63 protein-coding genes and 3 riboswitches (2 of these 66 running past the window's edge) are annotated in these 56606 nt (G+C 39.5%); of the genes, 17 read left to right on the top strand and 46 right to left on the bottom strand.

Annotation, left to right across the window (positions count from 1 at the left end; genetic code table 11):
* Nucleotides 1–734: the 5' portion of a LysR family transcriptional regulator gene (locus Q1B03_RS08975; RefSeq protein WP_299740526.1), read on the bottom strand. It extends 145 nt beyond the left edge of the window; only the first 734 of its 879 coding nucleotides appear in the window; it begins with the start codon at nt 732–734; the stop codon falls past the left edge of the window.
* Nucleotides 735–843: 109 nt separating this feature from the next.
* Here Q1B03_RS08975 and Q1B03_RS08970 point away from each other — a divergent pair, with 109 nt between their 5' ends.
* Nucleotides 844–1569, top strand: coding sequence for a sulfite exporter TauE/SafE family protein (locus Q1B03_RS08970; RefSeq protein WP_299740525.1), 726 nt, complete (start codon nt 844–846; stop codon nt 1567–1569).
* Here Q1B03_RS08970 and Q1B03_RS08965 read toward each other — a convergent pair.
* The 3 genes from Q1B03_RS08965 to Q1B03_RS08955 form a co-directional block, all read right to left on the bottom strand.
* Entirely contained in the window at nt 1558–3051 is a 1494-nt protein-coding gene (locus Q1B03_RS08965) for an MDR family MFS transporter (RefSeq protein ID WP_299740524.1), read from the bottom strand. The genes Q1B03_RS08970 and Q1B03_RS08965 overlap by 12 nt on opposite strands.
* Nucleotides 3052–3673: 622 nt before the next feature.
* Nucleotides 3674–4114, bottom strand: a complete 441-nt coding sequence (gene cbpB / locus Q1B03_RS08960) for a cyclic-di-AMP-binding protein CbpB (RefSeq protein ID WP_299740523.1) — start codon at nt 4112–4114, stop codon at nt 3674–3676.
* 157 nt (nt 4115–4271) lie between these two features.
* The gene (locus tag Q1B03_RS08955) at nt 4272–4517 is read right to left on the bottom strand and encodes a YkuJ family protein (protein ID WP_044337569.1); all 246 of its coding nucleotides are present in this window, start codon (nt 4515–4517) and stop codon (nt 4272–4274) included.
* Nucleotides 4518–4671: 154 nt separating this feature from the next.
* Between Q1B03_RS08955 and Q1B03_RS08950 the strand changes: the two genes are divergently transcribed.
* Together Q1B03_RS08950 and Q1B03_RS08945 are read left to right on the top strand one after the other, a co-directional pair.
* Complete coding sequence (locus Q1B03_RS08950; protein ID WP_299740520.1) at nt 4672–5628, top strand: MBL fold metallo-hydrolase; 957 nt, start codon at nt 4672–4674, stop codon at nt 5626–5628.
* Nucleotides 5625–5858 (top strand): glutaredoxin domain-containing protein, encoded by a 234-nt coding sequence (locus Q1B03_RS08945; RefSeq protein ID WP_299740518.1) that lies wholly within the window; start codon nt 5625–5627, stop codon nt 5856–5858. The genes Q1B03_RS08950 and Q1B03_RS08945 overlap by 4 nt, the downstream gene beginning before the upstream one ends.
* A gap of 60 nt (nt 5859–5918) precedes the next feature.
* Here the strand turns inward: Q1B03_RS08945 and Q1B03_RS08940 are convergent, their stop codons facing one another.
* From Q1B03_RS08940 to Q1B03_RS08915, 6 genes are all read right to left on the bottom strand, one after another.
* Nucleotides 5919–6419, bottom strand: coding sequence for a DUF3993 domain-containing protein (locus Q1B03_RS08940; RefSeq protein ID WP_299740516.1), 501 nt, complete (start codon nt 6417–6419; stop codon nt 5919–5921).
* Nucleotides 6420–6630: 211 nt separating this feature from the next.
* Entirely contained in the window at nt 6631–6873 is a 243-nt protein-coding gene (locus tag Q1B03_RS08935; protein ID WP_299740514.1) for a hypothetical protein, read from the bottom strand.
* Nucleotides 6874–7087: 214 nt separating this feature from the next.
* Nucleotides 7088–8311 carry an EAL domain-containing protein gene (locus Q1B03_RS08930; RefSeq protein WP_299740512.1) on the bottom strand — a complete coding sequence of 408 codons (1224 nt, stop codon included), beginning with the start codon at nt 8309–8311 and terminating at the stop codon, nt 7088–7090.
* A gap of 146 nt (nt 8312–8457) precedes the next feature.
* Nucleotides 8458–9225, bottom strand: a complete 768-nt coding sequence (gene fadH, locus Q1B03_RS08925; RefSeq protein WP_299740510.1) for a 2,4-dienoyl-CoA reductase — start codon at nt 9223–9225, stop codon at nt 8458–8460.
* Nucleotides 9226–9361: 136 nt separating this feature from the next.
* Nucleotides 9362–9580 (bottom strand): hypothetical protein, encoded by a 219-nt coding sequence (locus tag Q1B03_RS08920; protein ID WP_299740509.1) that lies wholly within the window; start codon nt 9578–9580, stop codon nt 9362–9364.
* 209 nt (nt 9581–9789) lie between these two features.
* Nucleotides 9790–11883: an EAL domain-containing protein gene (locus Q1B03_RS08915; protein ID WP_299740507.1), complete on the bottom strand. Its 2094-nt coding sequence runs from the start codon at nt 11881–11883 to the stop codon at nt 9790–9792.
* A 238-nt stretch (nt 11884–12121) separates the two neighbouring features.
* On the opposite strand from Q1B03_RS08915, the gene Q1B03_RS08910 reads away from it, so the two are divergent.
* Complete coding sequence (locus tag Q1B03_RS08910) at nt 12122–12409, top strand: hypothetical protein (protein ID WP_299740505.1); 288 nt, start codon at nt 12122–12124, stop codon at nt 12407–12409.
* A gap of 250 nt (nt 12410–12659) precedes the next feature.
* A complete protein-coding gene (locus Q1B03_RS08905; protein ID WP_299740504.1) occupies nt 12660–13127 on the top strand; it encodes a YkyB family protein in 468 nt (155 codons plus the stop codon).
* 99 nt (nt 13128–13226) lie between these two features.
* Here Q1B03_RS08905 and Q1B03_RS08900 read toward each other — a convergent pair whose 3' ends face one another.
* Nucleotides 13227–14156 (bottom strand): chemotaxis protein, encoded by a 930-nt coding sequence (locus Q1B03_RS08900; RefSeq protein ID WP_299740503.1) that lies wholly within the window; start codon nt 14154–14156, stop codon nt 13227–13229.
* A gap of 173 nt (nt 14157–14329) precedes the next feature.
* On the opposite strand from Q1B03_RS08900, the gene Q1B03_RS08895 reads away from it, so the two are divergent.
* Nucleotides 14330–14530 (top strand): hypothetical protein, encoded by a 201-nt coding sequence (locus Q1B03_RS08895; RefSeq protein ID WP_299740501.1) that lies wholly within the window; start codon nt 14330–14332, stop codon nt 14528–14530.
* A gap of 44 nt (nt 14531–14574) precedes the next feature.
* On the opposite strand, the gene queE is transcribed toward Q1B03_RS08895, so the two are convergent.
* The 4 genes from queE to corA all read right to left on the bottom strand — a co-directional run bounded on the left by queE (nt 14575) and on the right by corA (nt 17742).
* On the bottom strand, nt 14575–15300 hold the full coding sequence (queE, locus tag Q1B03_RS08890; RefSeq protein WP_299741281.1) for a 7-carboxy-7-deazaguanine synthase QueE: 726 nt from the start codon (nt 15298–15300) through the stop codon (nt 14575–14577).
* On the bottom strand, nt 15294–15728 hold the full coding sequence (locus Q1B03_RS08885) for a 6-carboxytetrahydropterin synthase (protein WP_299740499.1): 435 nt from the start codon (nt 15726–15728) through the stop codon (nt 15294–15296). Before Q1B03_RS08885 ends, queE begins: the two co-directional genes overlap by 7 nt.
* A gap of 2 nt (nt 15729–15730) precedes the next feature.
* Nucleotides 15731–16390 carry a 7-cyano-7-deazaguanine synthase QueC gene (queC, locus tag Q1B03_RS08880; protein WP_299740497.1) on the bottom strand — a complete coding sequence of 220 codons (660 nt, stop codon included), beginning with the start codon at nt 16388–16390 and terminating at the stop codon, nt 15731–15733.
* A gap of 124 nt (nt 16391–16514) precedes the next feature.
* A riboswitch (PreQ1 riboswitch) is annotated at nt 16515–16559 on the bottom strand.
* 187 nt (nt 16560–16746) lie between these two features.
* Nucleotides 16747–17742: a magnesium/cobalt transporter CorA gene (corA, locus tag Q1B03_RS08875; protein WP_299740495.1), complete on the bottom strand. Its 996-nt coding sequence runs from the start codon at nt 17740–17742 to the stop codon at nt 16747–16749.
* Between the two features lie 137 nt (nt 17743–17879).
* Here corA and Q1B03_RS08870 point away from each other — a divergent pair, with 137 nt between their 5' ends.
* On the top strand, nt 17880–19031 hold the full coding sequence (locus tag Q1B03_RS08870) for an aminotransferase A (protein ID WP_299740493.1): 1152 nt from the start codon (nt 17880–17882) through the stop codon (nt 19029–19031).
* Between the two features lie 45 nt (nt 19032–19076).
* Here Q1B03_RS08870 and Q1B03_RS08865 read toward each other — a convergent pair whose 3' ends face one another.
* Nucleotides 19077–19253 carry a hypothetical protein gene (locus Q1B03_RS08865; protein ID WP_299740491.1) on the bottom strand — a complete coding sequence of 59 codons (177 nt, stop codon included), beginning with the start codon at nt 19251–19253 and terminating at the stop codon, nt 19077–19079.
* 354 nt (nt 19254–19607) lie between these two features.
* Here Q1B03_RS08865 and Q1B03_RS08860 point away from each other — a divergent pair, with 354 nt between their 5' ends.
* A complete protein-coding gene (locus tag Q1B03_RS08860) occupies nt 19608–20282 on the top strand; it encodes a GNAT family N-acetyltransferase (protein WP_299740489.1) in 675 nt (224 codons plus the stop codon).
* Nucleotides 20283–20447: 165 nt separating this feature from the next.
* On the opposite strand, the gene ptsP is transcribed toward Q1B03_RS08860, so the two are convergent.
* The 12 genes from ptsP to Q1B03_RS08800 form a co-directional block, all read right to left on the bottom strand.
* Entirely contained in the window at nt 20448–22169 is a 1722-nt protein-coding gene (ptsP, locus tag Q1B03_RS08855; protein WP_299740487.1) for a phosphoenolpyruvate--protein phosphotransferase, read from the bottom strand.
* On the bottom strand, nt 22169–22435 hold the full coding sequence (locus tag Q1B03_RS08850) for a phosphocarrier protein HPr (protein WP_299740485.1): 267 nt from the start codon (nt 22433–22435) through the stop codon (nt 22169–22171). Before Q1B03_RS08850 ends, ptsP begins: the two co-directional genes overlap by 1 nt.
* Nucleotides 22436–22749: 314 nt before the next feature.
* Nucleotides 22750–23013 (bottom strand): hypothetical protein, encoded by a 264-nt coding sequence (locus Q1B03_RS08845; protein WP_299740483.1) that lies wholly within the window; start codon nt 23011–23013, stop codon nt 22750–22752.
* Nucleotides 23014–23094: 81 nt separating this feature from the next.
* Nucleotides 23095–23877, bottom strand: coding sequence for an ABC transporter permease (fetB, locus tag Q1B03_RS08840; RefSeq protein WP_299740481.1), 783 nt, complete (start codon nt 23875–23877; stop codon nt 23095–23097).
* Between the two features lie 18 nt (nt 23878–23895).
* Nucleotides 23896–24510 carry an ABC transporter ATP-binding protein gene (locus Q1B03_RS08835; protein WP_299740479.1) on the bottom strand — a complete coding sequence of 205 codons (615 nt, stop codon included), beginning with the start codon at nt 24508–24510 and terminating at the stop codon, nt 23896–23898.
* A 94-nt stretch (nt 24511–24604) separates the two neighbouring features.
* Nucleotides 24605–25867, bottom strand: coding sequence for a hypothetical protein (locus Q1B03_RS08830; protein ID WP_299740477.1), 1263 nt, complete (start codon nt 25865–25867; stop codon nt 24605–24607).
* The gene (locus tag Q1B03_RS08825; RefSeq protein WP_299740475.1) at nt 25837–27027 is read right to left on the bottom strand and encodes a DUF58 domain-containing protein; all 1191 of its coding nucleotides are present in this window, start codon (nt 27025–27027) and stop codon (nt 25837–25839) included. The genes Q1B03_RS08830 and Q1B03_RS08825 overlap by 31 nt, the downstream gene beginning before the upstream one ends.
* Nucleotides 27024–27965 carry a MoxR family ATPase gene (locus tag Q1B03_RS08820; protein ID WP_299740473.1) on the bottom strand — a complete coding sequence of 314 codons (942 nt, stop codon included), beginning with the start codon at nt 27963–27965 and terminating at the stop codon, nt 27024–27026. Before Q1B03_RS08820 ends, Q1B03_RS08825 begins: the two co-directional genes overlap by 4 nt.
* A 411-nt stretch (nt 27966–28376) precedes the next feature.
* A complete protein-coding gene (locus tag Q1B03_RS08815) occupies nt 28377–29123 on the bottom strand; it encodes an SDR family NAD(P)-dependent oxidoreductase (RefSeq protein WP_299740471.1) in 747 nt (248 codons plus the stop codon).
* 153 nt (nt 29124–29276) lie between these two features.
* A complete protein-coding gene (locus Q1B03_RS08810) occupies nt 29277–29456 on the bottom strand; it encodes an aspartyl-phosphate phosphatase Spo0E family protein (protein WP_299740469.1) in 180 nt (59 codons plus the stop codon).
* A 107-nt stretch (nt 29457–29563) separates the two neighbouring features.
* The gene (locus tag Q1B03_RS08805; RefSeq protein ID WP_299740467.1) at nt 29564–30154 is read right to left on the bottom strand and encodes a cell wall hydrolase; all 591 of its coding nucleotides are present in this window, start codon (nt 30152–30154) and stop codon (nt 29564–29566) included.
* 176 nt (nt 30155–30330) lie between these two features.
* On the bottom strand, nt 30331–30525 hold the full coding sequence (locus Q1B03_RS08800) for a hypothetical protein (RefSeq protein WP_299740465.1): 195 nt from the start codon (nt 30523–30525) through the stop codon (nt 30331–30333).
* A 164-nt stretch (nt 30526–30689) separates the two neighbouring features.
* On the opposite strand from Q1B03_RS08800, the gene Q1B03_RS08795 reads away from it, so the two are divergent.
* On the top strand, nt 30690–30869 hold the full coding sequence (locus Q1B03_RS08795) for a DUF2187 family protein (RefSeq protein WP_044337597.1): 180 nt from the start codon (nt 30690–30692) through the stop codon (nt 30867–30869).
* A 132-nt stretch (nt 30870–31001) separates the two neighbouring features.
* Entirely contained in the window at nt 31002–32387 is a 1386-nt protein-coding gene (locus tag Q1B03_RS08790; protein ID WP_299740460.1) for a DUF2254 domain-containing protein, read from the top strand.
* A gap of 44 nt (nt 32388–32431) precedes the next feature.
* Here the strand turns inward: Q1B03_RS08790 and Q1B03_RS08785 are convergent, their stop codons facing one another.
* The 10 genes from Q1B03_RS08785 to Q1B03_RS08740 form a co-directional block, all read right to left on the bottom strand.
* Nucleotides 32432–32551, bottom strand: coding sequence for a DUF6254 family protein (locus Q1B03_RS08785; RefSeq protein WP_220154054.1), 120 nt, complete (start codon nt 32549–32551; stop codon nt 32432–32434).
* Nucleotides 32552–32623: 72 nt separating this feature from the next.
* Complete coding sequence (locus tag Q1B03_RS08780; RefSeq protein WP_299740455.1) at nt 32624–33655, bottom strand: GerAB/ArcD/ProY family transporter; 1032 nt, start codon at nt 33653–33655, stop codon at nt 32624–32626.
* Between the two features lie 143 nt (nt 33656–33798).
* Entirely contained in the window at nt 33799–35493 is a 1695-nt protein-coding gene (locus Q1B03_RS08775) for a M3 family oligoendopeptidase (RefSeq protein WP_299740453.1), read from the bottom strand.
* A gap of 180 nt (nt 35494–35673) precedes the next feature.
* On the bottom strand, nt 35674–36132 hold the full coding sequence (locus Q1B03_RS08770; RefSeq protein ID WP_299741280.1) for a MarR family winged helix-turn-helix transcriptional regulator: 459 nt from the start codon (nt 36130–36132) through the stop codon (nt 35674–35676).
* A gap of 231 nt (nt 36133–36363) precedes the next feature.
* Nucleotides 36364–36609 carry an aspartyl-phosphate phosphatase Spo0E family protein gene (locus Q1B03_RS08765; RefSeq protein ID WP_299740451.1) on the bottom strand — a complete coding sequence of 82 codons (246 nt, stop codon included), beginning with the start codon at nt 36607–36609 and terminating at the stop codon, nt 36364–36366.
* 212 nt (nt 36610–36821) lie between these two features.
* Nucleotides 36822–37334: an acireductone dioxygenase gene (locus Q1B03_RS08760; RefSeq protein WP_299740449.1), complete on the bottom strand. Its 513-nt coding sequence runs from the start codon at nt 37332–37334 to the stop codon at nt 36822–36824.
* Nucleotides 37331–37978 carry a methylthioribulose 1-phosphate dehydratase gene (locus Q1B03_RS08755; RefSeq protein WP_299740447.1) on the bottom strand — a complete coding sequence of 216 codons (648 nt, stop codon included), beginning with the start codon at nt 37976–37978 and terminating at the stop codon, nt 37331–37333. The genes Q1B03_RS08760 and Q1B03_RS08755 overlap by 4 nt, the downstream gene beginning before the upstream one ends.
* On the bottom strand, nt 37975–38637 hold the full coding sequence (locus Q1B03_RS08750; protein WP_299740445.1) for a 2-hydroxy-3-keto-5-methylthiopentenyl-1-phosphate phosphatase: 663 nt from the start codon (nt 38635–38637) through the stop codon (nt 37975–37977). The genes Q1B03_RS08755 and Q1B03_RS08750 overlap by 4 nt, the downstream gene beginning before the upstream one ends.
* Nucleotides 38637–39851, bottom strand: coding sequence for a 2,3-diketo-5-methylthiopentyl-1-phosphate enolase (locus Q1B03_RS08745; protein ID WP_299740443.1), 1215 nt, complete (start codon nt 39849–39851; stop codon nt 38637–38639). The genes Q1B03_RS08750 and Q1B03_RS08745 overlap by 1 nt, the downstream gene beginning before the upstream one ends.
* A gap of 113 nt (nt 39852–39964) precedes the next feature.
* Nucleotides 39965–40067, bottom strand: a riboswitch (SAM riboswitch).
* A gap of 50 nt (nt 40068–40117) precedes the next feature.
* The gene (locus Q1B03_RS08740; RefSeq protein ID WP_299740441.1) at nt 40118–41302 is read right to left on the bottom strand and encodes a pyridoxal phosphate-dependent aminotransferase; all 1185 of its coding nucleotides are present in this window, start codon (nt 41300–41302) and stop codon (nt 40118–40120) included.
* Nucleotides 41303–41423: 121 nt separating this feature from the next.
* Between Q1B03_RS08740 and Q1B03_RS08735 the strand changes: the two genes are divergently transcribed.
* The 3 genes from Q1B03_RS08735 (at nt 41424) to mtnA (ending at nt 44829) form a co-directional block, all read left to right on the top strand.
* A complete protein-coding gene (locus Q1B03_RS08735) occupies nt 41424–42206 on the top strand; it encodes a carbon-nitrogen family hydrolase (protein ID WP_299740439.1) in 783 nt (260 codons plus the stop codon).
* 103 nt (nt 42207–42309) lie between these two features.
* Nucleotides 42310–42466, top strand: a riboswitch (SAM riboswitch).
* A 116-nt stretch (nt 42467–42582) separates the two neighbouring features.
* Nucleotides 42583–43764, top strand: a complete 1182-nt coding sequence (gene mtnK / locus Q1B03_RS08730) for an S-methyl-5-thioribose kinase (protein ID WP_299740437.1) — start codon at nt 42583–42585, stop codon at nt 43762–43764.
* 18 nt (nt 43765–43782) lie between these two features.
* Nucleotides 43783–44829, top strand: coding sequence for an S-methyl-5-thioribose-1-phosphate isomerase (gene mtnA, locus Q1B03_RS08725; RefSeq protein ID WP_299740435.1), 1047 nt, complete (start codon nt 43783–43785; stop codon nt 44827–44829).
* A 50-nt stretch (nt 44830–44879) separates the two neighbouring features.
* Here mtnA and Q1B03_RS08720 read toward each other — a convergent pair whose 3' ends face one another.
* The 3 genes from Q1B03_RS08720 to Q1B03_RS08710 form a co-directional block, all read right to left on the bottom strand.
* Nucleotides 44880–45476 carry a metalloregulator ArsR/SmtB family transcription factor gene (locus tag Q1B03_RS08720; protein ID WP_299740433.1) on the bottom strand — a complete coding sequence of 199 codons (597 nt, stop codon included), beginning with the start codon at nt 45474–45476 and terminating at the stop codon, nt 44880–44882.
* A 642-nt stretch (nt 45477–46118) separates the two neighbouring features.
* Nucleotides 46119–46580: a methylated-DNA--[protein]-cysteine S-methyltransferase gene (locus Q1B03_RS08715; protein ID WP_299740431.1), complete on the bottom strand. Its 462-nt coding sequence runs from the start codon at nt 46578–46580 to the stop codon at nt 46119–46121.
* Between the two features lie 14 nt (nt 46581–46594).
* On the bottom strand, nt 46595–48748 hold the full coding sequence (locus Q1B03_RS08710) for a PAS domain-containing sensor histidine kinase (RefSeq protein ID WP_299740429.1): 2154 nt from the start codon (nt 48746–48748) through the stop codon (nt 46595–46597).
* 171 nt (nt 48749–48919) lie between these two features.
* Between Q1B03_RS08710 and Q1B03_RS08705 the strand changes: the two genes are divergently transcribed.
* Entirely contained in the window at nt 48920–49945 is a 1026-nt protein-coding gene (locus Q1B03_RS08705; protein WP_299740427.1) for an acyltransferase family protein, read from the top strand.
* Nucleotides 49946–50282: 337 nt separating this feature from the next.
* Nucleotides 50283–52013: a B12-binding domain-containing radical SAM protein gene (locus Q1B03_RS08700; protein WP_299740425.1), complete on the top strand. Its 1731-nt coding sequence runs from the start codon at nt 50283–50285 to the stop codon at nt 52011–52013.
* A gap of 26 nt (nt 52014–52039) precedes the next feature.
* On the opposite strand, the gene Q1B03_RS08695 is transcribed toward Q1B03_RS08700, so the two are convergent.
* Entirely contained in the window at nt 52040–52165 is a 126-nt protein-coding gene (locus Q1B03_RS08695; RefSeq protein WP_258549568.1) for a hypothetical protein, read from the bottom strand.
* Nucleotides 52165–52323 carry a hypothetical protein gene (locus Q1B03_RS08690; RefSeq protein WP_299740421.1) on the bottom strand — a complete coding sequence of 53 codons (159 nt, stop codon included), beginning with the start codon at nt 52321–52323 and terminating at the stop codon, nt 52165–52167. Before Q1B03_RS08690 ends, Q1B03_RS08695 begins: the two co-directional genes overlap by 1 nt.
* Before the next feature lie 155 nt (nt 52324–52478).
* Between Q1B03_RS08690 and Q1B03_RS08685 the strand changes: the two genes are divergently transcribed.
* The gene (locus Q1B03_RS08685; RefSeq protein WP_299740419.1) at nt 52479–53003 is read left to right on the top strand and encodes a hypothetical protein; all 525 of its coding nucleotides are present in this window, start codon (nt 52479–52481) and stop codon (nt 53001–53003) included.
* Nucleotides 53004–53035: 32 nt separating this feature from the next.
* On the opposite strand, the gene Q1B03_RS08680 is transcribed toward Q1B03_RS08685, so the two are convergent.
* Nucleotides 53036–54388: a TrkH family potassium uptake protein gene (locus Q1B03_RS08680; protein WP_299740417.1), complete on the bottom strand. Its 1353-nt coding sequence runs from the start codon at nt 54386–54388 to the stop codon at nt 53036–53038.
* Nucleotides 54389–54652: 264 nt separating this feature from the next.
* Between Q1B03_RS08680 and Q1B03_RS08675 the strand changes: the two genes are divergently transcribed.
* Nucleotides 54653–54853, top strand: a complete 201-nt coding sequence (locus Q1B03_RS08675) for an alpha/beta-type small acid-soluble spore protein (RefSeq protein WP_044337619.1) — start codon at nt 54653–54655, stop codon at nt 54851–54853.
* A gap of 80 nt (nt 54854–54933) precedes the next feature.
* Here the strand turns inward: Q1B03_RS08675 and Q1B03_RS08670 are convergent, their stop codons facing one another.
* Entirely contained in the window at nt 54934–56013 is a 1080-nt protein-coding gene (locus Q1B03_RS08670; protein WP_299740414.1) for an anti-sigma factor domain-containing protein, read from the bottom strand.
* Nucleotides 56010–56606, bottom strand: partial view of an RNA polymerase sigma factor SigI gene (gene sigI / locus Q1B03_RS08665; RefSeq protein ID WP_299740413.1) — the 3' portion only. 159 nt of this gene lie beyond the right edge of the window; only the last 597 of its 756 coding nucleotides appear in the window; its start codon lies beyond the right edge, outside the window; its stop codon occupies nt 56010–56012. Before sigI ends, Q1B03_RS08670 begins: the two co-directional genes overlap by 4 nt.

Here is a 56606-nt window from a genome sequence, read left to right as displayed (position 1 = left end):
TCTTCTTCCATGCCGTCTAAAGTGATGGCTGGCAATATTGCGTAGCCGATTCCATTTAAAGTCATCTGCTTACATGTTTCAATTTGATCTACAACAATCGTTCTTTTCGGAGTTGTCTGGAATTGACGATGCCACCAATCCTGAATTTCCTGATAGTAGTTTGAATCACTCTTAAATTGGATAAACGGTCGATCGGTTTTCATGACCTCTTCAATCGATTGGATTTCTCTATCCACCAAGTACAATGTATCTTGAAAGAGATGGTGTTTTGGACCCTTCCAATCAGGAGTTCCCCTGATAATTCCGATATGCACTTCATTTTCATATATCGCTTTAAGAATTTCAGAGCTCCACCCTGTCATTAAAGAAATCTTGGCATGAGGATAGGTTTCAACAAATCGTTTGAGTACTTTAGGCAGCCAATTCTGACCCACGATGGATGCACAAGCAATCTTTAAGGTTCCATGCACCTCAAACTCCAAAGCTTGAATTCTTTCCTTCACACTCTCTTCCTTCTGCAACATCTCTTCAGCCAATTTCACCACAAGCTCACCGGCAGGGGTCAATGCCAGACCTTTTTGAGAACGAAGGAATAATTTTGTTCCCCATTCCTTTTCAATTGTCTGGAGTCTTTGAGATAATGCCGGCTGTGATACAAATAACCGCTCTGCTGCTTTACGCATGTTCATTTCCTGAGCCAGTACGTTTAGTAATTGATATTCAGAAAACGCCATATTTTCACCTTCATAAGTTTTTCTTATATTATATCTTAATTTATATAAAATTTCATTATTATCCGGAATGGAATACACTGATAGTAGACTCGAAATGAGGTGTTGGATAATGGAAGTGATTCTCTTTTTCACTGGATTGGTTGTAGCACTTATTGGCACTTTGGCAGGGAGCGGCGGATTGATTGGTATGCCGGTGATGCTTTTAATTGGTTTACCTATTCATACAGCCATTGCTACGGCTAAATTTTCAAATATTATGAGTTCTTTTTCAAGCTTTGTTTATTTAATCAGGGACCGGAAAGTTTCATGGAAAGAATGTTTACCCATTCTTCCCATTGCACTGGTCGGGGGGGTGACAGGGGCATTTTTATCGGATAGCATATCTCCCTCTTTGCTCGAATGGATGGCCTTTTTCTTTCTGCTGTTTGCTCTTTTACTAAGTATAATAAAAGGATTCCAGCCAAAGGAAAATAAACAGAAGCACTATCGGACTTATGGATTTTTGTACTTGATCAGTACGTATGACGGTTTATTTGGACCGGGGCAGGCTACCATGCTTATGTACACTCATTTGTTGCACGGTCTTTCGTATCTTAAATCAGTGGCTCTTACCCGTTTTCAAACCTTTGTAAGCTGTTCAGGTGCATTTACAGTCTATTTTCATAATGGCCACGTCGATTGGGGAGTTGCCATCCCCTTTGCTCTAGGCGGCCTTGTAGGTGCTCAGATGGCTGTAAGACTAGCATCTAAGCTTTCTACGAAACATATACAAATCCTACTAAACATCCTCACTTTTATTCTTATATTACAACTCGGAAAAAACCTATTTCTTTAGGGAACGGTCCCTTGGGAGGAATAGGATACCGACAAAGCTAAACAGGGCGAAAAGGAGAACAACAAGGTATACGGATTTCAAGGAACCTGTAAGCGCACCTTGAAACAAGTCAAGTACATCAGAAGATAATTTCTCTCTTTCCACTTTGTTTAAGAGCATATTCACATCATTTATGGAAAAATCTTTATCGCTTTCTTCCAAGTATGTCTGTAGGCGGCTGTTCAGGATTCCACCCAATAATGCAGCCCCTATCGTCGTACCTAAATTCCTCATAAACATATTGGTGGCAGTTGCAATCCCTCGAACCTGCCATTCGACAGTAGACTGAATGGAAACGATAAAGGATGTTGAAGTGAGTCCCATCCCTACACCTACAAAGAATGATCCACACGCAGCCCATAAAGGACCGTAGGTTGGGTCCATCATGACAAAGATGCTTCCACCCAGTATGAGTGATAATCCACCAATCAAGGAGGTTCTAAAATAACCGATCTTTAATAATAAACGTCCCGCGATTGTTGCTGAAATCGGCCATCCAATCGACATCGCCGTTAATGTAAACCCTGCAACCGTTGCGCTTCGCTCCATGACGCCTTGTACGAAGGCAGGGAGGAAGCTTGAAATACCGATTAACATGACGCCTGTTGTTAATGAAACGATATTGGCGACCAAAATGGAACGGACCTTCCATAAATCAAAAGGCATCATCGGCTGTGCCGTTCGTCGCTCTTGATAAATAAACGCTACAAAACCCAAAATAAAAAGAATGATCAGGAACATCGCCTGCCAAGAGTTCCAAGGCAGGTGAACTCCTCCCTCCACCAGTAAAAACATTAATAATGAGAGGGAAACAACCAGTAGAAAAGCTCCCCCATAGTCGATAACCGGTTTTTTCTTTTCAACATTCTCATGTAAGTAAAGCCATAGACCAACAATGGATAACAAGCCTAGCGGGATATTGACCCAAAAGACGTATCTCCAACTTGCATATTCAACCAATAATCCTCCGACAAGTGGTCCGCTAATGGCAGATATCCCCCACACACTTGATAAATACCCTTGTATTTTCGCACGTTCTTCCTTGGAATATATATCGCCAACAATGGTAGTGGCCATAGGAAGTACCGCTCCAGCTCCAAAGCCCTGTATAAATCGGAATAGGATCAATTGTTCCATCGTTTGAGAAAACCCGCATAAGATGGAGCCGATAAGAAAAATAACGATCCCAATCGTGATGATCGGCTTCCTTCCAAATAAATCAGATAGCTTTCCGTAAATCAGGACCGTAATGGCATTCATTAAAAGATAAGCAGAGAACACCCAACTATAAAGAGAAAAACCACCGAGATCCCCTACGATGGCAGGCATGGCAGTAGAGACGATTGTTGCTTCAATGGCCCCCATGAACATAGCCAGCATCACTGCAACCAATACAAGCGGTTTTTTTGTCCTTTTGACTGAATTCATTTCTAAACTGCTCATCTTGTTCTCCTTTAAATCGTGTTCAATATAAAATAACGCTCTTTTCGGAAAGATTGTTGTTTTTAACATGAGTTCTGCAAGGCTCTGTCAATTAGTGTGCGCTGGATGGTGAGGGGAACTGCTCCGCTTGCAGCTAGCGTTCGGCCGAGCCTCCTCAGCTTAGCCGAACGGGGTCTCGGCACGCCCGTACTACCGCAGGAGTCTGCGCAGTTCCCCTCACCATCTTTTATAGGTTTTTTGTGACAGAGCTTCAACTTGTGCTTTTAAAAAAAATACTTGAAAAATACTTCCTTAAGACAATCAATCTCTCCTTACCTTCAATGAGATTGTTTTCTAGAAAGCTTGTTTTAATTGTTTTCGATTAAGAATTCATGCTCAGAAAGTTGGTTGCAGCGGAAGGATGATCGACTCCTGCGGGAATAGCTGGACAGGTGAGACCCCGGAGGCGCAGCCGAGGAGGCTCACCGCCAGCCCCGCGGAAAGCGAGCATCCTGGAGCGGAAATCAACTAGTACTTTCTTATCTATAATAGCCACAAACTTTACGAAAAGAGCGTAAAATAAAGAGGATGACAAATATGCCATCCTATATGATCTTAACATTATGTAACTATCATGAAGGGTTTAATCCCTTTTAAACAGTTGTCGTTGAAGCTGCTTTAACACAACTCTCCTTGTCATGATCCCTTCAAAGTATCCGTCATCAGAAACCACGCATAGGAATGGATGGTCCACTAAAAGCTCAAGTGCTTTCTTAAAATCCGATTGTAAGGATACAATGGGAAATTCAGTTGTCATGACTTCCTCTACCTTCTTTGCTTCAAGTTGTTCAAACTCAAAACGCTCGAGACCAAGAATGGAATCGGTAATTAAACTTGAACTAATCAAGCCCTGAAAGCGAAATGTCGGATCAAGCACAGGGATGGCTGAGTAACCACTCTTAGTGAGTAATAGTAACGCATGCTCCAGGGAATTCCCCACTTGAACATGAGCCACCTTCTCAGAAGGAATAATGAAATCTTTAATATTCGTTTCTAATAACTCCTTGCTACTCAATGAAATCATGTATAACCCCTCATTTTAAAAAATAAGAATTTGCGTGCCCATCTATAAATAAAAGAAGAGGACACTAACCATCTTAACATATCGAAACAAAAAAGTATGTTTTGACGATTGAATTAAAGACTAAAAAAGATAACCAAATGGTTACCTCTTTAGTGCATTAATCTTGTTGAGCTTCTTGTAGAAGTTCAAAAATTTCAATCGCTGTAATGTCTATGTTATCGAAAGGAAAACTGCTTCCTTTTTCATTCATGACTTCAATTTCGAATGTATCTTGCTTCGGTAAATACTTTACCTCACAAATTTTCTTTCCATTGTATTCGAAAAATCGTTGTTGAGTTTCCCCTTGTTCACCTTGTTCTTGTAATGATTTTAATCTTTGTATAATTCCAAGAAGCTGAGACATAATTGGTCTCTCCTTTCCTGTTCTAATTCTTGGTCATAGCTTTTGCATTGTACCAGATTCTATCCTGTTAAATCTAATGTTTTGTCCTTTTTCTACATAAATTCCTTTATAATGAAAGGGTAGAAATATATTCTCCCCGGAAAGGATTGATTGGATGAGTATTTATCGTATAGATTCTCGAATATCCTTAGTTGATCTAATGGATCTGTCATTACAGGAACGTACAGGAAGTTATATAATAAACGAAGAGTCCCTTACCATTATCGAAACGTCTGCCAGTCCTTCTATACCTCACCTAAAAAAAGGTCTCTCTAAGTTAAACATTAATCTTGAAGATATTCAATACATAATTTTAACTCATATCCATCTTGATCATGCGGGAGGTGCAGGTCTTTTTCTGAAAGAATGCCCTAACGCAAAGGTCATCGTTCACCCGAAAGCGAGGCGGCACCTAGTTGACCCGACACGCTTGATCCGAGGAGCAAGAGCAGTATATGGAGAAAAATTCGATGAGCTTTTTCACCCGATTGTGCCAATTCCTGAAGAACGAATAATTGTGATGGGACATGAAGAAAAGCTGGAACTGAGCGAAAGCTGTACATTAACGTTTTTGGACACTCCTGGTCATGCAAATCACCATTTTAGCATCTTTGATTCTGTTTCAAATGGGATGTTCACCGGGGACACATGCGGCATCCAGTATACTGTTGGGTCAAAGCACTTTTACTTCCCTTCCACTTCCCCCAACCAATTTAGTCCTGAACGAATGAAGGATTCCATTCGTTTGTACAAGGAATTACAGCTGGATCGTTTGTATTTTGGCCATTATGGTGTCACTGAAGAAGTATCATTTGCATTAGGGGAAGTAGAAAAATGGCTTGACCTTTTCATGGAAAAAAGTAAGGAACAGTTCTCTTCCGTTGAAACAGTTGAAGAGAACGTAAAAACGATAACTTCTGTACTTTTTGAACTAACGAAGAGTAAAATGATCCAAAGAGGCGTTGATCAGGCCAATCCGATTTTCAAATTATTAAAGCTTGATATGAATGTATCTGCAATGGGAATCGTAGATTATTTCATAAGGCAAAGCAAAGGAGAAGAAACATCATGAAAATTGTCACTTTATACTCTCAACCAGAATGCCCCCCTTGTGAAGTAGTCAAAATGTTTCTGAAAGAACACAATGTTGACTACAAAGAAATCGATATCAAACAAAATGAACAAGCAAGAAATTATCTTGTGAAAGAGCTGAAATCTTATTCCACCCCAACCATCACAGTGGACTCTGAGGTAATAACAGGATTTAATCTTGAAGCCCTGACTGCAGCTTTAAACAAATAGGCATTTAGATTATTCATCAACAAAAAAAGTTGGCCATTCTCTTATGGCCAACTTTTTTATTTATTCGGTTTGAAGCTTTTCCGGTAATACGTATGTAATGGATGAAACCTTCCATGAACCTTCTTCTTCATTAACCACGACAGCCTCTACACCGGAATCCGTTGATACAGGCCCTTCTTCCTCACCTGTTCGTTCTTCCCAGACATACCATTTTCCATCTATGTATTCTACCTTAGTAGAATCATCATACTTAAAAAAAGGAATATAGTGTGGTGCAAAGTCAGATCCAAATGTGATATAACCACCCTCTACTTCATACACATTCTCACGGATGAAGTTTTCTGTAAGATCCTTTGTAAAGTACTGTGACAACTTTTCATTAATCTGTTTCTTAGATTGTGGTTTTTCACTCAATGATACTTGGGTATGAAAGGCATTTTCTACAAGAGATAATGCGTTTTCTTCAGAAAATTCTGAGGCTTGGGTTTGACTGACTTGTCCACATGCCGCTATAACGAGCCCTAAAATAAGAAATAATAGCCATAATTTTTTCTTTTCCATATGCTTTCCCTCCTTAATATGCTTGTTAAAAATATTGTAGCAATGGAAAATTGTCGATAGGTTATCAATTGTTCGTTAAATCCTAACAAGGATTGACATATATTTTGGTTTGGTTGTAAATTTCCCCCTATATGTGACAATCAAACACAAAAATCAATGGTACATTTAACCAAAAAAGGATGCCGCATGATAACATGCGGCACCCTCTTACTTAAGATAAATAGCGAACGGACCAATATATAATAAACAGTGTAATTAAAATGGTTGCAATCAATATAGACACGAAAATAGGATTCCGAATATAAGGGTGCTCCTTGACAACATCCGGTATATCTGTGTCATATTCACCCTTCAGCCGCTTCTCCTGTCCAGCAAGTTTAAAGGTATACACTAACGAATAACCGGCTATCCCTATAACAATCAGGGAAAGCACAATCATATATATACTCATCATAGCCCCTCCTTACAATATGTCCTTAAGAATAATTTGTCCTATAAAGAGTAGGCTATACAAGAAAAGCGGAAGGGCTTTGTTCAGAGGCGACAAGCATAAGATGAGCCTACCGGAAAGGCGCTCTTTGCCTTTTTGGTAGGCTCATCTTATGACCTCGAGCCTCTAAGCCCTGTAGCTGGACATCAAGAAAAGGGCAGACTGAACAAACAGGTAATTAAAAGAGTAAACCATCCTCCTCAAATAAGAATTCATAAGAAAGATCCATAAATAAATACAAGCCATTGCCAAATGGAAAGGAATACGTACGAATGGATTCTCCTGAATCGATATCGCTGTATATATCAGATAATAAACCTTTCTTATTGATCCTCATACGAATGATATTTTCCAGAAAGTACGGGCGCCAGCTCCAGTTCTTCCCTTTGTACCTTGGTTCAATCTTCCATTTATGTTCATCTTTAACAACGTTACTAGTCACTTGGAAGCCATTTTCATCACAAATGTATAGCCTGAAGCATTTATCGGTAAAATTCTTTCCTAACTCAAAGAGTACGTCATCGAATTCTGTGCATTGTTTTTTTATCATAATCAGATTTTGACTGATTTCTTTGTGCAGGACATCTGCGAATTCAAATCCTGCTTCAAGATGCTTCTTCTCATATCGAATATAGTCCTGGCATTTTTCCTTCAGCTTTTCTTTTAGAAGATCGGGTTTCAAAAATGAGGCTGACGGGCGCTGCAGGTAAAATCCTTGATAATAACGGCCGCCATTCAACCAGGCAAACTGCAGTTGAAAGTTGATTTCGATATTCTCGAATAAGAGGGAGGCTCCGATTTTTCTGGCCAGCATTGACAAACTGTACAATATATCTTTGTAGACTTTATTACCAGCATCATTTCGAAGTTGGAATAAATCCACCTTTAATATATCCGGTGAGAATTGCGATAGTCGATCCAACTGACCACTATTACCTCCAACATTATCGATCGCAATTTTAATTCCGTATGTTTTGTAATACAGCAGCAGATGAACAAGCTGATCGAAGTCTCCGACGAACGTTTTTTCAGAAAGCTCAATCACTGTCCTGTTTAAATCCAAACCCTTTTTTTCGTACTCTTGAAGGAGCTCCAGAAAAGATTCCCCGTGATCAAGCATCAATAGTCTTGCATCCCGGTTTAAAAAGATGTATCCCTCCTGTTTCTCATGTACAAACTTACTTAAAGCCAGTCTGGTTACACGTTCATCCACTTCCATTTTATATTCATCCGGTATCTCTTCATCTCCAAAGAACGGTCCGAGACTCTCAATGACCCCTTCATCGACTTCCATTCTACCTAATACTTCGTATCCGATAATTTTATGTTCATCCGCACTGAAAATTGGTTGAAAGTACGGAATCACTTTTTCTATATTGGTTAATACTTCTAATGCGTCCATGCGCACTCCCCCACCATAACTCAAGTTTTTTTGCATAATTATAACACAACTATACAGTGGAATTGAAAAGACATAAACAAAAAAGCTTTCCCTGCCATGTCGTGTTGACATATGGGGAAAGCTTTAATCCTTTGTTCCTGCTTATATTAGAATGGAAATTGATTAAGCCATTGGCCTCCATCCATTGTAATGCATTCTCCGTTTATATACGCCGCTTGATCTGACGCAATAAAATAAGCAAGGCCGGCAATTTCTTCCGGTGTTCCTAATCGTTTTAATGGGACGCTGTCAATTGTTCTTTTTGCTGCCTCTTCTGAAATCCAAAGCTTCTCGGCTCCACCCGTTCTTTCAATTGGTCCTGGTGCAATGGCATTTGTACGAATACCGTATTTATGGCCCCACTCGACGGCAAGTGTGCGCGTTAACGATAAGACTCCTGCTTTTGCTGCAGCTGAATGAGCCACACCTGCACCCGCGTTCCAAGCGTAAGTGGCAACCATATTAATGATGGATCCCTTTTGTTTGTGCTCAATCCAATAGTTCCCTACAGCATGTGAGCAAAAAAACGTTCCATTTAAAACGATATCAATAACAGATTTCCAACCATTTGGAGTAAGCTTTTCCGCCGGACATATAAAATTTCCTGCTGCATTGTTAATGAGTACATCAATTTTGCCGAATTTCTCTGCCGTAAATTCAACCATCGCCTTTACGTGGTCTTGTTCCCTTACATCCATTTGAAATACTTCAATGTTTCCACTAAGAGACGAAAACTCTTCCTTCACCGATTGAAGTCGTTCTTCATTTCTCCCTGTTACGACGACGCTTGCGCCAGACTCTACAAAGTGCTTCGCCATATATTTCCCCATACCATTTGAACCGCCTGTTACAATCACAACTTGTTGTTCTCCCATATGTAACTCCCCCTTATTAATGAATGAATGTTCACTCACAATTTTATCATATAGAGTTGTGTTGCAACCATTTTAAATGATAAAAAAAGACTGATTTTTAAGAAAATATCCTTTTCTTAAAAATCAGTCTGAAAAATCAACCATCCGGATTGTTAACAATGGTTTCGTGTAATTGCGCCAACGCCTTGATAATGGTTTTATTTCTCTTATATCCTTTTGCTTCAATCGAAACATTATTATATGAAACAACTACCTGGCCTAAAGATCGAGGAGATTTAAAGCCATATACATATACTTTAACCGTTCCTCTATCGGTAGGGAGAAATAGGATTTCCATACTTTTTGTCTTTTTCATAATCCCACTCCTTCATATAGCATTCGGAACTCTGATTCACTTCGGCTGCGATTTTGCTTCAAGTCTATGAATCTTTTACTCTCCTCACTTTAAAATAAGTCATAGGAACTACTCTGTCAAACATTTCATTGCATTTGCCGGGCGAACGTTAAAAAGTATGAACATAAAATGTATCTTCAAGGCTGCTTCAAGTAATTAGGGGAGGAACATTACATAAGAACAAATTGCTGTTCCTCGATTTCCTTCGGGCAAATCGGTTTACTAAAGAAGTAGCCTTGAGCTTTTTGGCAGTTCGCCTCTTTAAGAAATTCGACTTGCCCCTCACTTTCTACACCTTCAGCAATCACTTCAAGCCCCAGGCTATGTGCAAGATGGATGATAGTAGTCGTTATGGCAGAGTCCTTCTGATTCATTCCAATTTCTCTCACAAAGGATTGGTCGATCTTTAATATGTCGATTGGAAATCGTTTCAAATAATGAAGTGAAGAATATCCTGTTCCAAAATCGTCAACAGAAATGTACACACCCAGATTTTTAAGCTTTTTCAGCATTTTCAATGTTTGTTGAGTGTCTTGCATGGCTCCCTCCGTAATTTCAATTTCTATGCATGAAGCAGGAATATTATACGTTGATAAATAGAAATCAATTCTATCCACTAATTGCTCCTGCAGAAATTGCTTAGGCGAAATATTGATGGCCACACGCACTGTCCTGTAACCTTTTTTCCTCCATTTTTGCAATTGTAAACATACTTGCTCCATTACCCATTCGCCAATCTGATCAATCAAACCTGTTTCTTCTGCCAAGGGAATGAACTGTGCCGGTGATACAAACCCAAATTTGCGGTTGTTCCAGCGAATTAACGCTTCGAAGCTATCAATCGCACCGGTCGATAAATTCACCTGTGGTTGATAATGGACGTACAACTCACCCTTTTGAATGGCTTTTCGTAAGTGGGATTCCATAATGATATAATTAGGAAAGCTTGATTTCATATGCGTTTGATAGAAGCGATAATGAGCTCTTCCTTTTTCTTTTACTTCAAAGAGAGCTTGAGCAGCTTTTTGAATGAGTGAATTAGAATCATATCCATCTGCAGGATAACGGCTGATTCCAATCGAAGGAGAGATATAAAACTCCTGCTCATCAATAGTAAAAGGATCTTTGAACAGCGCTAAGATTTCCTTCGCCTTCGTCTTGGTATCTTCAAAATTACTATTCTTCAACAGATAGATAAATTCATCACCGCCTTGCCTGTACAATAAACATTCTTCATTCGTAAGAGTTACCAAACGTTCTGTGATCTTTTGGAGAAACCGGTCGCCCCCCTTTAAACCAAGGGTGTCATTTACAAATTTAAACCGATCTAAGTCCAAGTATAAAAGCGAGAGCTCTATACCTCTTTCTTCCATATTATGAATGATTAAAGGAACATGATCATCCAGTGCTTTCCTGTTCCAAAGACCAGTTAATTGATCATGTAGAGCCATATAATGAATCATTTCATTCTGTTCATGGTGCTTGGTTATATCCTTCACGATAATATAACAACCATCACACTTTTCTTCTACTACGATGGGGATCATTTTTAGCTGAGTGATCTTCTTTTCTCCTGCTTCGTTTAGAAGAAGACAATTAACAATGGAAGAGGGCGTTCCCTTCAAAGCTTGAGTAAGTGACTCGGTTAGGGTGTACTCATTTTGAGAATGAAACAAATCATAGATACTCATGTTTACAAGGGTTTCTTTCAAATAGCCGGTTAATGTGCATCCTGCTCCGTTAGACTCTTTTATGAACCCATGGGAGTCCAGAATAAATATGGCATCCAGATTATGTTCAATAATGGATTTGTATCGTTCTTTCGCTTTTTCTAATTTCTTCTTCTCTGCAATGGACGAAGAAATATCTCTTGTAATGGAAACAACGTACTCTACTTTTTCATATCGATTCTTGATAGGTGTAAGAATCGATTCATTTACAACTTGACTTCCATTCGAAAGGAAAAACGTATCCTGATAGATAATGCTCTCTCCTGATTGCACAAGTTCAATGTATTTCTTCTGTATGTCAGTAGCCGTCTCAAATGAAACTACTTCCTCCAATAAGCGTCCCATATCCTCATGTTGAATGGACGTGTACCTTCTAGCTGATTCATTTATGTATAGGTACCTGAAAGCAGGTCCCTCCTCAACCTTCATAATGAAAATCATATCATGAATATGATCTAAAATTAGTTCTTTCAAAACAGTGTCAAGCACCTCTTGACCTTGTCCAATGGTATTGTTATTGTTAGTCGATTTCATGGATTCGTCATCCTCTTAGGCTTCTGTCATTTTCCGTATTAAGTATCCTGATTATATTTTACTAGTTAAACTAAGAATTTCCTACATTCCTGTAAGAATATACACTATTTTCTTTATATTCCATTACTTCAGACCCATTCGATCACTTGATTCATCTGCCTATTATATGTGAGACAGGCGCGTTGGTCGATTTTGAACCATACACTAAAGTGAATAGAGAGAGGAGGTTTTTCGTTTAATGTATCGACATGCATATTACCCATATCAGAGTTATCCACAGTATAGAGGAGGAGATCAACGCTTCTTCCCCTTCTTTGGATTACCGTTTTTAGCAGGTGGTTTAGCCGGATTGGCCATTAGCCCGTTCCTTTTCAACAGACCTTGCTACGGTCCTGCTTGTTATCCACCTTACCCGCCATACGGAGGGTATCCTTATCCTGCTTACCCACAACCATACGGAGGGAATAATTTTCAATCATCACCGTACAACTTTACAGAGAATATTAATATATACCCCCAAAGATAATAAAAAGGCTCACCTGAAAATGTATGGAGTACATTCTTTAGGTTGAGCCTTTTGATATTTACTCTCTACAAGTTTCACCTTTAGGACCGGGTACTCCTTTTCCCGCTTAAGTTAATTTATATTTCATCCAATAGAAAGAACGCCGTCCCAAATATACTCATCTTTCAAAAAGAAACTCCCCACCGTACCTTTCCAATACCAGAAAAAGGAGGTATAATGGAGGTTAATACAATGGAAAGGAGACAATAACTTGAGGAATACTAGTAAATCCACCCCTTCTTCCACATCCGTAATTACCCTCTCTCAAGCTATTTTCACTGTGAATCGTCATGCGAAAACAGCAGGTAACCCAAAATACTTATATTCATTAAAAAAACGAGCTTTAATGAAAATGATCCGGGAAGGTAAAGCGAAGAAAGTTGGACTTCACTTCTCCAACAACCCAAAGAACAGCCAACAACAATCTGACGTATTGATTGATTGCGGAGATTATACCTTTCATATCCCACCATCAAAGGAAGATTTCAAGGACCTGCCTCACCTGGGGTCGCTTGATCAATCGTTAAGAAATCCTAGATGTAAGATGGGACTTCAGCAGGCAAAAGGAATTTTAGAGCAATATACAGGGATGTCCGAACAGAATGAAAAGCCTCGAAAGCCCGGAAAGAACAATTATCAAAAACCCGTCTTCAAAAAGTTGGGCGATAGCTTCTTTTAATGCTCAACGATTTTAGTACATTAACGCATATTTCTTCTAAAGGGTTCCGGCCAAATGAAATGCTGGGACCCTTTTGTATGTCTTTATTTGCCCTAGCTTCTACAATATATGTTGATCGATTTTCATAATGAGTTCAGCAATATCCGGTTTACTGATTTGATCTTCTGCTCCGACCATTTCACCTTTATGTTTTAAATCTTTTGTAATTAGTGAAGAAAAAATGATTACAGGCAGTTTACTGAGCTTAGAATGACTCTTGATTCTTTTGGTCAAATGATGCCCGTCCATTTGCGGCATTTCAATATCTGTTAACACAAGCTGAACAGTCTCTTCAATATCTTGAGTTCCCCCAACTAGTGACTCCAGATAGTTGAATGCATCGGCTCCATTTTCGAAGAACTCCACTTCGTCATATCCTGCTTCACTCAACGTATCATTCAAAAGCTTACGGAGTAGAGGAGAATCCTCCGCAGCAACAATCTTCTTATTCTTTCTCTCCCTTGGTCCCAACCTCTTCACTTGTTCCACCCGGATCCCTGTGTCAGGATTGATTTCCAGCATAATACTCTCAAAATCCAATAACAATATCATTGATTCGTTTCGCTTGATGACCCCTATTATTCCGGAATGAACCCCTGAATACATTTCTGAAGGCTTATCAATCTGATTCCAGGAAATCCGATGAATTTGAGTTACGTTATGTACGTGAAAAATGACCTTTTGTTGATTAAACTCAGCAACAATATACTTTGATTTGGGTGTTTCCTCCTCTTCCACACCAAGAACCCTTGCCATATCAATAACTGGAAGAACCTCTCCCCTCAATTGAATGAGCCCTTTCACATGATGGTGGGAATGAGGAATGGGAATGACTGGAGTGGGTTGAATAATTTCCTTCACTTTAATCACATTTATACCAAATTTATTGTGTTGAACTTCGAATTCAACTATCTCTAGTTCATTGGTTCCACTTTCAAGAAGAATACCGTTTGTTTGATTCAATTGTATTTCGTCCTTCCATACAAACATGAGTATTTGCCTTACTCTTCTTATATCGTACATTTAAGAAACATCTTTACAGGTAATCATGAAAAAGTCGGCAGTCCGTTCGGGAATCTTTTTCAACCCTCACTTTCTATACCGTGACCTAAAAGGTAATAGAAAATGAATCCCTATACATACTAAGGAGAGGAGGTGTTTATATGACCGATCGTAGGTTTTCAGATAACCAGCCCCTGCCTGATTTTGATGAAATAAGTGACCACATTCTTCCCGCACAAAACAATCTTCCCATTATTGCCTTTGGGAAGAACGTGGATGGAAAGGACGAACCCTTTGAACTTTCTTTCATAGAAGGTCAAAGGAAAATAAATCAGGAGCAGAATGAAAATCCTCGAAAGTAAAAAGGAAAAAGCGATTGAAAGGCTTCCCTTCAATCGCTTTTCTCTTACACTCCACGCTTGTTCCCCCATACCAAGGTATGCAATTGCGGGAGTACCCGCACCTGATTTAATTCTTCCCTATCACAGACCTTTTCAATGAGCGTTTCATAATCCAATAACAAGTTTGATACCAGTTTAGGTGTATCTCCTTCAGAAACAGAAGGATTACCTGTCTGGATGTAGAATGGAACATCAGGATAGCGTTTATGAATTTCTGTGGCATATACTAAATCCTGTTCGTCAAAGACAACTACTTTTAAGCTGAATTGTGAGCGATTTTCATTTAATCGATGAACGATATGATCCAGTTTCTCAAAGTCAGTCCCCATTTTCGAACTTGGTGGCTTTGGAGAAAGAGTCAGATCATCTATATCATAGAACCAATCCTGCCAGCGGCTTCCTTGTGTTTCTAAGGCCGAAGCAATATCATTCTCCTTTAAAATCTCGATAAGCTCCTTCAAATGAGCCAATAGAGCAGGATTCCCGCCTGAAATCGTTACATGGGAGAACTTATTTCCCCCTACTTCTTTTAGTCTGTTCCACACTTCTTCAGCTGTCATAAGCTGAATATCCTCTTTGGCTGAACCATCCCACGTAAATGCAGAGTCACACCATGCACAACTATAATCACATCCGGCAGTTCGGATAAACATCGTCTTTTGACCAATTACCATACCTTCACCCTGAATGGTTGGACCAAATACTTCTAAAACGGGGATTTTCTTCATGATTGTCTCCCCTTTGGTCTGTATATGACGTAACTTGTCGGTGTTTCTCTTAAAAATACTTGAAGGCACTTAGGCTGGTGAGGCAGTGTATCTAAATGACCCTGAATGATTTCCCACATCACTTTCGCTACAACTTCAGTGGTGGGGAACATATTGCCGTTCTCTGCAGAAAACAATTCATCTTCGTTCATGACCTTATGATCAAATCGCTTATGAATCAGATTTTTGATGTGTTGGAAATTAATAAGAAACCCGGAATCATCAAGCTGATCCCCTCCAATAGTAATATTGGCAAAGTACGTATGACCATGGATATCCTGACAGCTTCCTGCATCTGCATGTGGTATATAATGGGCTGCCGCAAAATGCATATCTTTATTTAATTCAAATTCATACGTGTGGTCAGGAGTCGGGTAGATTTGTTGTATCATCTTCACTCTCCCCCTTTACTTGCACTTTTATATTCTTCCAGCCCTTTTTGTCTAAGCTGACATGCAGGACACTCACCGCACCCGCTGCCTTTTATTCCATTATAGCAAGTGAGTGTATTTTCCTGTACATAACGGAAAGCACCTAAATCATCTGCCATTTCCCACGTTTGTGCTTTATTGATCCACATGAGTGGAGTATGGATCACAAACTGATCATCCATGGATAAATTGAGGGAAACATTCAAGGATTTGACAAAAATATCCCGGCAATCGGGATAGCCGCTGAAATCCGTTTCACATACACCTGTTACAATATGCCGTGCTCCGATTTGCTTCGCTAGTATGCCTGCAAATGACAGGAATAATAGATTTCTTCCTGGAACGAATGTAGACGGTAATTCACCATCCTGATGAGTGATCTCTTCATCTGCCCGTGTTAAAGCACTTGGTGCCAATTGATTTAATAAACTCATATCTAATACATGGTGAGGGACTTTCAGATCTTCTGCAATCTCTTTTGCACAGTCCAGCTCTGTAACATGCCTCTGACCATAGTTAAATGTTACCGCTTCTACTTCTTTAAATTGTTGTTTTGCCCAAAACAAACACGTTGTACTATCTTGACCTCCGCTAAAAACGACTAACGCTTTCTCTGTGTTCATAAAAGGTCTCCTTTCTTTTCTACAGGCTCTTTTGCCATGAAAAGAAGAAAGAGATTCTGTAATACCCTATAACGTTGGCTTTAAAATTGCCATTAACAAAAAATAACGACACCTAAGGATGCCGTTTTCCTTAGTTTTTTATAGAGGGTTGTGCTAGAACCTCTCGGGACTCTTCTTTAGTCCCAATTCTTCTTTTTTTGTCCTCAACCAATATAACGTTTTTTTTCAAAAAAATCTACCGTTTACGGGAATTTCATCGGAAATTTAATCACCATCGTGACCGCCGCTGATCATTTGCATGATACCCAGATAAAAAAGCAGAACTCCCCTTTGGAATCACTGCTTTTTTACCTTAATTATTTTAAACGAAGGAGCCTCCTTCGTTTTCTACGTTTTTTCGTGCTGAATCTGAGCCAGCCTATTTTCATAAAGAAACCAAACATAATCAGCGCTATGATACCCATAACCCCGAGAACGATAAAGTATCCGCTTCTCTCATCGAGTTCCGGCATATAGACAAAGTTCATCCCATACAGACCCGCAATAAACGTAAGAGGCATAAAAATCGTCGTAATGACGGTTAAGGTCATCATGATATTATTCATTTTATCTGAGTTAATGGATAAATAATTATCCCGGATATCTGATGAAAATTCACGATACGATTCAAGCATCTCGACAAGCTTAATTAAATGATCGTACACGTCATTTAAATAGAGCTGCTCTTCTTTGAGTGCATTCAATCTGCCGGAATTGCTGATACGATACAATAAATCCCTCATGGGCACAAGGGTTCTTCTTAACTTTGACATATCATGACGAATATCGAATAATTCATCCATCAGATCACTATCCGAATCTTCATTCGTGTTATCTTCTATCTTATTGAGGCGATCTTCAATACGATAAACCAGAGGAAAATAATCGTCCACTAACCGGTCAACAATTCCATGCATGACCTTAAAAGGACTGAGCTGATCCCCTTCTTGCCGAACCTTTTCCCATACATTATTGATTTCCCTGACAGGCTGTTTATGAAAGGTTACGATAAAACTTGCGTTCACAAACATATTAACTTCATGGGAATCCAGTGTCTTCTGATTAATGGCATGCTGAAGGACGAATATGTATTGATCATAAAAATCGAGCTTAGCCCGCTGACTGAAATCGTCCAGGCAATCCTCTATCGCAAGTGGATGGAATCGAAAATACAGCTTAAGTAACCGGACATCCTTGCTGGTCGGCTCTGAAAAATCCACCCAATACCATTTAACACCATTTTCTTTAATTCTGGATAAGGGAACATTCTGTTCAATTTCCCCATTTTCCATAATAATACTCGTGCGAATCATATGGCTCTCCCTAACTGACATTTATTTATTTATTTTTTTATCCTTTCCCTTTTTCTTCACCATTCAAACAAAATCACTACGTAAAAGATGGAATTAATGATAAAATATGAATCAAATTATTAAAGTAGGTGTACGTATTGGAACAGTATATTAACCCTCGGATCAAGGACATCCAGATATCAGGAATTCGAAAGTTTTTTAATATGGTGGCAGACATAGACGACATCATTTCCCTGACAATCGGTCAGCCGGATTTCCCTACCCCACAACATGTCAAAGACGCGGGTAAGGCTGCCATTGATGATGACTTCACTTCCTATACCCATAATGCAGGATTTCTCGAATTACGTGAAGCTGCGGCTTCATATGTAAAAGAAAAATATAATGTACATTATAACCCTGTAAATGAGGTCATAGTCACAAACGGAGCTTCTCAGGGGATCGATGTGATTCTTCGTACCATCCTTTGCGAGGGAGATGACTGCCTTATCCCGGGACCCGTGTATCCAGGCTATGAGCCCATCATTAAACTTTGTGGTGCTAATCCCATACATATTGATATCACACAAAATGATTTTAAGTTGGATGCCGCTCTTATTGAGGGGAGCTTAACCCATTCTACAAAGTGTGTCATATTGCCTTATCCATCCAATCCAACTGGGGTAAGCTTATCCAAAGCAGAATTGAAAGAGATTGCCGACTTGCTTAGAAATAGAAATATATTTGTGTTGGCTGATGAGATTTATAGCGAGCTTACCTTTGATGATTCGCATTATTCCATTGCCGAATATTTAAGAGAACAAACCATCGTCGTCAATGGTCTATCTAAATCACATAGTATGACTGGTTGGAGGATAGGGCTGGTATTCGCTCCAGAATCAATTTCTAAGCATCTAATAAAGGTTCACCAGTACAATGTTTCCTGTGCTTCTTCCGTTTCTCAAAAAGCAGCATATGAAGCTCTTACAGTGGGAAAAGATGATGCGGCAGATATGAAGAAAGAATATAAGAAACGAAGGGACTATGTATACAACCGATTAATTGAGATGGGATTTAAAGGAATCGTCAAACCCGACGGAGCCTTCTACTTTTTCGTCAAAATACCTGACCGGATTCTTCTGAGTTCATTTGATTTCTCGTTGGCACTTGCCCAAGAGAAAAAGGTGGCTGTCGTTCCTGGAGATGCTTTTTCCCAGTTCGGCGAAGGATACTTCCGACTATCCTATGCCTGCTCCATGGACCAGTTGACAGAAGGGCTTGACCGTATCCAATCCTTCATCCAAACCTGACGAGAGGGACGGACCTTGCCTGGCAAGGTCCGTCCCTCTTCATGATTACCCTTTATATTCACCGTTATTTTTAGATGCTTTTTCTTTTTTGGCTTTGTCTTTGTGTATTTTGTTTGTTGCCGCACTTCCGGTTTCGTGGGCAAATTCCGTATTGATCTTAGAGGAATCGAATCCTTTTTTGTTCTTCTGTTGTGGATCATTCTTTTTTGTACGTTTCGCCATTGCTTTTACACCCCTTTTATTGATCATGCCTATCCTTCAATGGATCAGCACAAGATTATTATTTGCTTTCTTCTTTTTCCCTATACGAACCAGCTGCCGGTATAAAAAGAGCAAAAAAAGAACCAACCCAGTCAATGAGTTGGTTCAAAAAAAAGGAAAAGGGGGTGTTAGTGAGAAATTAATCTCCAATTTCATGCTTAATTATAGAATACCCGCTTTCCAGAATGATAAACCGCCCTTCTGAAAAAAATTCAGTTTTTTTTTTAGAAGAAAAGTTATTTCAGTAAAACACTTTAAAAAAGCGCTTTCATAACGTATAATAAACAAGTAAATTCTGAGGAGTGAGGTTCTGACATGTACATGAAAGAACAGTATGTTTTCAGAAACGATCAAATTTATAAAGCTGTTATCAGAAATTATTCCAAGGATGATTTCGACGACTTGATATCCGTTCAAAAAAGAGCATTCCCACCTCCCTTCCCATCAGAATTGTGGTGGAATAAAGACCAACTCGCTCATCATTTGTTTCATTTCCCTCTTGGGTCCATGTGTGTGGAAGTTGACGGGAAGTTAGTGGGGAGTATGACAAGCTTAATCGTCGACTTTGATCCGTTAGAACCTCATCATACGTGGGAAGACATAACCGATGATGGATATATCCGGACTCACAATGAAAATGGAAATACATTATATGTGGTAGATCTATGTATCGACCCTGATTATAGGGGATTTAAACTTGGAAAAGTCTTGATGAATGCCATGTTTGAGATTGTGGTTCATTTAAAATTGGATCGCTTACTTGGCGGCGGTCGGATCCCTACCTATCATAAAGTGGCCAAAGATTTTCCGATTGATGATTATATACAGAAATTAACGAGTGGAGAATTCAAGGATCCCGTCATTACGTTTCTTCTGCAAACAGGACGCACTCCATTAAAAGCGGTTAAAGGGTACCTGAAGGATGAAGAATCTTGTGACTATGGGGTTTTAATGGAATGGAAAAATCCTTTTAAAAGTTCAAAGTTCTAACGCATTTTGCAAAAAATGTACTCCCTGAAAAATAAAAAAGGGATTGAAAGAACAATACGTTCCTTCAATCCACAAGAAAGGGGGAAATGAGAATGAAAAGGCCCAAAGGGTGTGCCTTATTCTACACAAATATAATACCCTCATTTCCACCATCTAAACCTAAATTTATTCCATTGATGTCGCTTTTTTCACAGCAGAAATGACAGCATCATTGGTGTCTAATTGTAGTGCTTGCTCTGCCAGTTCTTTCATTTCAGCACGATTCAACTGACGGATTTGAGAACGTGCACGTAAGATCGATGTCGCACTCATAGAGAATTCATCCAAACCTAATCCCAGAAGGATTGGCACTGCAATCTCATCTCCGGCCATTTCACCACACATACCTGCCCATTTGCCTTCTTTATGAGCCGCATCGATCACCATTTTGACTAGACGTAAAATGGCAGGGTTATACGGTTGATATAAGTAGGAAACCCGCTCATTCATGCGGTCGGCAGCCATTGTGTACTGAATCAGATCATTGGTTCCGATAGAGAAGAAGTCCACTTCCTTGGCAAAAACATCCGCCATTACAGCAGTTGATGGAATTTCTACCATGATTCCCACTTCAATATGATCAGCTACGTTCGTACCATTCTCAAGAAGAGCTTGTTTCTCTTCTTCAAGGATGGCTTTCGCTTCTCTGAACTCTTGAAGATTTGAGATCATCGGGAACATGATTTTCAGATTTCCGAATGGGCTGGCCTTTAATAACGCTCTAAGCTGAGTACGGAAGATATCCTGTTCGTCCAGACAGAGTCGGATTGCACGATACCCTAGGAATGGATTCATTTCTTTTGGCAGATTTAAGTAAGGAAGCTCTTTATCTCCACCGATGTCAAGGGTACGAACCACTACAGGTTTCCCTTCCATACCTTCTAATACTGACTTATAAGCTTCGTATTGCTCGTCTTCAGACGGTAATTCGTCACGACCCATGTATAGGAATTCTGTACGATACAGACCTACACCTTCTCCACCGTGATTCTTTACCCCTTCAAGATCCTTAGGTGTCCCAATGTTGGCAGCAAGTTCTACATGCTCTCCATCCTTGGATACCGTTGGTTCATTGACAAGCTTCGCCCATTCAGCTTTTTGTTCTTCATATCGGGCATGCTCTTTCTTATACTCTTCGATGACTTCAGGAGTCGGATTAATATGTACTTCTCCATTTAATCCGTCAACGATGATCATGTCACCATTTTCAACAGAGGAGGTAATAGATTTCGTTCCCACTACAGCTGGAATCTCCATTGAACGTGCCATAATGGCCGAGTGAGATGTTCTTCCACCGATATCCGTTGTAAATCCTTTAACAAATTCACGGTTTAATTGTGCCGTATCAGAAGGTGTTAGATCCTCTGCGATCACAATCACTTCTTCTGTCACCATGCTTGGGTTCGCAATCTGTACGCCCAATAGGTGTGAAAGGACACGTTTCGTCACGTCACGGATATCCGCGGCACGTTCTTTCATGTATTCATTGTCCATGGATTCAAACATCGATACAAACATATCCGCTGTTTCTTTAAGGGCGAATTCAGCGTTTACATTTTCAGATTTCACTTTGTCTTCGATTGGTGTCAGTAGTTCTGGATCGCTTAGGACAAGAAGATGCGCTTCAAAGATTTGAGCTTTATCCTCACCTAAATCAATTCTTGCTTTATCACGGATCGCTTCAAGCTCTGACTTTGACGTCGCAATGGCTTCCTGAAAGCGTGATACTTCCCGTTCAGCATTGTCTACGTTTTTCTTTTCAAAGCTTAGGTCGGGTTCAACTAAGCGATACGCTTTCGCTATGGCAATACCATTTGATGCTGCAATTCCTTTTAAAAGACTGGACATTACTCAGCTAAACCTTCTTTGTTCAATGTTTCTTGTAAGCTGCTTAACGCTTCTTCTTCGTCGCTACCTTCAGTAATGATTGTGATATCTGCACCTTTACCAACACCTAAAGACATAACACCCATGATTGATTTCAAGTTTACTTTCTTTTCTTTGTATTCTAGATGTACATCGCTGTCGAATTTGCTTGCCGTTTGAACTAGTAGAGTTGCCGGACGAGCGTGAATTCCTGTTTCAGCTGTAACTGTAAATGTTTTTTGTGCCATGTGAATCGACTCCTTAATTTATCTTGTTTTTGGTTGCTTCATTAAAATAATGGATTATGTAGAATTCGTCAACTATTTCTAGTAAATAATCCATTCCTACTATAAAGCTGTTCAATAAAAAAGAATAGCATGCAATGAAGATATACACAATTGTAAAGCTTGATTTTTTTAGTATTTCATAAATTTGCCACTGTTATGAACCTATTTATGTAAAAATCAAGATGTTTTTTACAAAATAAAAACTGACTCTCCCATCACCCCATTCCGATTAGGAGATGGAATCTTTAGTATGAGTCAGTTGTGTCATTGCGATACTATTCTTTTTCTATGATTTCTGATTTAGCTTTCATGATATTGTAGCCGATTTTCGCTTTTATGATCGTGCCTTTCAGTGTCATTTCATGATCTTCAGACGTGTTTGTATATACGTTCACTAAGTCACATATGCAGCGAGAGAATAATTCTGAGAGCTGTTTTAATTCCTGCACCCCATGTTGACCATCCTCTTTCATGAGTTCTTCCATGACATCAATGGCTAAACTTTTCACTCTTAGAGCCTGCTCTGTTTGGTAATTCATATAGAACTCTCCCCTTTCCTACCATTCTTTCACTATCATATGCAAGAAAAACTAGATTAGAACGGGAGAGCTATAGAATATCTAAACATTCAATTGGGCATCTTTCGTAAATAATTGCTTATATCCTAATAAAATAAAGATGATGACTGTTAAGGCTACGCTCCCCACAATGCCTAAAAGTATGGCAATCTGATACTCGATGGCCACTAATGGACTTATCCCCGAAAGGATCTGCCCTGTCATCATTCCAGGTAAAAAGATGATTCCCATCCCTAACATATTATTAAGAGTGGGAAGAATCGCTGCATCAAAGGCATTGTCTACATAGGTCTTGGAAGCTGCTTTAGGGGTTGCTCCAAGCATGAGGGCACCTTCTACCTTTTCTCTTTGATCCTTTAATCCCCCTAATAGAGTATTAATCCCCAATGTGATGCCCGTCATGGAATTACCCACGATCATCCCGGCAATGGGTATGAAATATCTCGGTTCATACCAAGGGGAGAAGTGAATCACCACCATATTAAAGTAGAATAAGCTAATAAGTGTTCCGATAAGTAAAGATAAAGCAGCAATCCCTTTCAGTTTCTTATCCATCTCATATTTAACTTGTTTAAAGATATTCCTGATGGCGAAGGCTTCCATGATCAAAATGATACTTAATGTAAGCCACGGACTCGGATTGTCAAAAATATAGGTCAGTATGTATCCTGCGACGATCAGTTGGAGGGTCATTCTAAAAGATGCAAGGATAATCTGTTTCTCTCTCGAAATCCCCCGCCACTTCACAATAAATAACAATAGAAGAACAAAGACATATGCAGCTAAAAATCTCCACAGCTCTATATCAATAATTCCATTTTCCACTAGTATTCTCTCCTTCACTTATTTTGAAAGGCTAATCGTCTCTTCACCATATTGCTCGGCAACATTCATCGAATGAGTCACCATAATTACGGTCCCGTCATGCCCTTTTGTACACTTAATAAAGCTTTTCATCACTTCGATCTCGGTTTCTTCATCAAGGGCCGAGGTTGGCTCGTCCAATAAATAGACAGTTGGCTTCATCAATAGTACCCGGCCAAGGGACAGGCGTTGTCTTTCCCCTCCGGATAACCTTTCAGCAAGCCCATCCAAAGGTTTATCCAGCTTTACAATTTCCAGGGTTTTCATGAGCTCCTCACGACTTGCAGGGGGCTTCTCTGAAAACATAAGACCCTTCTGCAAATTCTCTTCTACCGTTTCCCCGAATAATAAGGGGGTTTGTGAAATCATCACTACTTCTCTTCGAAGTTTTACAGGGTCAATTTCTTGTAAGGGAGTCTCATTATAATAAACCTTTCCTTCATCTGGTATATTCATTTTATTTAATAACTTCAGGAGGGTGGACTTACCTGCACCGCTTTCACCGATGAGGCAGGTTGTTTTGTGTGAGGATATCTCCATGCGATCGATGTTTATTATTTTTTTAAATATTACTTTTTCTAATTGAAACAGCACTATCTTCACCTCTCATATATTCACATTTATCATACCCTAAAGAATCATGAATTAAAGAAGCTGATGCTCGAAAGGAGAACTTCGAGCACCAGCTTCATTCATGTCGCGCATTCAAGTATTCGATGTGTTGCTGGATTTGTCTTGTGAAAAAGTCGACTTCATCCTTTTCCGGAACTCCACGTCCATATCTCACGCGTTCGTAAATAAAGTAAAATCGGGCATTTTCCTCCAACTCAATTCTAGTGAACCAAGCTTGGACGTTTTCATTCGGAAATCTGCCCACTTTATTCTTGTAAGCTTCTTCTTCTAACATTTCCATCGATTTCCTGATTGCGTCCCTTGCTTTAGAATATTCGACCTGCTCTCTTTGATTTGGAGTATCATCCACTCCTGCTACCCGGGTCGTCATGACAGGTGTTGTTCCCCCACTCGGTGAGAAGCGGATGGACGTTTTTCTTTTCTTAACCAAATAAATGAAAGCAAAGCAAACCAATAGTGCTAGCAATGCCTCATCCAACCATGAAAATGAAAGTCCATCCCCCAGGGTAGACAGCTGTGATTCATCATAAACCTGTTGTACAACCTCATTTCCGTCTCCTTTTTCCGAATCCCCCCCAAAAAATCCCATGATCAAATCCCTTAATTTAATCAATAAACTAAAGATCGGGTTAACCAAAAAGGAGAAGAGCCAAAACACCTTTTCAAGCAGCCAATAGAATCCCCGGCTGACCACCGAACTAAAAGCTGCAAGTATCCCCCCGCTTAAAAACACCATAAGAAGGAGGACAAAAGGTTTATATATACTCTTCTTTACTCCTTTGCTTTCACTGGCCAACATCCTTTGAATCGAGGTGAAGGTCCCAACAAACGTGAATAATAAAAACAGCAGACTGTATACCAGATAAGTGTTTTCCAACTGTCTGAGGGATCCCGAGAATAAAGAAACAGCGGAGATAAAAAGAAAAATCAATACGTTGCCACTGCTGATTTCAATTGATGGGTCCTTGATCTGAAGATGAGAGCTGATCTTCAAGTGCAGAAAGATCGTAGCGGGAAGTAAAACCCACCAGGATGCCGAGAAAAATAAGGTTCCGGATCCAATCCCGAAGGCAAACACTGCATATAACAGAAGATGATTAAAGCTCTGCACTTTAAGGGATATGGCCATGTAAGCCAGTACCAACACCAACATCATCGCAAAAGCAGGCACGTATTGATTCAACACGACGTCACCTGTAAATAGGAACGTAATGGCCAACAGGACAAACAGCAGTTCGATTCCTGCATACAGCCCCATTTTAATAAAAAGCATTTGTTTATGTTTCTTTAGGAAGGAAGTTTCAACGAACGATTCCATAATGTGACGACTCCTTCTTCTTCTAAGCTCAGCTTAAAGATATGTGGATGGCCTTTGCGAATATTTTGCAATAACCCCTCTTCTCTTGACCCAAGCGAACCGGCAACAATAAAAACGGAAGGTACCAGTCTGCGCAGATACAAATGCTGGAGGACAATGTGGAAGGGCATGGTGAATTCATCGGTTGATAATGTAGCTAAAAGCTCCAGCCCTCTCTGCCGGTGCTTCCGTCCTGTCCCTGGCGGCAGATAATAGTAAGGCGTAACTCCCGGTGTTCTCACATTTAAGACCAGGGAAAAAGAGATGTTTTGTTCCACGGCAAGTTGCATAAGGTAAGCTGTATGCTTGATGATCCCCTCCAACTTGCTTGTAATGGCAAAACGATCAGAGATATTGATGGCAATCATCCACTCTTTTTGAGTAGATGGCGCGAAGATTTTCGTTTGCAGCTCGCCTGTTCGTGCAGAAGCCTTCCAATGAACGTCCTGAAATCGATCTCCTTGTACGTATCCCCTTGTTCCTACAGGATGGAACACATCATGGAACAAAGAATGGGGAGTAGAAACATCCCCCTGCCTTAAAGTAAGCTGATGTTCCGCCATCCTGACAGGGGATGAAGAGGGGAACACCATAATGGTGGTTGGAACTGAATCGAGTAGATTCAGGATAACCTTACCACTTCCGAAAAGATGAGGAATCTCAAGGTGCATATTGGTTATACGGCATAAACCTCTTCTCTTGCCTTTGATCGGCAACAAAATTTGCCCCTCTTCATTTTTTCGGATGGAGAATGGGATGGATACCTCGATCTCGTTCGCAATGCCTAATGAATATGGATGTTCTGTAGGCTCCACAATATCTTTAAATGTCATTTTCAACGTTGCTCCCCAAATGGGAAGCCCTTTGTTTTCAAGCTTAAACACCCAATTATCTTCCTCGTCACAATGAAGCCTTAATCTTCGTTGTAATCTTTCAATCATGACTCCCTCCCCAACATTAAGCAGATACCATTGATGAACGCGAAAATAAAGAATGATCAACAGGAAAATCCCCAATCCGACATACGATTGTACATAGAAGCTTACTGCCCCGACAATGACAAGGAGCACTAAACTCATGGAAATATAAGGGTCCTCGACTACTTCGCGCTTCCAGTTCACTGCGCCTGCCTCGCTTCCACAGGCAGCATGGTCATCTCTATGATTCTGTCAATCAATTCTTCAGGTGTTTTAGTAAGGGATGCCTCAATGGTTAATTGAACTCTATGATGAAGGACAAATGGTGCTACACTAACGACATCCTGTGGTTTGACAAAGTCCCTCCCCGCTATGAATGCCTGAGCCTGGGATGCTTTTAATAGAGCCAGACTTGCACGTGGACTAGCCCCTACTTCAACCCATTCATGCTCCCTTGTCGCCCTTGTGATCTGGAGAATATAAGATTCGATATCCTCAGATATATGTACCTCTTTAACGAGACTTGTTAGAGATTGAATTTCAGCAAGGCTCATCACCTTTTCTACTGTATTTAAAGGCTGTGCAGATTTAAATCGATTAAGGATACTGCGCTCCTCTTCGAAACTTGGATATGTAAATGGAATCTTCAACAGAAAACGATCCAACTGGGCTGCGGGTAGAGGGAATGTCCCCTGCTGTGATTCAATCGGGTTTTGCGTCGCTACAACAATGAACGGAGGCTGTAATGACACTGTTTCTCCATCGATGGTGATCTGTTTCTCTTCCATCACTTCAAGTAAACTTGCCTGCGTTCTTGGAGTAGCCCTATTAATTTCATCTGCTAATAACACATTCGTGACAACAGGTCCGGTTCTTAATTCAAATTCTTGAGTCTTAGGATTAAAAAACTGAATGCCTGTTACATCACTTGGCAATACATCGGGTGTGAATTGTATCCTCTTAAAATCCCCTTCAATACAATGTGAAAAAGTTTTAGCCAATAATGTTTTACCGGTTCCTGGTACGCTCTCGAGCAAGACGTGCCCTTCCTGAAGTAAGGCAATCAATAGAAGGTCGATTTCTTTCTCCCTTCCAATCAGAACTTTGCTCATTTCTTTTTTTATGTCTTGTATAGTTGACATCTTTGCTCCCCCTTTATGTTGAACTCTATTTATCAATTAATTTTAAAATAATAGTAAATATTTAGCAAATATTCTAAAAATAGACCCTTACTCATCATACCATAGTGTGTTGTTAATATATTCCTTTATGTATTTGGACAGTAAAAAGCCGGTCACCATCCGTGTCTTGGATTCGTAACCGGCAGTTCTTCTATGTTCATTCAAACTTTACAAACACTTATCCTATTCCCCGTACAGTGTTAATACTCTCTCCTTACTCTAGTTAAAAAAGAGAAGCGGAGAGTGTTAAAAGATGGTTGTCAGCTTAATTTTTGTTTTATTAATTGGTGTAATAAATATTGCCTTTTTGAGAAATGGGTAGTATCATCTGTCAAAAACAAGAGAAAGGCCATTACTCTTGTTTCATCTTTATTAATGTTCATAGATCATCTTCCTTGTCATACCACCATCCACCACTAAGTTTTCCCCGGTAATGAAATCATTATCAGGGTGAGCAAGAAATAAGCATGCCCTTGCTATGTCTTCGGGTTTCCCCACTCTGCCCGAAGGATGCTGGTCATGATCCTTGTCCCGTAATGAATCATAATCAGAGGTTTGAATCCAACCGGGACTTATTGAATTCACTCGGATCCCCACGTCACTCAATGTGATTGCCATTGAATGAGTCAAACTCACAATGCCCCCTTTTGTTGCAGAGTAGGCTTCCGTATCCGGTTCAGACATTGAAGCTCTGGTAGAGGCCATATTTATAATGCAACCACCCCGGTTCTTCATTAAAGCGGCCCCCTCTCTACTGCAATAGAAGACACTACTTAAGTTTGAAGATAGAATGCTGTCCCATTCCCCGGGATCCATCTGCCAAAAGGACATGAACTTCGAAACTCCTGCATTGTTAATAAGTACGTCCACCACTCCATGATCTTCCCTAATCTTTGAAAAAACATCTTTTACCTGTTGATAGACCCCTACATTCACTTCATGAAACCGTGTTGAATAGCCTTTTGAATTGAGCTGCAGGGATAATTCCTCCCCTTTATCCCCATCCATGTCCATAAATTCAACAACTGCACCTTGCTTCGCAAATTCTTCAACCAGCGTTTTCCCGATCCCATTCGCTCCACCTGTTATGCAAACAATTTTATCATTCAATCTTGCCATCTCCCTTTATCTTTAATTATTTTCATTTGCGATTTACTGTTTATTCTTCCTAAAGAGGATACCCTTTTCCTATGGCCCTCAACCTTCTCAAAGACATATAGAAAAGGATTAACCTGTGAAAATGCCGAGACATTCCAAGGTTAATCCTTTTATTTATTGTACTATCTTATTTTGGGTAGTTTGATTTATAACATTACGCTGATGAATATTGATTAAGGCGTCCAACTCTTTACTGAGTTGAATGGTGACTGGACTGCTCAGCCCAAAACGAATACCTGATTGTATCATCTTCCATCGCACCGTTTCAATTCGAGCCACAATGGTCCCATTCATCAACATCACCTCTTCTTCTTTACTCTATTTTACTATTAATTCCACGTAGAGAAAAGAAAAAAGTATCCGAACGCTATTTTGATAGTGAGAGAAATTCTGCGTAATGATTATTTTGCGAAGCGGTGTTTTCCAATGGTAAGCAATGTTTCTCTATTGGTAATCCATTCGCTCGTGGATGTTACAGGATTATAGAAGAAGAGAGAACCTTGTCCCTGACCTCTGAAAGCCAATGCCTCTTGAACAGCGTCTCTCGCTTCCTGAGAAGGCGCTTGGTTGATTTGACCGTTTTGAACCGGAGAAAAGGCATAATGACCGTTTGCTACCTCGTAGATTACTTCTTTAATAGAGTCAGGGAATTCAGAGGAATCCACTCGGTTTAAAACAACCGTTGCGACAGCCACTTTACCTGCATATGGTTCTCCTTTAGCTTCTGCATGAACCAGTTTTGCCAGTAACTCACGATCTTCGGCTGTTACTTCATTTCCTGGTATTGCTAACGTTTGACCTGGATGAATTTCATTCGATTTCAAATCGTTCTCTTTTTTTAGTTGAAGGACAGATACAGATTTCTCTTTACCTATATCCCAAAGAGACTCACCATTTTCAACAGTGTGTACTCCTTTAGCTGCAATAGTTTGAGTAGAGAATGAAACAATGGAAAGTACTGCAATCCCTACTAGTAAGCTTTTCTTAATCATATTTCTACCTCCTAATTAGCGCTCCCCACTAAGATAACAACGAATGAACAGAATTTCATCAGGTAATGGTTACCACCGTCCGTTCTTTGTAGTCTGGAAAGAACATTCTAAAATACCATAGTGCTTCATATATTAGATATGAACAAAAAAAACGGAGGATCTCATCCCCCGCTTTTCTAACTTCTTGGTGTATCTAAATAGTGATAAAGAATATTCCCGCCATGCTGAGCCACTCCACGAAACTGTTTAAAATCCTCTTGTTTAACGAGTAAAGATCGAAAGGTAAGAAAGTCTTCTTTCATCACTCTTATTTCTTCAATTTCTCTTGTACGCAATAAATGTAGTTGTTCAAGAATTTCTGTTTCACTCATATCCAAACCTCCATCCTGAATGTCTCTATTGTAGTTTTAAAAGGTTGTAAAGCTCAAGACTAATTTTTTAATTAAATTTTTAGAAAACTCTTTACCTTTTATTGAGTTTACGTCAAAATATTAGTAATTGTTTGTAGAATTTTGGCAAAAAGGAGCGACCTCAGATGAAAAAAGCAGAAATTGGAAATGTGATTGAATTTAGAGAAGGATTAAAAGGAATTGTAGAGAAAGTTAATGAAAACTCAGTCATCGTTGATCTGACGTATATGAAAAACTACCGCGACCTTGAACTGGAAGAAAAAACGGTTGTTAATCATAAAAACTATAAAATAGTGGAAGCATAATACGATTTTCTAAAAGGTGGAGAACGTTACTCCACCTTTTTATAATGGGATTCGACAAACAGAGAAAAGGTTTACAGAAACGGCTTTGAGGATATTCTTATAGCATACTGTTTTGTAAGGTGGAACCAAGTCATGAATTTAAATATACATATTGTTAACAAAGCAAGAAAAAGCTTTTGGTTTGTACCATTTTTATTTTCACTCGTCTCTTTAGTGCTTTCCCTACTCACCTTTTATTTTGATTGGTGGTTAAGTCAGCATGATTATCCTTTGTTTCCAAAGGTTTTGTTCTCGAATTTTGATTTATCCATGACCATCATCAGTACGATTGCGTCATCGATCATGACGATGACGACGATTACCTTTTCAACGATTATGGTCGTGTTAACCACTTTTTTATCCCAATATTCACCAAGGACCCTACAGAATTTCATTAATGACCGTCCTACTCAGCGGGTTCTCGCCATTTTTGTATCGGGTGTGGTCTACTGCATCACTTTATTAGTTCTCCTTCAAGATGAATCCGGACAAAAATTATATATTTCTTCGGCCTTTGCCGGTATAGTGGCGATTATTTGTTTATTTGTTTTCGTCTACTTTGTTCACCATGTTTCCAATTGGGTGAAAGTAAGTAATTTAATACATAATATAACAATCAAAACGAATAAAAAAATTGATAATAGCTATTTATATAGCAAGAATGCCATTAAAGACGAGCCTTCAACCTTGAATGAGTCACTTTTTAACGATACGGAACCCATTTATGTGTATAGTGAGCGATCGGGGTATTTACAGCAGATCGATATAGAAGGAATGATCAATAAAGCTGCTAAAGATAAAGCGATTATCCGAATGGTGAAAACACCGGGTGAATACTTACTTGAAGGTACTCCTATCATGACGGCATGGACTGCGAATAAAGAAATAGATGTAGAAGATTACTTGGAATACCTCGTACTTGGGCCAGACAAAGAGCCCATGGAAGACATTGAACTCGGGATAAGAAAGCTGGTTGAAATAGCCTTGAGAGCCATTTCCCCCGCCATCAATGACCCGAATACCGCAAAAAACTGCATAGAAGAAATCGGGATCATTTTATCGAAACTTGCTAAACACAAGCTTCCAAGCTCATATTTATCAGATGAAGAAAACAATGTGCGAATCATATTGGAACAGCCGACCTTTGTAGATTATTTATACCGAAGCTTTTACCAGTTAAGGCATTACGGGAAGCAGGATATATCCATAATTGCCGAAATTCTGCGTTCACTGAGAATGATAGGGGAAAATAATAGCGAAGAAACGAAGCGCATGGTGTGGACGTTTAAAGACTATATTCTGGAAGGAATCGACTATGTCAGCCTCCAAAACCTCGACATGCAGTACATCATGAGACATCTGGATGAACTGGCTGCAGCCTGCAGACAAACAGATTGGGATAAGGATGAAGTGAGGAATAAATATTTCCCTGAAAAATATAAGACAAGTGACTCTTACCATCACCATAGAGAAGAGTAATGGGACCCAAGAAAAAACGGATGCCCGAAGCATCCGTTTTTTTCTTATTCTTTTCCCTTTTTCCCTTCAGAAAGCTCCTTGAAGGAAGATACTTTACCATGAGGATGCTGTTCCTGTTTTCTTACATTCCACTGTCTTTCTTTTTCGTGTTTAGATTGTGTCATATTCGCCACTCCTTTTTCATTAGTCTTTATTAACATGAACTCTAGACCCGCTTTTTACTCTCCTCCAGACAATTATTTATTGGGTTTCATCCAGAGAAGGATGATAAATAATAAGCTCATGTAGCCAAAGAGTGGATATAAATACGACAATAGTTCGCTATATTCAAAAAAACTTAAAGAATAGATCACGAGGAAGATACCTGCAAAGGTCATTATAGATGTGCCCTTCCAGTAATTCGATAATTGTTTCTCCAGGCCAAATACTCCCCCGATGACGGAAGTGAATATTTCACCATAAATGATGACAATATAAATTAAGTAAAAACCGGCAACAAAGGATTTCATAACCACGGCCATTGGAATTTGGTATTGTGTCACATCCGGGATCATGACTAAAGTAATATGGCTGGAAATTAGAATCAGCGTAAGGAAAAAGCCGCCAAGGTAACCTCCATACTTAATGGTTTCCCGATCTTTCACTTCACCGGCAACAGGAACGAGAACAGCCTGTGCCATGGCAAGATTAAAGGCTACGTATGAAAAAGGGGCAACCACAGATTTCCACCCATCCTCAGCATGCGGGATCATAAGAAATGCGTCTAAAAATCCAGCGTCGCGAACAGAATGAATCATCAAAAAAAGATTAAAGACGATCATAAGAGGAACGACGAATGTATTCACAGCAAAAAGTCCCTTAATCCCCACCATCATCGTGATGAATCCCAATCCAATAGTCAGCAGAATCCCTAATTGTTTTGGTAGCAAAAGCTGCTCTTGAAAAACAGCCCCTGCTCCTGAAAGCATTACCGCGGAAACCCCGATCAGCATAATCATCATGACGATATTCATAAACTTTGAAAACCATTTTCCAAATAGATATTCATTAAATTCTTCAAAGGACTTTGCTTTAATATCATGGGACTTAAGCATAATCTTCGTTCCCATTGTAATAAATAAGTACCCGCTTAATAAAATCGCAATAAACCCGACAAAGCCAAACCGGGTGAAAAACTCTACAATTTCCCTTCCCGTTGCAAATCCGGCTCCTATAACGGTACCAACATATACAGCAGCGATTTGAAATGACCCAGCTAATTTTTTCATACCCATCACCTCTGACAACCTTCTACTTCACCTTATGTACAAGCAGAGAAAATCAGAAGCAAAAGAACATAATTCTTCCGGAATTGTAGAAGAACCCATACAAAATAGGCAGCCATAAAATGCGGCTGCCCTATTACTTTATTTTATAAAGATTGATCACCTATTCCATTTAACCATTGTCTTATCGGTTCAATGACCTTCTCAACTGTCCCCTCCTGGAACGGAGAATCGAGCTTGGCTGCTTCTACAAGCCCTGTGAATGAAAGGCTTCCCCCAAGTTTACAAAGGGCAACATAGTCATTCCACGCTTCCTCACGATTAAGATTCATTTTCTTCCAGAATTGGAACGCGCAAATTTGAGCCAATGTGTAATCGATATAATAGAATGGAGAATTATATATATGGGATTGACGCTGCCAGAACCCCCCATTTTCTAAATACGGAATATGATCGTAGTCCTTATGGGGAAGGTATTCCCTTTCAATTTTTCTCCATGCGGCGTTCCGTTCAGACGGGGAAGCTTCAGGGTTCTCATACACAAAATGCTGGAACTCATCAACTGCCACACCGTAAGGAAGAAATTGCACCGCTTCACTTAAATGTGCAAATTGATACTTATCAGTATCCTCTTTGAAGAAATAATCCATCCATGGCCATGTGAAGAATTCCATACTCATAGAATGAATTTCACATGCTTCATACGTTGGCCAAATATATTCAGGAATATCAAATCCCCTGCTTGAGTACACCTGGAACGCATGACCTGCTTCATGGGTCAATACGTCAATATCTCCTGAGGTACCATTGAAATTCGAGAAGATGTAAGGAGACTCATGGTTCGCAATATACGTGCAGTAGCCACCTCCAGCTTTTCCTTTCTTCGCTTCTAAATCCATGAGGTCATGTTCGATCATAAAACCAAAGAATTCCTTTGTTTCCGGTGATAATTCTTCGTACATCTTTTTGCCATTATCAATGATCCACTGAGGACTTCCCTTAGGAACCGCATTTCCGGAAGTGAACTTAAAGCCTTCGTCATAAAACTTCATCGAATCAATCCCTATGCGCTTTCCTTGTCTTTCTTTAAGTTCTGTAGCAAGAGGAACGATATGCTCCTTTACTTGATCGCGGAAAACCCTTACCATATCAGGTGTATAATCCGTTCTCGTCATACGATAGTAACCTAATTCAACAAAGTTCTTATACCCTAAAGTAGTAGCAATTGTGTGACGCAGCTTCACTAACTCATCAAATAGACGATCCAACTCTTCTTGATTCTCTTCAAAGAAAGCAACGGTCGCTTGAGCGGCTTCTCTTCTTGTTTCCCGATTGACAGATTGTGTGAAAGGGCCCATCTGAGCCAATGTTCTTTCCTCTCCCTCAAATGGAATCTTTGCAGACGCCATGAGCTTTGTATATTGGGAAGATAACTTATTTTCCTTCTGCAGAAGATTGACGATCTCAGGAGAAAAAGTCTTCATTTCACTTTCTGCCAGGTCGAATAGCTGCTTTCCCCACTTCTCTTCTAACTCTTTACGATATGGAGAATTTACAAGTTCCCGATAATATTCCGTTACCATCCCGTGAACCTCAGGCATCATATCATCAATATAATCTTGTTCTTCTTTGTAAAACTCATCATTGGTATCGATAGAGTGCCGAATATAGCATATATTTTGCATTGTATCGATGCTGAGACGTATTTCATTCAGTTTCTTCATCGCATCCATCTGTTCTTGTACATTGGGCGCGGCCTTAAATTTTCCGAGTAACTGTTGGAAAACAGGTTTAATCTCTTCTAAGTTGGGCCTTTCATATGTAAATTGTTCAAACTTCATAATGTTGCCTCCTCATAAAATATTCCCGATTATAGTTATTCGACTAGTAATAGATAATATCCTTTTATCACAAGAATTGAATTGCAGATACAAATACCGGATGGTGGCGAAGTCAAAGCAAAGAAATTTTAAGACAATATAAAACCCCGTCTAATAATAGACGGGGCACAAGAGTCGAACTTAATACGACAAGTCTTTAATCGATAAGCCTAATTTCTTCAACATTTCAATCGTTTCTTCCTTCTCAACAGGAGATAGAGCTGACATGAGTTCATGAATTCGATTTTCGTGATTAGGAAAAATCTCTTCAATTAACTGTCTGCCGTTCTCTGTTATTTGAGCATAGGTAACTCGACGGTCCTTTGGACAAGCATTACGCTTAAGATAGCCCTTTTGTTCAAGCTTATCCACTACATACGTAATGCTGCCGGAGGCTAATAGAATCTTCCCGCCAATTTGCTGCAGGGGCTGATCTCCTTTATGATAAAGAAGCTCTAGAACAGCGAATTCGGTAGGGTTTAAGCCGTTCTCCTGGATGTTTTTATTTATCTCTTCATTTAAGGCTTTGAAAGCTCTTGAAAGGACAATGAAAAGCTTTAATGATTGTTTTGTATCTTGAGTTTTACTCATGGCATTCATTCCTTTAAAAATTAAATATCTCAGTTTCAAAACATTATACAAATAAACCCTGTTATTGTCAAATAGACCGGTCACTAGTTAAAAAGCAAAGGACGGTACGCTTGTAGCGTACCGTCCTTTGCTTTTAGAAATTACGACAAATTAGATTGATTGTCTAGTTTAAATGTGGAGATTGTTGGAGATTCGTTTCTTTTGTAAACCTTGAATGTTGAGGAAAATCATGTTGTGTAGTCACGAAGCAGTTCGCTTTAATAAGCTCTTAATGTAATGCCCAAATTCACTTGATGATTCCTGGAGGGTAAATGGTACAACTTTATTTGTGCACTTTTCATAGTCGTTCAATAGCTGATCTAATTGCTGGCTGCACCGAACGGTTTCATCTGCACATAGGCCTAAATTCTCTCCAAGGCAAATCATTTCTGAACGTTTCTGATTGATTCTCATTAATAACCATTTCTTTTTTAATAGACGACCCATTTCTTGTAAACTCCTTTTTTAGCTCCTAGTCTTTATTAAGTAAAATCATTACTTGAGCATTATCCCAAGTATTATCAGAAAAGTAAATAGATTCGCAAAACAAGACAAAATTACTAGTAATGTTTCTAAATTAGACATTTTTCGTCAAAAATTCCTCGTCAATAAAATTAGAGGATAGACTAAAGATTCTACTCTTTGTCTATCCTCATATATTAATAGATTGGGACCCAGCCTTCCTTAGTGACGAAAATACGAACAGCCACTACTTTCTTATCTTCACTTAATGTAAAATAATGGCGAATGTTTTCAGGAACTGAAATTAAGTCACCAGGATTTAGATGTACTTCAAAGAAATCACCATCGCTACCTTGTATGACAAATACACCATGGCCGTTTACTATAAAACGGACTTCATCATCTGTGTGATGATGCTCTTGTTGGAAATTCTTTAAAAGCTCTTCAAGATTTGGTGTACTCTCTGAAAGGGAAATTACATCCCAGGACCGATACCCTCTTCGTTCTGAGATATCTTCAATCTCTTCTTTAAAAACAGACAGGATTTCCGATTTATCATCCTCAGTTAAAGCGAATTGGTCCCTTAATCCTTCGTCCAGTTTTTCGATATTCCAATGCTCATAAATGACTCCTTGTTCACTTAAATACTTCACTACCTCTTCCTGATTATCAATGACTTGGTTCTTCCCTTGGATTTTGATTGTCGTCATAATCTGACTCCTCCTTTAGTAATTGATCTCGTGTTCGTTAAAGATAAAAGAGTGAGTTGATATTGAAATAAAAACTCACAAGCTTCTAATAGTTTCTTAGCTTCAAAACCGGTTCGTCCCCATACTGTGATACCGTGGTTCCGAATGAGCACCGCCCCTTTGTCTGCTTTAATAAAGGACTGAAACTCCTCGGCAAGCGTCGGTATATGAGCATGATTACGAATGATGGGAATGGATAAAGAATCATCTTCCTCCCACTTATCCCACGCTTTAATTAATTCTTGGTTTCTAAATGTGACGATACCTTCATCCCCATACAGTTCACTGATTACATTATTCGCCACAGTATGGACATGTAAGCTGCAACCTGCTGAGCTTTCTTTGAAGATATGACTGTGCAGCAGTGTTTCGGCTGATGGTTTTAAGTGAGTATCCTCAATGGCCTCACCATGAGCATTCACTAGGAGGAAATCTTCTTTTGTGTGCTTTCGTTTATCCTTTCCACTTGCCGTGACCAGGAAGGTAGCAGGGGAAGAACTCACTCGTATCGCAAGGTTTCCACTCGTCCCCATGAACCAGTCCCTGTCTGCCAGTTCTCTTTTGATATCAGCGAGTTCTTCCCACTCCGATTGATAGGGATTCATATTTTCACTCCTTTTTCAATGACGTCCATGCAATCATGAAAGGATTCAAACGGATGATAGGGGATACCTTTTTCTGCGCATGTATAGGCCAAATAGTCTCTGGCGATCACAGTATCTCCAAGCTTTGCCATTTCGATATCTGTGACTGAGTCCCCTATCACAATGACCTTCGTGTCTTCTGTTAATGACAATGTTCTCAAAATAGAAGGCTTACAGCATCCACATCCTTTACTTTCACAGTGATCGTCACATGGATGTGGCCAATGAATCGTTATGGCCGAATCGTTAAAGCTTGCTTCATTACAAAAAACTCCATTAAAAGGCCCGTATTCTTTTAGTAATGGTTGAACAAAGAAGTCAATTCCTCCACTAACGATATACAAAGGAATCTCATGGTCTTTTGTGTAGTCTACAAATTCCTTAAACCCTTCACGTATGACAGCAGTATCTAATAGATACTGAACCATTTCGTCTTTTTGGGATGAAGGAATAAGTGAAAACAACTTGCCTACACCTTCTTTAATGGAAATCGACTGATTTAAGATGTCATCTTTGATAGGTTCCCATGCTGGGGGAGCAAAGGTTTTCATCAACGAGATGATATTATCTGTTTCTGTAATCGTTCCATCAAAATCACAGAAAATGATTGGATGACCCACTACACCTTTACCTCCTCTCCCCATAGGGATAGGGCTTTGCGAAGTTCACCATGAGTTTCAGCCGCCTCATTGAGAGACGTTCCTTTTAAAACAGCATCGATAGCTTGAACGAATGCTTTTCCTCCTCCACTTGCTCCGTCAGGGTGACCATGAATGCCCCCTCCTGCATTAATGACACAGTCTATACCGAAATCTTTCACCAAAAGCGGAACAAGTGCGGGATGAATGCCGGCTGAAGGTACTGGCAATGCCCTTTTCAAGTGGGCATCTTCCTTCGTTAACTCATGGCTTACGGATAGAACTTTGCTCTTCTCTAATGCGACACTTCCGTATGGTGATGGAAATAGTGAAAAATCGGCTCCGGCCATTCGTAATAATTTACCTAACCATAAAGAGTAGCTCACACCATATGCAGGAGATGCTGCAGCAGCCCCGGCAAAGGCAGGGTGGGCCATGATCGGCAATGCGATCTCATTGTCCTCTCTCAATTCCTGGAGAACATCGAGGCCGTAAGAAAATACATTGAATAATAGAGCCTGTGCTCCAAGCTCTTTTGCTTTTCTTGCTTTATCCCGTAATTGTGATGTTCTGCCTGTCAGATTAATTGCATACAACGTTCTCTTCCCTGTTTCCTCAAACACTTCGTGCAGCACTTTTTTCCCTAAGCTGACTCTCTCAGAAAAGGGTGTCAGTGGATTATCAAATAAAATTTCATCGTCTTTTACTGCATCGACTCCGCCTAGAGCCTGGGCTCTTAATTGATTTTCCAGGTAGGTGAGATCTCTGCCGATCACTCCTTTAAAGATGCTCATTAACAACGGTCTTTTATGTACCCCTGTTAACTCCCTGATCCCTTCAATTCCAAATCGTGGACCAGGATAGGTTTTTTTTAAGTCTTTCGAAAACTCTAAATCTACTAATTTCACTTCGCCATCCAGGGAAAGCTTACCGAATACCGTTGTAAGAATGGCTGGGATATCATTTGAATAGTTATACCCGGGATATCCAATCTGCACCTCACCCCGGGGACCATCTTCGCCTTCCCACTCCTTCACGGAAACGACTCTCCCCTTGTACTTGCTCAATTGTTCCTGTTCCAGAAGCGGCAAGTCCGTCCATGAACCGACCGTCAATCCCAAGGCAATCCCCTCTGCCTTTTTCTCGAATGAACCGCTCTTTCCCTTTAGTTGATAGGTTGCTATCACTTCACTCATTGTCGTATTGCCTCCTTATGAAAAAAAAGCTACTCTTAGCCGCATGTTGATTTCATCAGCTCTGCAAACAAAAAACCTCTTCCAGATAAGAAGAGGTTTGAATTCGTCACTCTTTCTTATCTGTCAGCCATATAGCTGCAAGAATTAGCACCGTGCTTAAATAAGTCGGTTGCCGGGCTTCATCGGGCTGGTCCCTCCGCCTGCTCTTGATAAGAATTTCATTATTCATTATTTCAGTTGGATTATTGCACCATTTTCAGCTTATGTCAATCCCTTTTGTGGAATAATTCTAAACTTTCTATACGTGAAATCGCTTCTTTTATCCGATCGTTTGTGGATAAAAGACCTACACGTACATACCCTTCTCCGAATTCTCCAAAGCCAACACCCGGAGCAACAGCGACTTTGATTTTTTCAAGTAGATAGGTTGAGAACTCTACGGATGTAAATCCTTCAGGCACCTTTAACCAGGCGAAGAAGGAACCTTGTGGAGCTTTTACATCCCACCCTATTTCCTGAAGACCAGAGATTAATAGTTTTCTTCTTTCTTCATATGTTGAAACTAATGCATTCACGCATTCCTGCGAGCTTAAAAGGGCGGTGGTAGCCGCTTCTTGAATGGCGCCGAACAGACTCACATATAGGTGGTCTTGAAGGACGTTAATCGCTTCAATGACACTCTTATTCCCCACTGCAAACCCCACTCTCCAGCCAGCCATATTATACGTTTTCGATAATGTATAAATTTCTATGCCAACATCCTTGGCTCCTTCTGTTTCCAAGAAGCTAATAGGCTTCCGTCCATCAAACCCAATCGCTCCATAGGCAAAGTCATGTACAACACAAATATCATGCTGATCGGCAAGTTTCACTGTTTCTTCAAAAAATGAGGTTGTAGCGATCGCACCAGTAGGATTATTAGGATAGTTAAGAAACATTAACTTTGCACTTTCTAACTCTTCACGAGACTGTTCTCGATAATCAGGTAGAAATCCATTTTCCTCACGGAGAGGCATTTTGATCATGCGGGCTTCTGCTAATGCTACCCCGGATAAATAATCCGGGTAACCAGGATCAGGCACTAATACACCATCACCAGGGTTCAATAAACATTGAGGAATTTCAACTAAACCTGCCTTTCCTCCGAACAGCACAGCTACCTCTGTTTCCGAATCTACTTTTACACCGTATTCACGGAGGTAGAAGGCGGCAATCGCCTCTTTAAATGACGATAAGCCACGGAATGGAGGATATTTATGATTCGATGGTGAAGCAGCTGCTTCTGTCAGTTTTTCCACAATATGTGGAGGAGTCGGCTGATCCGGATTTCCCTGCCCTAAATTAATGACATCATGTCCCTCTTCCACAACCGCATTCACTGTACTTGCAAGGGATGCGAAAAATTGTTCAGGTAATAAATCTAAACGTTTTGCCTTACTAAAGGTTTTCATATACTCACCCACTACATTTTTTTGAAAATTAATTACTTTCAAATTCTAGTCACAAATGATATAACGGAAAATAAAGAATGTAAAGGAATAAATTCCAAAAGTCTATAATGAGGTGAAGCAAATGATTCAAAAGATAGGTCTCGCACAAATGGATATTGTGTTCGGAAACCCTGAAGAAAACAAGAAAAAAGTAGAACAATGGGTTAAAAAAGCGAAGAATGACGGCTGTGATACAGTTGTGCTGCCTGAGCTTTGGACGACTGGATATGACCTTACAAGAATGGATGACATCGCTGATAACGGTGCGAAAGATTCATCTTCTTTCCTGACTTCTCTATCAAAGAAATATTCCATTCACATTGTAGGTGGTTCTGTGGCAAACAAAACACAGAATGGGGTGAGCAATACACTTTTAGTTGCGAATTCCGATGGCAGGTTGGTGAAACAGTATTCAAAGCTTCACCTTTTCAAGCTAATGAATGAACATCATTATTTACTTCCTGGACAAGAAGATGGCATGTTCACCCTTCAAGAAACAGAGATGGCAGGATTGATTTGTTACGACATTCGTTTTCCGGAATGGTTCAGAAAACATGTACTATTGGGAGCCAAGATTGTTTTTGTCGTAGCAGAGTGGCCAGCAGCACGAATTGATCACTGGCAGACCCTCTTAAGGGCACGAGCGATTGAAAATCAGTGCTTTGTAATCGCCTGCAACCGTGTGGGCAGTGACCCGAACAATGAATTCGGCGGTTGTTCCCTCATCATTGATCCCTGGGGAGAAATTCTTTCAAAGGGATCTCAAACGGAAGAATTGGTTTCAGCTGAAATCAATTTACATGAAGTAGAAAGAGTCCGAAAACAGATTCCGATATTTCAGGATCGAAGACCGGATTTTTATTAGAAAGGTTATTTCTTTAAAAAAACCGTTGACATGGAAAATACTTCAATGGTACCATTCAATTCATATGGAACATTCTGAAAGTTTAATTAAATAGCGTACGCAACTCTTATCAAGAGCTGGCTGAGGGATTTGGCCCTATGAAGCCCAGCAACCGACCATAATACCGTATTAAAACGGGGCGCAGTAAGCGCCGGATTGACTAATCCAGTAAGGCACGGTGCTAATTCCAACAGAAAGATTATCTTTCTGAGAGATAAGAGGCGACGAAGATACCTTCTTCAAGCCTCTTTCGAACATGGAAAGAGGCTTTTCTAATGCCACGGAAAAGCCTCCATAACACTGTACTCATAAGGGTGTACTAAAAGGAGGAACGAAAATGGCAATTACTAAACTCAATACGTATCAACCACTAACTGAACAGTCGGCAATTGTGCTGGCCATTCGTTTAAGAATTTTTGAAGATGGAACTCTCTTGACATGTAAAGAAATAGGAGACGGCAACTTAAACTTGGTATTTCATGTAGTAGAGAGTGAAACAGGTAAAGGAATCATTATTAAGCAAGCACTTCCCTATGCAAAGGTTGTAGGGGAAAGTTGGCCATTGACAATCGAACGGGCAAGAATCGAAGCCGGTGCTCTAAAGCTTCAACGATCATTTGTAGGGGATCTGGTTCCTGAAGTGTACTACTCAGATCCTGCACTTGCGATTACGGTAATGGAGGATTTGAGTGCACTGACGATTGCCCGGGCAGGCCTTATCAAAGGGGAAAAGTATCCACAGCTCTCCCAAGACATCGGAACTTTTTTAGCCAATACACTGTATTTCACATCTGATTATGCCCTTCATCCTTTCAAGAAAAAGGAATACGTGAAAGAATTTTCAAATCCTGAGCTATGCAAAATTACTGAAGATCTCGTATTTACTGATCCTTTTTTCAATAGTGAAACCAATGAATTTGAGGAAGAGTTATCTCAAGATGTTCAAAAATTATGGGAAGATTTCACTGTAAAGCTTGAGGTGGCAAAATTGAAAAAGAGCTTTCTGACTGAAGGGGAAGCGCTACTGCATGGAGACCTTCATACTGGTAGCATCTTTGTAGATCAGAACCAAACAAAAGTGATCGATCCCGAGTTCGCCTTTTATGGACCGATTGGCTTTGACATTGGACAATTCATTGCAAACCTCATCTTCCAGGCGGTTTCAAAACCTGAAGAGAAGGATACGATTCTCCATCACATCCAGAATACCTGGAACGTCTTCTCTACGACGTTCTCCAAACATTGGATGGAAAGCCGAGATGCCTACACGAAAGTAAATGGCTACCTTGAATATGTATTGGAGAAAAGCTTTCAGGACAGCATCGGCTTTGCAGGATGTGAATGTATCAGAAGAACCATTGGCCTTGCTCATGTTGAAGATTTGGAGAGCATCGCTGATCAGGAACAAAGAATAAAAGCTAAACGTACTTGCATAGCTCTTGGAAAAGAACTGATCGTGAAACGCAAACAGATCCAGTCCATTGAGGGACTCATATCCTTAATACAGTCACATTCTTAATGAATAAAGGAGATTGACATGACACAAACACTTACAATTCCAACTTCACTAGAGTGGCATGAAGATTATTTACTGATTCTAAATCAACAAAAACTGCCTAACATAGTGGAATACAATAAACTCTCGACCATTGAAGATTATTATGATGCGATTATCACCCTAAAAGTGAGAGGGGCTCCTGCTATTGGCATCACGGCGGCTTACGGATTAGCCCAAGCAGCCTGTCAGTATGAAGCGAATACCCTAGCAGAATTCATGGACCTCTTTCATCGGGACAAGAAATACCTCATTGAATCACGGCCTACTGCAGTCAACTTGGTTTGGGCTTTAAATCGCCTGGAAAAGGTATTAGAGCATATATCTTCGGTTAATGAAGCCAAAACCAATTTACTCCATGCTGCAATCCAACTTCATGCAGAAGACGAGGCAGTATGTCGTTTAATAGGAGAATATGGATTAAGTATATTGAAGGACAAACATAAGGTGATGACCATTTGTAACGCAGGTTCCATTGCAACGAGTAAATATGGGACGGCATTAGCCCCATTTCATTTAGGAAGAGAAAAAGGAAAAGCTTTTCAGGTTTACGCATGTGAAACGCGGCCCGTTCTGCAAGGGGCACGACTGACTGCTTGGGAATTACAACAATCCGGAGTTGACGTCACCCTCATCACCGATAGCATGGCGGCTCATACAATGAAAGAAAAAGGTATAGAAGCAGTCATCGTTGGTGCTGATCGCATCTCTGCCAATGGGGATACCGCAAATAAAATCGGAACGTCCATGCTTGCCATTCTGTGTAAACACTTCAATATTCCTTTTTATGTTTCTGCTCCATCCTCCACATTCGATCTTTCAATCCGAAACGGTAATGAGATTCCGATTGAAGAAAGAACCCGGGAAGAGATCACAACAGTAGGTGGAACATTGATTGCACCAGAAAACGTTCCTGTTTATAATCCCGCCTTCGATGTTACTTCTCATGAGTTGATTACAGGCATTATAACGGAAAAAGGTGTTCTCTACCCTAGCTTTGAAGAAAGTATTCAACAAACCATCGGTTAAATCCAAAGGAAGAGCAGGAGATCCCTCCTGCTCTTCCTTTTACTTCCTTGCTATTTCTCATACAGTTTTGACGATGCCCACATCTCCCTCGGGTTCACTTCGTATATGCCATTTTCCCGATACATAAACTGATGAATAATAAATTCTCTTCTCAGGGTTGCAAAGTCCTCATGAAATTGTTGAATATATTCATTCAAATCTTTTTCCTTATATTTTTCTCCCACCTTTAATCCTTCCACCATATGTTCCAATATAAATAATTTCTTTTTTTGTTGAGAAGGAATATTTTTGATTCGTCCATTTTTCTCAAGGAAATTATTCTTTACCTTCTGTTTTTCTTTCAATAACTTCTCTGACATCACATTTTCCCCTTTCTCTTCCTGAGCAAACTGATGAAGAACATTTCCATGATGACTCAAAACCTTTTTATTCAAATAGTAGTAAACCGTGTTCTTCTCTCTTCGTGAATAAACAAGATTGCACTCTTTCAGTTTCGTTAGATGATGGGATATTGTCGGGGCAGTGAGTCCCAGTTTTCCCGCAATGGCTCCCACATGTAAGCTTTCAGATGCCAGTAAATAGACAATCTTGATTCGGGTAGCATCACCCATCGTTTTATGAAAAGCTACCTGTTTACTTAATTGCAAAAGGTCTCCTCCTCACTATTTAGATTACCATCTAATTAGATGATAATCTAAATAGGGTTGTAATTCAATCACTAATTATAAAAGGTTCTTTTCTTAAACTTTGTTGCTTTTGAAAAAGCGAGTAGTGGGTTGATTTCCGATCCAGGTGCTCGCTTTCCGCGGGGCGTGAGTTGAGCCTCCTCGGGCTTTGCCCTGCGGGGTCTCAACTTTCCCGTTATTCCCGCAGGAGTCGAGCACCTTCCGCTCCAATCAACTTTCTAAGTGTGAGTTTCTTACTCTAGACTAATATAAATATCATAATTGTTTAGAATACAGCATTTTTCAAAATGTACAGTAGATTTTAGCTGGTATAGGACAAACTGTTTCATTCAATTGTTTATTAGCATAAATAAGCTGTGTCACGAAAACTCTTATACATGGTGAGGGCTGCGTAGACTCCATTTTGGTCGTTCCGAGACCCCGTTCGGCTAAGCTGAGGAGGCTCGGCCGAATGCTAGCTGCAAGTGGAGCAGTTCCCTCACCACCTAGTACACGCTAATTGACAGAGCCCTGAAGAGCTTATGTTAAAAAGCAACAATCTTTGAGAAAAGAGCGGTATAAAAAAACAGGCAACCTCCATTTGGAGGATGCCTGTTTTTCATTCTATTGTTCTAACAACAATAAGGTTTCTTTCTTATCCACCTGCTTACCGGCATAGCCTGTAAGTGTTTTATTCTTTCCAATGACCCGGTGACATGGGATGATGATGGGGAAACGATTGGCTTTATTCGCTTGTCCTACTGCCCTTACAGCTTTAGGTCTTTGAATCGCTTGGGCTACATCCTGATAAGACCAGGTTTCACCAAATGGAATCTGCTGCAGGATTTTCCATACTTCTTTCTGAAAAGCTGTTCCTTCTATCTTTAAAGGAAGATCAAATTCCCTTCTCTCTCCTTTAAAAAATTGTCTGATTTGTTCTTGTGCAATTTTTAATATCGGATGATCCGTATCAGAATCCGCTTTCCCCTCATCTTCTATAAACTGTACTGAAATAAGATAGCTCTGATCTGCTTGAAGCTCTAGTTTCCCAATTGGGCTCTCCATCACAATTGCATGAAATGACATTATACTGGACTCCTTTAAGATTTAGGTAGATAAATGTGGAAGATGGTTCCTTCTCCGACGATACTCTCAACCCGAACGCTTCCTTTATGCTCTTTAATAATTTTAAAGCTTACCATTAGGCCAAGTCCAGTCCCCCGTTCCTTCGTAGTATAGAACGGTTCGCCAAGCTTTTTAATTTTATCCTTTGAAATCCCGCCTCCCTGGTCTTTTATTCTAATATGAATCATTTCATCCTCTGTCTCTTGAATCTCGATGGAAATAACCCCACCGTCCGTCATTACTTCAATCGCATTCTTGATCACATTAATGAATACCTGCTTTAACTGATTTGGTTCTGCAATGATGGTAGAGAGATTCTTTTGGTAATTCTCCTCGTACTGCACATTGTGCATAACTGCCTGAGCACTTAATAGTTCAACCGTATCTTTCATGATCCTTATTAAATTCGTTTCTTGATATTGAATGGCCTGCGGCTTTGCTAATACTAAAAACTCAGTAATGATCGATTCAATTCTCTGAAATTCAGAAGTTATTACATTAAAGTACATTTCATGATCTTTACCTACACTATTTTCCAGCAGTTGAATAAAGCCTTTAAGGGCGGTCATCGGATTCCTGATTTCATGGGCAATCCCTGCAGCCAGCTCCCCAACTACACTCAATGTATCTGATTTCCTTAACTGCTCCTGCATTTCAATTTGTTCGGTAATGTCACGAATGATCGTTAGATTTAAATTAGAGAGCAAATTATACTTGGATGACAACTCAACGTATTGAACCTTATCTCTGTGGGAAGTTAACGTTTTTAAAAACGTTGCCTGTCCGTCTTCTTTTAATTGTTTTAAGTACTCATCATATGACTCGTCACCAGGTTCAATATTCAATATCTCGCGTACATCTCTACCGATTAAGTGATCTTTCTCGAGTGTAATGATTTTACTCACTTCAGGATTTGCATCTACAACAACATAATTGTGATTGGTAAGGAGCAGACCATCCAGTGACCCTTCGAAAATCTTCCGGAACCTCTCCTCACTCTCTCGTAATTCCTTCTCCATTTGATATCTTTCACTAACATTCCGAAAGATCGTCATGTTATAGCCATCAACGGAATGAAGCTTTGAAGTGAATTCCAAATGCTTCAACTGATTGTTAGGCATGAGAAACAATACTTCATCCCTTACAGCACCGCTCCTGTTTAACTGTTCCATGACTAAATCAAACTTTTGGCTTTCTAAAGGGTAAACAAAGTCCCTGATTCTCTTCGAAAGAAGTTCTGAAAGTGAGCATTCAAAGATCTTCATGGCAGAAGAATTGGCTTTTAATACTCTACCATCCTGATCCCATAGCACAATGGCATCAATCGCTTCTTCAAATAAACCTTTAAATAACTCTTCGTTTCGCTTTAATTGAATCTCCATCTGTCTCTTCTCGGTTACATCTCTAAGGATGGCCATATGAAGTTTATGATGCACAAAGGGACTTGTCGTAAATTCCACAATCGAAATGCTGTGTGCTTTTTTTATCGGAATTTCTCCACGTGCTTTTTTATTTTGAGAAATTAGCTCTTTTATCTTTTCAATCTTATAATGGGCATTTTTAGGGATAAAGGAGCTTATGTTCCTGTTTGTGATTTCTTCCTTGTCCAATCCCACTTGTGAACTGAACGCCTGATTCACGTCATTGATATTTCCTTCAATATCAAAGAGAACGATTCCTTCTGATGCATTCTGGAAAATATTCGATAACAAATGAACATTCATATGATCTTTTCGCTCTTTTTCCTTTAGTTCTGTTACATCCTTGAAGTAGAGATAAGCATTAGGAGAAATGGTCGATTTTTTGAGCAAGAGCTCAATATGAATGATTTTCTTATCGGTAATATTCATTAAGGTTTCATCTTCAAGGGTTTTCCCTGTTTCCATCACTTCCTTGTAATGAGCTACAATCGGTGCAGGAACAGAAGAGAAAAAGCCGCTGAACAGCTTCCCTACAATCGATTCACAAGTTGTCTCGAGCGTTTCACATGCTTCTCCATTGGCAAAGACAATTTTCAACTCTTTATTGATCACGAACATCGGCATGGGTGATGCTAAGCAAATTTCCCTATCGACGGAATGACATTCTTCCTTATTCAACTCTTTCTGCAATTTACTACTATTAGTCATTTCCTCATCCCCCTACTATTTTAAAAAGACGACTATTGGCTCAAATCATTATAGAGTTCGCATAGCTCACCATACTTTTGGTGATAATTAACAGTGAAATTCATGTTTTACTCATTGTATCCTAGGGTAAGAATGAATTAGGATAAATCTATTCTAAGAGATGGTGAAGATATGAAACAGCGTGACTATTACTTCGACAATGCCAAATTCATTTTGATCTTCCTGGTTGTATTTGGACATTTGATCCGGTCCTATATAGAAAGCGATCCATTTATCCTTTCTCTGTACAAAACGATTTACACCTTCCACATGCCAGCCTTTATTCTAGTGGCAGGGTTTTTCGCAAAAGGATTTTATAAAAAGGGATATATTCAAAAACTGGCCAAAAAATTAATTCTTCCTTACATTGTGTTTCAATTGATCTACACGGTGTATTATTATTTTCTTTATCAAAAATCAACATTTGAAGTCGATCCCCTTAATCCACACTGGTCATTATGGTTCCTCATCAGTTTATTCTGTTGGAACGCACTATTGTATGTTTTCATCAAGTGGTTTAAGTTCAAGCCCGGCATTGGATTGACAATCGCTTTTTCCATTGGGCTGCTTGTAGGTTTTGCTGATGTGATTTCAAACTATCTTAGCCTGTCCAGAACATTTGTTTTCTTTCCGATTTTCCTGATGGGCTATTATTTGGAGAAGGAGCACTTCGAATATTTTAAAACGAGTAAAGCACGTATAGTGGCAGGTACATTATTTATTCTCGTATTTTTGGGAATGTATTTCATCCCTGAATTCTCCGATAAATGGTTACTTGGCTCTAAGCCTTATGGAGACTTCGAAGGGAACAACGCCATTAGTTTAGCTGTCAGGGCGTTTGTTTACTTGCTGAACGTTGTGATGATCTTTAGCTTCTTTACCTTTGTCCCTACTAAGAGAAGGTTTTTCACAAAATGGGGCAAAAATACGCTATATGTATACTTGCTGCACGGCTTTCTTATCCGCTTATTCCGCGAAAGCCAGCTGAAGGATACAATTGATCCCACTACGAGTTTATTAATCTTGCTCGGTGTATCATTGGTTCTGACAATGATTTTCTCGACAAAGTTTTTCACAAGCATAACGCAACCGATAGTGGAGTTTAAATCAACCAAACTCCAGAAACTTCTTTCAAAAAGAGAAATGAAAACAAGATAAACCTCACTAGAAAGGGCTGACCCAATATCAGACACGGGTCAGTCCCTTTTCATGAGTATCTATTCTCTTAAGGTATATATTGATCATCTTCTACACATTTTTCAAAAAACTATTTATTTTATTATACTATTCGTAACTTTTCCTTAAATTCCTTCTAATACTTACAATAAATTTAAATACATTCTAGACAAACATTGAGCTTTCTCTCTTCCTTAGATAAAATGATAATCAGTACGGTTTGGATTAGATGTACGAACAACACGTATATGTTGGAAAATATGGTTTACAAGGGTTCACATGGTCCATCAAGTGAGCTTAGTATAAAAGGAGCTTATTTATGAAGAAAGTCGTTTTAAGTACGTTAAATGCAAAATATATTCACACCAATTTGGCCATTCGTTGCCTGAAGGCATTTGCAGAGCCTGAACATGAGATAGAATTGGCTGAATACACCATTAAGGATCCCACCCTTAACATCGCCACTGACTTATTCTCGAAAAAACCTGATATCATTGGATTCAGCTGTTACATTTGGAATATCGAAGAGACGATCAAAGTGATCAAAATCCTTCGCAAAATCCTGCCCGAAGTAACCATCGTCCTGGGAGGACCAGAAGTCACATATGATGTTCCCTACTGGCTGGATCGGCTGCAAGACGTTGACTTTATCGTTATCGGTGAAGGGGAAGAATCCTTTAAGCAGTTATTGGATGAACTGAATGGGGATAGGGACTTTTCAAAGGTCCATGGAGTGGCTTACTTAGCAGATGGTAAGCCGGTCATCAAGCCTCAGCAGAATAAAATAGATTTAAGAGAAGTACCCTCACCGTTCCGTTTTCAAGAAGACCTGCCTCAATTGGGTAAAAGGGTTACGTATATTGAGACAAGCAGAGGTTGTCCTTTCCGCTGTCAGTTCTGCCTTTCTTCGATTGAAGTAGGTGTACGCTACTTTGACAGAGAAAAGGTAAAAGATGATATCCGTTTCTTAATGAAAAATGGTGCGAAAACCATTAAATTTGTTGATCGTACATTCAACATTAGCCGAAGCTATGCCATGGAAATGTTTCAATTTCTAATTGACGAACATTTACCAGGTACTGTCTTTCAATTTGAAATCACCGCTGACATTATGAGACCGGAAGTAATTGAATTTCTGAACGAAAATGCCCCTGCAGGGTTATTCCGCTTTGAAATCGGAATTCAATCAACGAATGATGAAACGAATGATCTCGTAATGAGAAAACAAAATTACACGAAACTGACCAGAACCGTTACGATGGTGAAAGATGGAGGAAAGATTGATCAGCATCTGGATTTAATTGCAGGATTACCTGAAGAGGATTACAACTCTTTCCGTAAAACTTTTAATGATGTATTTGAATTGCGACCAGAGGAGCTACAATTAGGATTTCTGAAGATGCTTCGTGGTACAGGCTTAAGAATTCGTGCAAACGATCATCAGTACACGTATATGGACCATTCACCTTATGAAATCCTAGGCAACAATGTATTGACCTTTGATGATATCGTTAGAATTAAACAGGTTGAAGATGTATTAGAAAAGTATTGGAATGATCATCGTATGGATCGTACGATTGAATATTTAGTGACAGAATGCTTTGAAACTCCCTTTGATTTCTTCCAACAATTCGGCTCCTACTGGGAAAACCGTGGTTGGTCAAGAATCGGACATCAACTGGAAGATTTGTTTAAAAGGCTGCAAGAGTTTTTATCTACAGAGACCAGCTATAACATTTCGATGATTGAAGGTCTAATGAAACTGGATTATTTAGAGAATCAGAAGTATAAACCACGTAAACCTTGGTGGACTCATGAACTTACGAAAGCAGATCGATCTGCTATTTATCAATCCTTGCTGGCACAACCATCTATCGCAGGAGAATCTTTCGCTCTCCTAAACTTAAATGAAAAGGAATTGTATAAGCATACACTCCTGGAAACCATTCAATCCCAGGATGGACTAGATCAGTATGTATTAGCTTACTTTGAACCAGCAACCGGTCAATCTACCGTATTTGAGATTGATCGACAATCTGTTTCCCCATAAACAAGAAAAAATGTTAAGCGAATCGCTTAACATTTTTTCTTGTTTTCTTTTGCTTTTGGCTGTTTTTGAGTTACTTCCAGGATCTTGGCTGCATTAACATCTCCAAATTCCTGACCAAATTCTTCGCGAAAAGATTGTTTTTTGTCCTTCATCAGCTTCTACCCTTCATCCCTTTAGAAGAGTTTCTATTCTTCCCCTTAGCTGTATCTTCTCCTTGAGAAAATTCAGCTGAGAATTCTGACTCTTGTTTATTCTTTAATGGCGTTTGGTTGTTTTTTTCAGCAGCATTATACTGTGCTTTTCGTTTCATGTAACTCATCTCCTTTGTTACCCTTACTTTCTCCATTCGTTTCTCTTTCCATTCCCAAAGAGTCCGCGTAAGGTATTCCAATACTAGAAGAAAAAGTCTGAATAAATGAAGCATTTAACCAAAAACTAAGCAAAAATGCTAAATGAGGATATACGATGATACTTGTCTTCTTACTTTGTTATGCACTACTTGGATGGAAATTCGGAAATTGGAAAGATTTTTACAGCTATTATCCAACTTTACTGTTTTTTATTATCGGGGATTTACTATCCCAATTCCTTTTGTATGACTATTCCATGTGGAAATTTCAAACGGTTACAGTATTAGGAGACCACATCAACCTGAATCATACGATCATATCTCTTTGTAAAATGGCTGTTCAATACACCGCCACCATTGCCATCTTTATCGGGAAACTGCCTTCGTCTTTCCGTGGAAAAGTCGCCTGGATTATGTTGTGGACGGGAATTTACGGAATGACAGAAGGCCTTTCTCATATCTTTGGAATGATGACCTATCATAATGGCTGGCATTTTGGCTGGGATATTCTATTTAATATCATGATGTTCACCGTACTCATCATCCATCATAAAAATCCAATTAAAGGATGGATAGTATCCCTTCCCATCATTCTCATCCTTTGGATTTATTTCGATGTTCCCTATTCTGTACTCAAATAAAAAACGATGCTGATTTGGCATCGTTTTTTAATCTATCCAATGATAACTCTTTCCTTGGGATAATGATATTTAGTTGTTTTCTCTTTTCCTCCTATCATAAACAGGAAGGATAGAATGCCGACTCGACCGATAAACATGAGGGCTATAATCACACACTTTCCAATTGATGAAAGGTCAGAGGTGATCCCCAATGATAAACCCGTTGTTCCAAAGGCAGAAGCAACTTCGAAGATTATTTCAATAAGACTGTGATCTTCTGTAATTGTTAAAATAACGACTGATACAAAACATATAAGGACGGCTACCATCGTAACGACCAGCGATTTAATGATGTCCTGTTCGTGTACTTCTCTTCTAAAGATTTTAATCGTTTTATTGCCTCTGGCGAAGTGGAATAAGAACAAAATATTCAGGGCAAAGGTTGTTGTCCTAATTCCCCCACCCACTGAGCTTGGAGATGCCCCAATGAACATTAACGCACTCAAAACAAGTAATGTAGGAGTTGAAAACTCTGCTACATTCATGGTAGCAAGACCGCCACTCCTCGTCGATGAAGATTGAAATAGGGAGTAAAAGAATGATTCATGCCAAGACATACCTGAAAAAAATCGATCATATTCAAACAACCATATAACCAACGTACCGAAAATTAATAATATACCAAATGTAATGGTCGTAATTTTAGTGAATAATGAGAAATGATGTTTGCTTCTCTTCTTGTTCATTAAATAGTCTTTTGTCTCGATTAATACTGGAAATCCAATTGCCCCTAATGTGAGTAAGATGATTGTAATAAATTGGACAAAATAGTCATCTTTAAAAGGGATGAGTGATTGACCGGTTATATCAAAACCAGCGTTAGTCGTAGCACTCACTGAGGCAAAAAGTCCGTGGATGAATGCTTCCTGAAAGCTTTGATAGTAGCTCAGGAAATAAACCCCTAAAATAAACGCACCCACTAATTCAATAACAATGATAAGCAATAATATTTGCTTTAATAGATGAACAAGGCCGGATAGATTGGTTTGATTTTGATCCGTCATAATCAATCGACGTTCTTTCAGCCCTATTTTCTTACCTACCAAAAGCCAGAAAAAAGTTCCAAGAGTCATGATCCCAATTCCACCGAATTGTAAGACAAATACCAATAAGAAAATCCCTGTTGTATTGAACGTATCGGCGGTACTTACAACCGTCAAGCCCGTCACACTCACCGCACTGACGGAAGTGAAAATAGCATCAATAAAACTCCACTCTGCGCCGGGTTTATGGGCGAATGGTAAGCTCAATAGAATCGTTGCCACAGTAACGGCAATTAGATAAAAGGTTACAATGACTTGAGCAGGAGTTAATTTATTCAAATTTAATCTTAATTTATACCACATATATGTATTTCCCTTTCAAGGTTATTTCCTTTTCTATCTTAATGAATATGAACGAAGAATGAAAGGAAAAATGGATAATTTCCTATATGTTTATTCTTTCTATAACGACAGCGGCTTAACCATCAAGAAACAGTTACTCATTTTGCACCATACAAACTATACAATTTCGGCGAAATATTACCAGTCATGTTCAAAGAATTAAGACAAATAATAGTACTACAGAAACATCATTGTTTCAAGTCTACTAATAAGGAGGAAACAACAATGGCTAGAAGCAGCAATAAATTACTAGTTCCAGGTGTTGAACAATACCTTGATCAAGTGAAATATGAAATTGCTCAAGAATTTGGTGTAACACTTGGATCAGATACAGTAGCTCGCTCTAACGGATCCGTTGGAGGAGAAATTACAAAACGTCTGGTTAAACAAGCTCAATCACAACTATCTGGACAACAAACTAAATAATAATGGCATGGGGTAGCCGGTTTCCACCAGCTACCCCTTATAAATGAGAACGACCCATTTCATAAATGGGCCGCTGTTTATTAGTCATTATCTTTTTTATTCTGTTTTCTATCTTGGTGTTCATTTTTCTTTTCTTGGTTATCCTTTTCGCGATCTCCACGGTCTTCATTGCCTCTGGATTGATCTATATCACCTTGATTAGAAGAACCATTGTGTTTCCCATTGGACTCATTCCAATTGTGATGGTCAGAGGAATTGCCTTTGCCTTGAGATTGTGCAGGTTTTTCTTGAGGCTTATTTTCATTTGGAAGAGGTTTATCATTTTTTGGATGGTTTTCAGATTTCACAGGTTTCTGCTTCTTCTCTTCAGATGGTAATTCCACCTTTTGATTCTCAACCTTTGAATTCTCCTCTTTCTTCATTCCCTCTTTGAGAACATCTTGGTCATGACTCTCTTCTTCAGGATTTCCTGCTGGTTCCGGTGTTTCAGCTTTTTCACTTTCACGTAATAAAGACCCTGCAGTCATTCCTTTATCAGATGCTTCTTCTCTCATTTCCTGCGATGTTTCTTTCACCGTAATGTTCATGTTGTGGTCTGTGCTATATTCTAGAACAAGCTTGTTTATCTCAGCAACCAAATCATCTTCACGCTGCTCATTTGAATCCTCACTAAATGAAGAGGTGATGAGAACATTTTGATTCTCTTTTAAATATCCCATTTCTTCACATAACAGGAAGATTTCCTTTGTCACTTCACTTACATCCATATCTTCCCAGTCACCCAACTCTTTTAGAAGCACTTTGGCATCTTGATTGTAAGGGATAATCTTTATCACCTGTTGTTTTTTATTCAGAGTCAATTCCATACTTGGGTTGATATCGACAGACACATAAGCATATGCCTGGTTACTCTGTAAGAAAGCACTTGAAAACAGGGTGAGGATGACGATTATAGCAGTTAATAATGCAGTCGATACTTTCCAATTCCATTTAAAAGTTGGTTTGATCTTAACAGGCTCATGATGCAAAGGAAAGAAAGGAATTTCTTCTCCAATTGTATAATGTTGATTGGGCTGTCTTCTTCCCGTCAGAAATTCCCCTTCTGACGTCATCATAACGAGGATATCACGTTTGATTTCCATAATGATCCCTTTTTTCATATCTCTAACCGCCCTTTTAAGTAATCCCGTAAGTACACATAATCTCCAATAAGAATAAGAGTAATGGCAATAATATATTTTCTATTTCTCTCAATTGTTTTTCTACTAACGTTTACCTGCTTCTCTAATTTTTTTATGGGTAACCGTTTCTTTTCAAGGAGGTAATCCAGTAATTCTTTGGAATTCACTACCGTTTTAGCAATGTCAATGGCATTCAGTCTGGCGTCTTCATGCTTAGGTGACTGTTCGACTAGCTCATGAAAGGATAATTTGTAGTGAGAAAGATGTTCTTGGAAAGAGATAATCTCTTCCTGCCTCTTCTTTCCTTCTTGTTGCTTCCCATATTCTTCAACAGAGACAATTTGCTCGATTGTTAAATTCGGGTTCTCTTCATCATCCTCCACCAGACTCATGTCGATGCTCACATCTTGAAACTTCCCGTTTTTTCTGATATAATCAATCACTTTCCGTTTGATGATTACTTCAGAAAAACTAATGATGGAAGACCCTCGCTGATGATTATATTTTAAGATAGCGTCATGAAAGGCAATAAGACCGATGCTAAATTCATCATCACTTTCATAGATATATCG

The organism is uncultured Rossellomorea sp., assembly GCF_947488365.1.
Lineage (GTDB): Bacteria > Bacillota > Bacilli > Bacillales > Bacillaceae_B > Rossellomorea.
The sequence above is the reverse complement of the archived record's forward strand: the minus strand, read 5'-3'. Positions and strand labels throughout refer to the sequence as shown.

Bases quoted from the DNA above. Each gene is read 5' to 3' on its own strand.
- Q1B03_RS08970 (WP_299740525.1), top strand. From the start codon at position 844: ATGGAAGTGATTCTCTTTTTCACTGGATTGGTTGTAGCACTTATTGGC.
- Q1B03_RS08965 (WP_299740524.1), bottom strand. From the start codon at position 3,051: ATGAGCAGTTTAGAAATGAATTCAGTCAAAAGGACAAAAAAACCGCTT.
- cbpB (WP_299740523.1), bottom strand. From the start codon at position 4,114: ATGATTTCATTGAGTAGCAAGGAGTTATTAGAAACGAATATTAAAGAT.
- Q1B03_RS08955 (WP_044337569.1), bottom strand. From the start codon at position 4,517: ATGTCTCAGCTTCTTGGAATTATACAAAGATTAAAATCATTACAAGAA.
- Q1B03_RS08950 (WP_299740520.1), top strand. From the start codon at position 4,672: ATGAGTATTTATCGTATAGATTCTCGAATATCCTTAGTTGATCTAATG.
- Q1B03_RS08945 (WP_299740518.1), top strand. From the start codon at position 5,625: ATGAAAATTGTCACTTTATACTCTCAACCAGAATGCCCCCCTTGTGAA.
- Q1B03_RS08940 (WP_299740516.1), bottom strand. From the start codon at position 6,419: ATGGAAAAGAAAAAATTATGGCTATTATTTCTTATTTTAGGGCTCGTT.
- Q1B03_RS08935 (WP_299740514.1), bottom strand. From the start codon at position 6,873: ATGATGAGTATATATATGATTGTGCTTTCCCTGATTGTTATAGGGATA.
- Q1B03_RS08930 (WP_299740512.1), bottom strand. From the start codon at position 8,311: ATGGACGCATTAGAAGTATTAACCAATATAGAAAAAGTGATTCCGTAC.
- fadH (WP_299740510.1), bottom strand. From the start codon at position 9,225: ATGGGAGAACAACAAGTTGTGATTGTAACAGGCGGTTCAAATGGTATG.
- Q1B03_RS08920 (WP_299740509.1), bottom strand. From the start codon at position 9,580: ATGAAAAAGACAAAAAGTATGGAAATCCTATTTCTCCCTACCGATAGA.
- Q1B03_RS08915 (WP_299740507.1), bottom strand. From the start codon at position 11,883: ATGAAATCGACTAACAATAACAATACCATTGGACAAGGTCAAGAGGTG.
- Q1B03_RS08910 (WP_299740505.1), top strand. From the start codon at position 12,122: ATGTATCGACATGCATATTACCCATATCAGAGTTATCCACAGTATAGA.
- Q1B03_RS08900 (WP_299740503.1), bottom strand. From the start codon at position 14,156: ATGTTTGTATGGAAGGACGAAATACAATTGAATCAAACAAACGGTATT.
- Q1B03_RS08895 (WP_299740501.1), top strand. From the start codon at position 14,330: ATGACCGATCGTAGGTTTTCAGATAACCAGCCCCTGCCTGATTTTGAT.
- Q1B03_RS08885 (WP_299740499.1), bottom strand. From the start codon at position 15,728: ATGATACAACAAATCTACCCGACTCCTGACCACACGTATGAATTTGAA.
- queC (WP_299740497.1), bottom strand. From the start codon at position 16,390: ATGAACACAGAGAAAGCGTTAGTCGTTTTTAGCGGAGGTCAAGATAGT.
- corA (WP_299740495.1), bottom strand. From the start codon at position 17,742: ATGATTCGCACGAGTATTATTATGGAAAATGGGGAAATTGAACAGAAT.
- Q1B03_RS08865 (WP_299740491.1), bottom strand. From the start codon at position 19,253: ATGGCGAAACGTACAAAAAAGAATGATCCACAACAGAAGAACAAAAAA.
- Q1B03_RS08860 (WP_299740489.1), top strand. From the start codon at position 19,608: ATGTACATGAAAGAACAGTATGTTTTCAGAAACGATCAAATTTATAAA.
- ptsP (WP_299740487.1), bottom strand. From the start codon at position 22,169: ATGTCCAGTCTTTTAAAAGGAATTGCAGCATCAAATGGTATTGCCATA.
- Q1B03_RS08850 (WP_299740485.1), bottom strand. From the start codon at position 22,435: ATGGCACAAAAAACATTTACAGTTACAGCTGAAACAGGAATTCACGCT.
- Q1B03_RS08845 (WP_299740483.1), bottom strand. From the start codon at position 23,013: ATGAATTACCAAACAGAGCAGGCTCTAAGAGTGAAAAGTTTAGCCATT.
- Q1B03_RS08830 (WP_299740477.1), bottom strand. From the start codon at position 25,867: ATGGAATCGTTCGTTGAAACTTCCTTCCTAAAGAAACATAAACAAATG.
- Q1B03_RS08820 (WP_299740473.1), bottom strand. From the start codon at position 27,965: ATGTCAACTATACAAGACATAAAAAAAGAAATGAGCAAAGTTCTGATT.
- Q1B03_RS08815 (WP_299740471.1), bottom strand. From the start codon at position 29,123: ATGGCAAGATTGAATGATAAAATTGTTTGCATAACAGGTGGAGCGAAT.
- Q1B03_RS08810 (WP_299740469.1), bottom strand. From the start codon at position 29,456: ATGAATGGGACCATTGTGGCTCGAATTGAAACGGTGCGATGGAAGATG.
- Q1B03_RS08805 (WP_299740467.1), bottom strand. From the start codon at position 30,154: ATGATTAAGAAAAGCTTACTAGTAGGGATTGCAGTACTTTCCATTGTT.
- Q1B03_RS08800 (WP_299740465.1), bottom strand. From the start codon at position 30,525: ATGAGTGAAACAGAAATTCTTGAACAACTACATTTATTGCGTACAAGA.
- Q1B03_RS08795 (WP_044337597.1), top strand. From the start codon at position 30,690: ATGAAAAAAGCAGAAATTGGAAATGTGATTGAATTTAGAGAAGGATTA.
- Q1B03_RS08790 (WP_299740460.1), top strand. From the start codon at position 31,002: ATGAATTTAAATATACATATTGTTAACAAAGCAAGAAAAAGCTTTTGG.
- Q1B03_RS08785 (WP_220154054.1), bottom strand. From the start codon at position 32,551: ATGACACAATCTAAACACGAAAAAGAAAGACAGTGGAATGTAAGAAAA.
- Q1B03_RS08780 (WP_299740455.1), bottom strand. From the start codon at position 33,655: ATGAAAAAATTAGCTGGGTCATTTCAAATCGCTGCTGTATATGTTGGT.
- Q1B03_RS08775 (WP_299740453.1), bottom strand. From the start codon at position 35,493: ATGAAGTTTGAACAATTTACATATGAAAGGCCCAACTTAGAAGAGATT.
- Q1B03_RS08770 (WP_299741280.1), bottom strand. From the start codon at position 36,132: ATGAATGCCATGAGTAAAACTCAAGATACAAAACAATCATTAAAGCTT.
- Q1B03_RS08765 (WP_299740451.1), bottom strand. From the start codon at position 36,609: ATGGGTCGTCTATTAAAAAAGAAATGGTTATTAATGAGAATCAATCAG.
- Q1B03_RS08760 (WP_299740449.1), bottom strand. From the start codon at position 37,334: ATGACGACAATCAAAATCCAAGGGAAGAACCAAGTCATTGATAATCAG.
- Q1B03_RS08755 (WP_299740447.1), bottom strand. From the start codon at position 37,978: ATGAATCCCTATCAATCGGAGTGGGAAGAACTCGCTGATATCAAAAGA.
- Q1B03_RS08745 (WP_299740443.1), bottom strand. From the start codon at position 39,851: ATGAGTGAAGTGATAGCAACCTATCAACTAAAGGGAAAGAGCGGTTCA.
- Q1B03_RS08740 (WP_299740441.1), bottom strand. From the start codon at position 41,302: ATGAAAACCTTTAGTAAGGCAAAACGTTTAGATTTATTACCTGAACAA.
- Q1B03_RS08735 (WP_299740439.1), top strand. From the start codon at position 41,424: ATGATTCAAAAGATAGGTCTCGCACAAATGGATATTGTGTTCGGAAAC.
- mtnK (WP_299740437.1), top strand. From the start codon at position 42,583: ATGGCAATTACTAAACTCAATACGTATCAACCACTAACTGAACAGTCG.
- mtnA (WP_299740435.1), top strand. From the start codon at position 43,783: ATGACACAAACACTTACAATTCCAACTTCACTAGAGTGGCATGAAGAT.
- Q1B03_RS08715 (WP_299740431.1), bottom strand. From the start codon at position 46,580: ATGTCATTTCATGCAATTGTGATGGAGAGCCCAATTGGGAAACTAGAG.
- Q1B03_RS08710 (WP_299740429.1), bottom strand. From the start codon at position 48,748: ATGACTAATAGTAGTAAATTGCAGAAAGAGTTGAATAAGGAAGAATGT.
- Q1B03_RS08705 (WP_299740427.1), top strand. From the start codon at position 48,920: ATGAAACAGCGTGACTATTACTTCGACAATGCCAAATTCATTTTGATC.
- Q1B03_RS08700 (WP_299740425.1), top strand. From the start codon at position 50,283: ATGAAGAAAGTCGTTTTAAGTACGTTAAATGCAAAATATATTCACACC.
- Q1B03_RS08695 (WP_258549568.1), bottom strand. From the start codon at position 52,165: ATGAAGGACAAAAAACAATCTTTTCGCGAAGAATTTGGTCAGGAATTT.
- Q1B03_RS08690 (WP_299740421.1), bottom strand. From the start codon at position 52,323: ATGAAACGAAAAGCACAGTATAATGCTGCTGAAAAAAACAACCAAACG.
- Q1B03_RS08685 (WP_299740419.1), top strand. From the start codon at position 52,479: ATGATACTTGTCTTCTTACTTTGTTATGCACTACTTGGATGGAAATTC.
- Q1B03_RS08680 (WP_299740417.1), bottom strand. From the start codon at position 54,388: ATGTGGTATAAATTAAGATTAAATTTGAATAAATTAACTCCTGCTCAA.
- Q1B03_RS08675 (WP_044337619.1), top strand. From the start codon at position 54,653: ATGGCTAGAAGCAGCAATAAATTACTAGTTCCAGGTGTTGAACAATAC.
- Q1B03_RS08670 (WP_299740414.1), bottom strand. From the start codon at position 56,013: ATGAAAAAAGGGATCATTATGGAAATCAAACGTGATATCCTCGTTATG.